The 57,671-nt window shown below is 31.5% G+C and carries 48 protein-coding genes, 1 tRNA gene and 1 riboswitch (1 of these 50 running past the window's edge); of the genes, 13 read left to right on the forward strand and 36 right to left on the reverse strand.

Features of this window, described 5'->3' with window-relative positions:
* Window positions 1-199: 199 nt before the first annotated feature.
* From ES045_RS12895 to ES045_RS12930, 8 genes are all read right to left on the reverse strand, one after another.
* Window positions 200-577, reverse strand: coding sequence for a response regulator transcription factor (locus tag ES045_RS12895; protein ID WP_189663103.1), 378 nt, complete (start codon window positions 575-577; stop codon window positions 200-202).
* A gap of 135 nt (window positions 578-712) precedes the next feature.
* On the reverse strand, window positions 713-1,366 hold the full coding sequence (locus ES045_RS12900; protein ID WP_147116703.1) for a response regulator: 654 nt from the start codon (window positions 1,364-1,366) through the stop codon (window positions 713-715).
* Window positions 1,363-4,062 (reverse strand): PAS domain-containing protein, encoded by a 2,700-nt coding sequence (locus ES045_RS12905; RefSeq protein ID WP_147116704.1) that lies wholly within the window; start codon window positions 4,060-4,062, stop codon window positions 1,363-1,365. The genes ES045_RS12900 and ES045_RS12905 overlap by 4 nt, the downstream gene beginning before the upstream one ends.
* On the reverse strand, window positions 4,055-5,089 hold the full coding sequence (locus ES045_RS12910) for a response regulator (protein WP_147116705.1): 1,035 nt from the start codon (window positions 5,087-5,089) through the stop codon (window positions 4,055-4,057). Before ES045_RS12910 ends, ES045_RS12905 begins: the two co-directional genes overlap by 8 nt.
* Window positions 5,090-5,200: 111 nt before the next feature.
* Window positions 5,201-5,695 (reverse strand): response regulator transcription factor, encoded by a 495-nt coding sequence (locus ES045_RS12915; RefSeq protein WP_147116706.1) that lies wholly within the window; start codon window positions 5,693-5,695, stop codon window positions 5,201-5,203.
* Window positions 5,696-5,818: 123 nt separating this feature from the next.
* Window positions 5,819-6,316 (reverse strand): response regulator transcription factor, encoded by a 498-nt coding sequence (locus ES045_RS12920; RefSeq protein WP_147116707.1) that lies wholly within the window; start codon window positions 6,314-6,316, stop codon window positions 5,819-5,821.
* A 22-nt stretch (window positions 6,317-6,338) separates the two neighbouring features.
* Window positions 6,339-10,097, reverse strand: coding sequence for a PAS domain S-box protein (locus ES045_RS12925; RefSeq protein WP_147116708.1), 3,759 nt, complete (start codon window positions 10,095-10,097; stop codon window positions 6,339-6,341).
* A gap of 486 nt (window positions 10,098-10,583) precedes the next feature.
* Window positions 10,584-11,417, reverse strand: a complete 834-nt coding sequence (locus tag ES045_RS12930; RefSeq protein WP_147116709.1) for a flagellar motor protein MotB — start codon at window positions 11,415-11,417, stop codon at window positions 10,584-10,586.
* 123 nt (window positions 11,418-11,540) lie between these two features.
* Between ES045_RS12930 and ES045_RS12935 the strand changes: the two genes are divergently transcribed.
* A complete protein-coding gene (locus tag ES045_RS12935) occupies window positions 11,541-12,533 on the forward strand; it encodes an FAD:protein FMN transferase (RefSeq protein WP_147116710.1) in 993 nt (330 codons plus the stop codon).
* Between the two features lie 75 nt (window positions 12,534-12,608).
* Window positions 12,609-13,892, forward strand: coding sequence for a hypothetical protein (locus ES045_RS12940; RefSeq protein ID WP_147116711.1), 1,284 nt, complete (start codon window positions 12,609-12,611; stop codon window positions 13,890-13,892).
* Between the two features lie 4 nt (window positions 13,893-13,896).
* Here ES045_RS12940 and ES045_RS12945 read toward each other — a convergent pair whose 3' ends face one another.
* The 6 genes from ES045_RS12945 to ES045_RS12970 form a co-directional block, all read right to left on the reverse strand.
* Window positions 13,897-14,667 (reverse strand): class I SAM-dependent methyltransferase, encoded by a 771-nt coding sequence (locus tag ES045_RS12945; RefSeq protein WP_147116712.1) that lies wholly within the window; start codon window positions 14,665-14,667, stop codon window positions 13,897-13,899.
* A 10-nt stretch (window positions 14,668-14,677) separates the two neighbouring features.
* Window positions 14,678-15,481, reverse strand: a complete 804-nt coding sequence (gene map / locus ES045_RS12950; protein ID WP_147116713.1) for a type I methionyl aminopeptidase — start codon at window positions 15,479-15,481, stop codon at window positions 14,678-14,680.
* 58 nt (window positions 15,482-15,539) lie between these two features.
* Window positions 15,540-15,938, reverse strand: a complete 399-nt coding sequence (locus tag ES045_RS12955) for a BT0820 family HAD-type phosphatase (RefSeq protein ID WP_147116714.1) — start codon at window positions 15,936-15,938, stop codon at window positions 15,540-15,542.
* On the reverse strand, window positions 15,939-16,469 hold the full coding sequence (locus ES045_RS12960) for a TlpA family protein disulfide reductase (RefSeq protein ID WP_147116715.1): 531 nt from the start codon (window positions 16,467-16,469) through the stop codon (window positions 15,939-15,941).
* 19 nt (window positions 16,470-16,488) lie between these two features.
* Window positions 16,489-18,006: a 2,3-bisphosphoglycerate-independent phosphoglycerate mutase gene (gene gpmI / locus ES045_RS12965; protein WP_147116716.1), complete on the reverse strand. Its 1,518-nt coding sequence runs from the start codon at window positions 18,004-18,006 to the stop codon at window positions 16,489-16,491.
* A 190-nt stretch (window positions 18,007-18,196) separates the two neighbouring features.
* Window positions 18,197-18,385, reverse strand: a complete 189-nt coding sequence (locus tag ES045_RS12970; protein WP_147116717.1) for a hypothetical protein — start codon at window positions 18,383-18,385, stop codon at window positions 18,197-18,199.
* Window positions 18,386-18,519: 134 nt separating this feature from the next.
* Between ES045_RS12970 and ES045_RS12975 the strand changes: the two genes are divergently transcribed.
* Together ES045_RS12975 and ES045_RS12980 are read left to right on the forward strand one after the other, a co-directional pair.
* Window positions 18,520-20,274: an aromatic amino acid hydroxylase gene (locus ES045_RS12975; RefSeq protein ID WP_147116718.1), complete on the forward strand. Its 1,755-nt coding sequence runs from the start codon at window positions 18,520-18,522 to the stop codon at window positions 20,272-20,274.
* Window positions 20,275-20,311: 37 nt separating this feature from the next.
* On the forward strand, window positions 20,312-20,590 hold the full coding sequence (locus ES045_RS12980; protein ID WP_147116719.1) for a rhodanese-like domain-containing protein: 279 nt from the start codon (window positions 20,312-20,314) through the stop codon (window positions 20,588-20,590).
* Here ES045_RS12980 and ES045_RS12985 read toward each other — a convergent pair.
* The 5 genes from ES045_RS12985 to alaS all read right to left on the reverse strand — a co-directional run bounded on the left by ES045_RS12985 (window position 20,587) and on the right by alaS (window position 28,373).
* Window positions 20,587-20,979 (reverse strand): hypothetical protein, encoded by a 393-nt coding sequence (locus tag ES045_RS12985; RefSeq protein ID WP_147116720.1) that lies wholly within the window; start codon window positions 20,977-20,979, stop codon window positions 20,587-20,589. The genes ES045_RS12980 and ES045_RS12985 overlap by 4 nt on opposite strands.
* 80 nt (window positions 20,980-21,059) lie before the next feature.
* Window positions 21,060-22,010, reverse strand: a complete 951-nt coding sequence (locus ES045_RS12990; RefSeq protein ID WP_147116721.1) for a GSCFA domain-containing protein — start codon at window positions 22,008-22,010, stop codon at window positions 21,060-21,062.
* A gap of 312 nt (window positions 22,011-22,322) precedes the next feature.
* The gene (locus ES045_RS12995) at window positions 22,323-23,357 is read right to left on the reverse strand and encodes a YncE family protein (protein WP_147116722.1); all 1,035 of its coding nucleotides are present in this window, start codon (window positions 23,355-23,357) and stop codon (window positions 22,323-22,325) included.
* Between the two features lie 4 nt (window positions 23,358-23,361).
* Window positions 23,362-25,194 carry a TonB-dependent receptor plug domain-containing protein gene (locus ES045_RS13000; RefSeq protein WP_147116723.1) on the reverse strand — a complete coding sequence of 611 codons (1,833 nt, stop codon included), beginning with the start codon at window positions 25,192-25,194 and terminating at the stop codon, window positions 23,362-23,364.
* 37 nt (window positions 25,195-25,231) lie between these two features.
* A riboswitch (cobalamin riboswitch) is annotated at window positions 25,232-25,448 on the reverse strand.
* Window positions 25,449-25,754: 306 nt separating this feature from the next.
* Complete coding sequence (gene alaS / locus ES045_RS13005; protein WP_147116724.1) at window positions 25,755-28,373, reverse strand: alanine--tRNA ligase; 2,619 nt, start codon at window positions 28,371-28,373, stop codon at window positions 25,755-25,757.
* Window positions 28,374-28,532: 159 nt separating this feature from the next.
* Between alaS and ES045_RS13010 the strand changes: the two genes are divergently transcribed.
* From ES045_RS13010 to ES045_RS13035, 6 genes are all read left to right on the forward strand, one after another.
* Entirely contained in the window at window positions 28,533-29,501 is a 969-nt protein-coding gene (locus tag ES045_RS13010; protein ID WP_147116725.1) for a M23 family metallopeptidase, read from the forward strand.
* A 101-nt stretch (window positions 29,502-29,602) separates the two neighbouring features.
* The gene (locus tag ES045_RS13015) at window positions 29,603-29,932 is read left to right on the forward strand and encodes a MerR family transcriptional regulator (RefSeq protein ID WP_147116726.1); all 330 of its coding nucleotides are present in this window, start codon (window positions 29,603-29,605) and stop codon (window positions 29,930-29,932) included.
* Between the two features lie 124 nt (window positions 29,933-30,056).
* Window positions 30,057-30,662 carry a LemA family protein gene (locus ES045_RS13020; RefSeq protein ID WP_147116727.1) on the forward strand — a complete coding sequence of 202 codons (606 nt, stop codon included), beginning with the start codon at window positions 30,057-30,059 and terminating at the stop codon, window positions 30,660-30,662.
* A 3-nt stretch (window positions 30,663-30,665) separates the two neighbouring features.
* Window positions 30,666-31,103 (forward strand): TPM domain-containing protein, encoded by a 438-nt coding sequence (locus tag ES045_RS13025; protein WP_147116728.1) that lies wholly within the window; start codon window positions 30,666-30,668, stop codon window positions 31,101-31,103.
* Window positions 31,100-31,939: a TPM domain-containing protein gene (locus ES045_RS13030; RefSeq protein ID WP_147116729.1), complete on the forward strand. Its 840-nt coding sequence runs from the start codon at window positions 31,100-31,102 to the stop codon at window positions 31,937-31,939. Before ES045_RS13025 ends, ES045_RS13030 begins: the two co-directional genes overlap by 4 nt.
* An 82-nt stretch (window positions 31,940-32,021) precedes the next feature.
* Entirely contained in the window at window positions 32,022-32,867 is an 846-nt protein-coding gene (locus ES045_RS13035) for a hypothetical protein (protein ID WP_189663105.1), read from the forward strand.
* Here the strand turns inward: ES045_RS13035 and ES045_RS13040 are convergent.
* From ES045_RS13040 to msrB, 9 genes are all read right to left on the reverse strand, one after another.
* On the reverse strand, window positions 32,860-33,249 hold the full coding sequence (locus ES045_RS13040) for a DUF423 domain-containing protein (protein ID WP_147116731.1): 390 nt from the start codon (window positions 33,247-33,249) through the stop codon (window positions 32,860-32,862). The genes ES045_RS13035 and ES045_RS13040 overlap by 8 nt on opposite strands.
* Before the next feature lie 4 nt (window positions 33,250-33,253).
* Window positions 33,254-36,943: a metallophosphoesterase gene (locus ES045_RS13045; protein ID WP_147116732.1), complete on the reverse strand. Its 3,690-nt coding sequence runs from the start codon at window positions 36,941-36,943 to the stop codon at window positions 33,254-33,256.
* 22 nt (window positions 36,944-36,965) lie between these two features.
* A complete protein-coding gene (locus ES045_RS13050) occupies window positions 36,966-37,562 on the reverse strand; it encodes a nucleotidyltransferase family protein (protein WP_147116733.1) in 597 nt (198 codons plus the stop codon).
* A 3-nt stretch (window positions 37,563-37,565) separates the two neighbouring features.
* Window positions 37,566-38,585, reverse strand: coding sequence for an XdhC family protein (locus ES045_RS13055; protein ID WP_147116734.1), 1,020 nt, complete (start codon window positions 38,583-38,585; stop codon window positions 37,566-37,568).
* A gap of 32 nt (window positions 38,586-38,617) precedes the next feature.
* A complete protein-coding gene (locus ES045_RS13060; RefSeq protein ID WP_147116735.1) occupies window positions 38,618-39,127 on the reverse strand; it encodes a peptide-methionine (S)-S-oxide reductase in 510 nt (169 codons plus the stop codon).
* Window positions 39,118-40,062: an aldo/keto reductase gene (locus tag ES045_RS13065; RefSeq protein ID WP_147116736.1), complete on the reverse strand. Its 945-nt coding sequence runs from the start codon at window positions 40,060-40,062 to the stop codon at window positions 39,118-39,120. Before ES045_RS13065 ends, ES045_RS13060 begins: the two co-directional genes overlap by 10 nt.
* A 65-nt stretch (window positions 40,063-40,127) precedes the next feature.
* A complete protein-coding gene (locus tag ES045_RS13070) occupies window positions 40,128-41,684 on the reverse strand; it encodes a protein adenylyltransferase SelO (RefSeq protein ID WP_147116737.1) in 1,557 nt (518 codons plus the stop codon).
* Window positions 41,685-41,749: 65 nt separating this feature from the next.
* A complete protein-coding gene (msrA, locus tag ES045_RS13075; RefSeq protein WP_147116738.1) occupies window positions 41,750-42,286 on the reverse strand; it encodes a peptide-methionine (S)-S-oxide reductase MsrA in 537 nt (178 codons plus the stop codon).
* 1 nt (window position 42,287) lies between these two features.
* A complete protein-coding gene (gene msrB, locus ES045_RS13080; RefSeq protein WP_147116739.1) occupies window positions 42,288-42,740 on the reverse strand; it encodes a peptide-methionine (R)-S-oxide reductase MsrB in 453 nt (150 codons plus the stop codon).
* Window positions 42,741-42,913: 173 nt separating this feature from the next.
* On the opposite strand from msrB, the gene ES045_RS13085 reads away from it, so the two are divergent.
* Window positions 42,914-44,116, forward strand: coding sequence for a Pycsar system effector family protein (locus ES045_RS13085; RefSeq protein ID WP_147116740.1), 1,203 nt, complete (start codon window positions 42,914-42,916; stop codon window positions 44,114-44,116).
* A gap of 131 nt (window positions 44,117-44,247) precedes the next feature.
* Here ES045_RS13085 and ES045_RS13090 read toward each other — a convergent pair whose 3' ends face one another.
* Both ES045_RS13090 and der read right to left on the reverse strand, forming a co-directional pair.
* Window positions 44,248-46,635, reverse strand: coding sequence for a GAF domain-containing protein (locus ES045_RS13090; protein WP_147116741.1), 2,388 nt, complete (start codon window positions 46,633-46,635; stop codon window positions 44,248-44,250).
* Window positions 46,636-46,766: 131 nt separating this feature from the next.
* Window positions 46,767-48,077, reverse strand: a complete 1,311-nt coding sequence (gene der, locus ES045_RS13095; protein ID WP_100946316.1) for a ribosome biogenesis GTPase Der — start codon at window positions 48,075-48,077, stop codon at window positions 46,767-46,769.
* 298 nt (window positions 48,078-48,375) lie between these two features.
* On the opposite strand from der, the gene ES045_RS13100 reads away from it, so the two are divergent.
* On the forward strand, window positions 48,376-48,879 hold the full coding sequence (locus tag ES045_RS13100) for a GTP-binding protein (protein ID WP_147116742.1): 504 nt from the start codon (window positions 48,376-48,378) through the stop codon (window positions 48,877-48,879).
* A gap of 65 nt (window positions 48,880-48,944) precedes the next feature.
* Here the strand turns inward: ES045_RS13100 and era are convergent, their stop codons facing one another.
* A complete protein-coding gene (gene era, locus ES045_RS13105) occupies window positions 48,945-49,829 on the reverse strand; it encodes a GTPase Era (protein ID WP_147116743.1) in 885 nt (294 codons plus the stop codon).
* Between the two features lie 181 nt (window positions 49,830-50,010).
* Between era and ES045_RS13110 the strand changes: the two genes are divergently transcribed.
* A tRNA-Met gene (locus ES045_RS13110) sits at window positions 50,011-50,083 on the forward strand.
* Window positions 50,084-50,260: 177 nt separating this feature from the next.
* On the opposite strand, the gene ES045_RS16770 is transcribed toward ES045_RS13110, so the two are convergent.
* The 5 genes from ES045_RS16770 to ES045_RS13125 form a co-directional block, all read right to left on the reverse strand.
* On the reverse strand, window positions 50,261-50,758 hold the full coding sequence (locus tag ES045_RS16770; protein ID WP_317131313.1) for a transposase: 498 nt from the start codon (window positions 50,756-50,758) through the stop codon (window positions 50,261-50,263).
* Window positions 50,727-51,107, reverse strand: a complete 381-nt coding sequence (locus ES045_RS16775; protein WP_262712869.1) for a transposase — start codon at window positions 51,105-51,107, stop codon at window positions 50,727-50,729. Before ES045_RS16775 ends, ES045_RS16770 begins: the two co-directional genes overlap by 32 nt.
* A 163-nt stretch (window positions 51,108-51,270) precedes the next feature.
* Window positions 51,271-51,588 carry a transposase gene (locus ES045_RS16690; RefSeq protein ID WP_223267252.1) on the reverse strand — a complete coding sequence of 106 codons (318 nt, stop codon included), beginning with the start codon at window positions 51,586-51,588 and terminating at the stop codon, window positions 51,271-51,273.
* Window positions 51,589-51,678: 90 nt separating this feature from the next.
* Window positions 51,679-52,677 carry a PorP/SprF family type IX secretion system membrane protein gene (locus tag ES045_RS13120; protein ID WP_147116744.1) on the reverse strand — a complete coding sequence of 333 codons (999 nt, stop codon included), beginning with the start codon at window positions 52,675-52,677 and terminating at the stop codon, window positions 51,679-51,681.
* Between the two features lies 1 nt (window position 52,678).
* Window positions 52,679-57,671 carry the 3' portion of a PKD domain-containing protein gene (locus tag ES045_RS13125; protein WP_189663106.1) on the reverse strand. The gene runs 2,825 nt beyond the window's last position, so only the last 4,993 of its 7,818 coding nucleotides appear in the window; its start codon lies off the right edge, out of view — the gene reads right to left on this strand; the stop codon is at window positions 52,679-52,681.

The following is a 57,671-nucleotide window of genomic DNA, read 5'->3' on the forward strand; positions in this document are numbered from 1 at the left end:
AAAAGAAATTTAAAATTATTTATCATTTTGTTCTTCTTTTACTTTTATTAGGCTTAGAAGTGTTGTTAAGTTAAATTTATAATGATGTAATCACTTTTAAAAAGGAACATGCAAGAGGTTTGTACACTAATTTAATGTAAGGTGTTGAAGTGGCATTTGTAGTCAATAAGTACTACTGTCTAAAAGTGAATAGAAGTGTTTAATTTAAAGAAGAAGGACTTTCTAGTGAGGTGTTCTTAATGGTCTCAATTAATGCATCAAAATCATTCGCTTTGTCAAAAAAGGCCTGTGCTCCATTTTTTAAACAGCTTCGTTTTAGCGCTATACTTGCAGAGAAAACAAAAACTTTTGTTTCTATCTGCTTTTCTTTAAGCCATTTTAATAATTCGATACCATTTCCGTCGGGCAAATTCAAATCGAGTATAACTACTTCAAATTTCGTCTTAGTTAATAAAGAAATGGCCTCTTGTAAAGAATCTGTTAAGCGTATGTTTTCTATCTTCCTAGCTTCTTTAGCAGCTTTAAAGATCTCTCGCCCTATTAGAAAGTGATCTTCTACTATTAATAAATTATTCAATGTTAGTTTCAATATTAAGTAGCTGTTTAAGAAATAAATTGTGGGGGTTTGTAATTATAGCTTCTTCTTAAAAAAATAAAGAAAAAGCATGTGCGTTTTCTTATCTTTATTAAGTAAATAAACTCCGTTGAAATTTTAATTTTCTAGTGTTGTCAATCCTTTTTGAATTGCATATTTTGTTAATTCAGGAATGGTGTGTAAATCTATTTTTCGCATAATATTGTTTCTATGAACATCAATAGTTTTTGAGCTTAAAAATAAGATTACGCCCGTTTCTTTAGACGAATTACCTTCTGCAATTAATTGTAAGACTTCTTTTTCTCTGGAACTTAAGAGTGTCTTTTCTAAAGATTCCCCCTTTCTAAGCAAAGAAAGAAACGCTTGATTAATGTCTTTTGAAAGGTATTTTTTGTGCTGCATTACCGTGGTAATTGCTGTAATTAATTCATCGGAATCGCCATCTTTTAACAAATATCCATAAGCACCTGCAGTAAACATTCCTTGAATAAATTGTTTGCCAGAATGCATCGAAAGACCTATTATTTTTATATCTGGGTTGTCTTTATGAATTTGTCTTGTGGCCTCTATACCATTTAAACCGGGCATTGCTACATCTATAACAAGAACATCGGGCAGTAGTTTTGAGCATATTTTTATAGCATCTCTGCCATCGGAAGCCTCTCCAATTATATGCATATTAGACCGTTGCTCTATAATGTTTCGCAAACCGTCTCTTAGTAGTCTGTGATCATCAACTAATACTATTTTAATTTCGTTTATATAAGTCATATAGATAGGGGTGTAAAAAAATTGACTGTGGTTCCTGTTTTTATTTCTGATGTTATTGTAAAGGTTCCTTGTATGTTTCTAATACGTTCTTTAACTGTAAACAGACCAAAACCCGAACCAGAATGATTTTGATTATTTAAAGCAGCAGTATCAAATCCATCTCCATTATCTTTTACAAGAATATGAAGGCCAAGATCATTTTTATTAATATCTAAAGTTATTAAAGAAGCATTTGCGTATTTTATAGCATTCATTATTATTTCTTGTACGCTTCTGTAGAGTAAAATTGATTTTTCATCATTAAGTTGAATGTGATTTACGTTGCTATTAAGCATGCACTTAATTTTGTATTTGGCTTCTAACTCCTCTAATAACCAGTTTAGCGCAGCAATAATGCCTAATTTATACAACACTGGCGGAGAAAGTTCATATGTGATTTTACGGCTATTTTCTAAAGCTTCAGAAATATGTGTTTCGATAAATTTTAAGTCTTCGGAAATTACTTTTAACGCCTTATTTTTTTTCAACTTATCAATCTTCATTTTTGAAATAATTAAAGACTGGCTAAGGTGATCATGAATGTTAGAAGCAATTTCTTTTTTTTGTTTTTCTTCTACCAAGGTAATTTCAATAGTTAATTTCTGAAGAGTTGTTTGATATTTTTGAATTTCTTGCTTCGCTAACATCCAGTGTGTAATATCTCTAGAAGAAGATACATAATAGCTCATTTTATTATCCTTATAAATAGGCGATACTAAAAATTCTAACCAGATAAAGTGTCCTTTTTTATGGCGAACTCTAAAAGGAAGAGGGTCTAAAACAATGCCTTTAAAAACTTTTTCTTCTAATGCAACTTTTAAAGATTGTACATCATCTTTATGTACGATACTGAAGACTTTTTTTCCTATAAAATCGGATTGTTCATAACCTAAGAGGTTTTTTATAGAAGGGCTGATGTATTTAAAAGTGCTGTCTGGTTCTTGCAAACAGATTAAGTCATTAGAATGATCCGTTAATATGCGATACATTTCTTCTGCCTCTTCAATTTTTTGGCTTGCTTCTTTTTGTTCTGTAATATCTTGAGTAGTACCTAACAATCCAATCACCTCTCCAGAACTTCCTATTAAAGGTTTACCAATGGCTCTTATTGTTTTTTGCGCATCATTGGGAAGGTGAATTCTATGTTCAATATCGTATGAAGTACCTAGACTAATAGCTTCAGAAACAACACTGTTAAATAGTTCTTGGTCATCGATGTGAATTCGGTTAAGCATGCTGTTAAAATTAGGAGCACCATTCTCTGGATCGAAACCCCAAATGTGAAATGTTTCGTCGGACCATTTTATCTCTTGACTAGAAGTATTAAAGGACCAGTTTCCTATATGTGCTAATTTCTGAGCTTCATTTAATTTATTTAAGGATTCTTTTTTTTCTGATTCAGCATTTTTTATACTCTGAATACTTTGAATACTAACAGGAACTGTTTTTTGTTTTACTACCGTTTGAGGAATAGAAATTGATAGTACTGCCGCAAACTCATCTCCATTTAGTTTTTTATAATTTATTTCAGAGGTAAATACTTCATCATTATTCCATATTGCTCTTATAAAGTTTATAAACACTGCACCTGCTCCTTTACCAAATACGTTTTGTACATTTTGTACATTGTTTAAAAATTCTTGAGTACTTTTTGCGTCAAACAGTTTTAAAGTGGCTTTATTTACACTACTTATCCTCACTTTTGCAACCAATGAAGATAAAGCTTTGGGGTGCTGTTCTAAATATATTTTAATGTTAGGTATATTTAGTTTTCTAAGTTTGTCTATTTGTTCAAATACCAGAGACAAATCTTCATTCCAAATAGAAATTGCAACATTATCAAAGAGCTCTTTATAATCTTCTGTTATTCTTAAGTTTTTTTCTTCAATTTTTTTTTGTTCTGTAATGTCTTGGTAAACTCCTTTTCTACCAATCATTTCTTTTTTATCATTGTATACAGCTTCGCCTATGCTTCGTATCCAACGCTCTTGGTTTTTAAAATTAGTTAGTTGCAGTTCAATATCATAAGGAGTACCATGAGAAATTAAGTCTAACTTTACTTTGTTTATTTTTTGTTGTGATTTTTGATTAAAAAAGCTAAGAATTATATCTGTTTCGGGAACACCATCTTTAGAGTCGGTGCCATAAATTTCATAAACGGCACCAGACCAAACCAATACCTTCGTTTTGTTATCATAGCTCCAGTAGCCCATTTTTGCCATTCTACCGGCTTCTTTTAAGGAGTATTTATTTTCTTCTTCTAGTTTTACAATATTCGCTTTAATTACCTGTTGTTTTTTTAATTTGCTCTTTACAACTTTGATGAGTTCATCTGTATTAATAGGTTTTAGGAAATAACCATCTGCACCAATATTCATACCTTTTCTTAAATCGGGTAATTTGGTTTTTCCAGAAAGAAAAATAAAGGGGATAGATTCTGTTTTTGGTGATTTTTTTAGTTCAGTTAATAACTTATACCCACTTAATTTAGGCATCGTAACATCTGAAATGATCAAATCTGGCAATTCATTATTTGCTTTTTCTAGTCCCTGTGCACCATTCTCTGCAAAAATTACTTCAAAATCTTCAAAATGAAGTATTTCACAAATTTCTTCTCGAACGCTTTTTGAGTCTTCAACGACTAATATTTTAGACATTGTTATTTATTCTTGGTAGGTTAAAATAAAATGTTGTTTCTTTATTAGCGCAGCTTTTTACATGTATTTTTCCGTTATAGTGAGAAATAATTTTTTTAACAATATACAAGCCAATATCTGTTGGGTTGGTTAATTGCTGCGGAGTAAATATTTTTTCTGGGTAGTTTGTATTAATTCTAACGTAATTGTAATTAATTGAAAAAACGTGTTCTTCTTCTGTTGTTTCACAAGCTAATTCTATAAGACCAATATTTTTATTAATATGCTCTAAAGCATGTTGTATTAAGACTTCAAATATTTTCTCCAACATTTTATCATTGGCAAAAATTTTAGGGAGTTCGTTTTTTATTTTAATGGAGATGTGAGGAGACCTGCTTGTTTCATCTATAACTCGTTCTGCAATAGTGTTTGTGTTAATTGTATTGAAGCGTGTGTAGCCTAAATTGGTCCACCTTTTGTTAATATTACTATTAGAATCGTTAAAATTGTTAGTGCTCTCTAGTTCTACTTGCGTGGCGGTTAATAGTTCTAATACATTTCTCTGTGAAGATTGTAGCCCGTTAGAAATTAAATGATTAAAATTATCTAATTGATTTTTTTGGTTTTGAAGTGTAATGGATAAGGCTCTTGTTTTATCAATAATTTTTTGATCTCTAATTAGTTTCTTTTTAATTTTATTTTCAACAGCATTTACCAAATCATTAATATTTATTGGCTTTGTTAGATAATCTTCAGCCCCTAGATTCATGCCACTTCTAATATCTTCTTTTTCGCCTTTTGCAGAAAGAAAAATCAAAGGAATAGTTCTTGTTTTTTTATGCTCTTGTAGTTTGCTAAACATTTCAAAACCATTAAATTCAGGCATTAATATATCTGAAATAATAAGATCTGGATGTTCTTGCAATGCCATATCAACCCCTATTTTTCCGTTTTCAGCTTGAAAAACACAGTAACCTTCCATTAAGAGAATGTCGCAAACTTCTTCTCTAATGGCTAATGTGTCTTCTACAATTAAAATTTTATGCATAATTTAATTTTTCGGAATTATAAACGTCTTTAATGATCTTATTACTAAAGTTCAATAGTAATTTTTAAAAGCAGTCTAAGAAATCTTATTAGCGTTTGTCTGCGCTATAGATTAAAGGTCTTTTAATAATTTTGTCATCTGTAGCACCTGATCTTCTAGTTGGTGTATTTGATTTTTATGAGCTTCGAGAAGCTGAGATATCGCTGCCGTTTTATCAATAATTTTTTGATCTATCATTACTTTCTTTTTAATTTTATTATCAACAGCATTCACAAGATCATTCACATTTATTGGTTTCGTTAAATAGTCTTCGGCACCTAGATTCATTCCTATTCTAATGTCTTCTTTCTCGCCTTTTGCAGAAAGAAAAATTAAAGGAATGGCACTTGTTTCTTTATGACTTTGTAGTTGATTAAACATTTCGAAGCCATCAACAGAAGGCATCAATATATCTGAAATAATAAGATCTGGATGCTCTTTTATAGACATTTCAAAACCAATTTTGCCATTTATAGCCTGAAAAACGCTATAGCCTTCCATTTCGAGAATATCGCAAACTTCTTCTCTAATAGTTAAAGTATCCTCTACAATTAATATTTTATACATGCTATTTATTTTAAGTTTTTTAGAATAGAAGAGCCGCTATTTCTATCAATACTATTTTTATTAGATTTAAACCTTTTACTTATTTTGTAGTTTATTTACCCCTAAATAAACATATCATAAGAATTAAACTTTATCTTTTAATAATTTTGTTAAATTTATAATCTGGTGTTCTAGTTCGCTTATTTTATGTACCTGATCTTCTATAACAGTAGACAATTCCAGTGTTTTTTCAACAATTTTTTGATCTAGAATCATTTTCTTTTTAATTTTATTTTCAACAGCATTCACCAAATCATTAATATTTATTGGCTTGCTTAAATAATCTTCAGCGCCTAGATTCATGCCAATTCTAATATCTTCTTTTTCTCCCTTTGCAGAAAGAAAAATCAGTGGAATAGCCCTTGTTTCCTCATGACTTTGTAGTTTTTGAAACATTTCATAACCATCAAGGGGAGGCATGAGTATGTCTGAAATAATAAGGTCTGGACGCTCTTTTAAAGCTACATTAAAACCGATTTCTCCGTTTTCCGCTTGAAATACGTTATAACCTTCCATTTCGAGAATATCGCAAACTTCTTCTCTAATAGCCAATGTGTCTTCTACAATTAAAATTTTATGCATAATGGTTTTTTATTTTTTATTTTTATTTTTTTCGTATTTTCACAATAAATGAGGTTCCTTTTCCAGCAGTACTTTTCACAATTATTTTTCCGCCCATGATGTCTATTGCTTCTTTTGCAATTGACAAACCAAGGCCCGTTCCCTGAATTAAATCAACATTGAAACCTCTGGTAAAAGGCTGAAATATATTTTCAAGCTCAGATTTGGGAATGCCAATTCCGTAATCTGTAATTGAAATAATTATGTGTTTTCTTTCTGACGACAACTCAATAGTAACTTTTTTAGCGTCTGGAGAAAACTTGATAGCATTACCAATTACATTGATAAAAATATTTCTACCTAACTTCTCATCAATTAGAATATTAGCATTCTTTAATTCTTCATGATCAATGAGTATTATTTCGTGTGATTTTTTATGTGAACTATAAACTTCTTCAATAATTTCATTGATAAAATCGCCAAGATTTACATGCAAAGGTTTGTACCTTATCTTACCGGCACCTGCTTGTCCAACAACCAGAATGTCATCTAATAATTTTGTCATGTGCATCACCTGGTCTTCTATCTTATGTAGTTTTTTATCAATCATAACGGGCTCCATTTTTGCCCAGTATTTTTTAATAGAACCCGCAGCAAAATTAATTGCAGATAATGGCGTTCTAAACTCATGAGATGCTGTTGAAACAAATTTCGATTTTAGTTCACTTAATTCTTTCTCCTTCTTTAACGCTTCATTTAGTTCTAAAGTTCTTTCATTCACCTTGGTTTCTAACTCGTTACGATAACCAACCAATTCTGTGATATCTTGTCCTACCCCCAATACACCAGTAATTTTGCCATTGGAATCGCGACGGGTACTAGAGTTTAATAAGACCATTACACGTTGGCCATCCTTGGTAAATAAAGGAAACTCATAGTTGGCGGTTTCTTTACCAAGTAGAGCATCATCTAATACTTTCTTTACGGATTCTCGGTAATCTTCGGTGATGTAGGTTTGTACGAGATCTTTTCCTAACACATCGTTCTTTGTATATCCAGTGATTTCTACAGAGGTCTGGTTCCATTCATTCACAAGGCCTTCACTATCAATACCAAAAATAGGAGCATTGGCGGTTTCAATAAACTGCCTTAACTCTTCTGCTTGCTTTAAAAGGTTTTCTTTTTGTTCAACTTGTTTCGTTATATCAAATCGAATACCTACGTATTTAATTATTTTTCCATTTACATCTTTAAAAGGCATAATAGTAGTGTCTACCCAGTAGAATTCATTTGCTCCTTTCTTCTTGTTCATTACTTCGCCTTTCCATACTTTTCCAGAACTAATAGCAGCCCACATGCCAATAAACAAGCCGTTTGGTTGTTTTCCACTTTTTAATATTCTGTGGTTTTGACCAATTAATTCTTCTCTTTTGTATCCAGAAATTTCACAAAATTTATCGTTCGCAAATATAATATTACCTTCTGCGTCTGCTTCAGAGACAATAGCAGATTCATTTAAACAAACGATTTGTTGTTCTAATTCAACTTTAAGATTGGCCAATTCAATTGCCCTCTTTTCTCTTTCTTTATTTTGAGTGTTTAGTTCTGTAATATCTCTTGCAGCAGCAAATACGCCAAGTACATTTCCTTTGTCATCTTTATAAACAGAGGCATTGTATAATACATCGGTTAGCTTTCCTTTTTTATCTAAAATGGTTAATGCATAATCAGAAACAGAACCTTCTTCAAAAACTTTTTTATATCCTGTTCTTGCTTTTTCTGGTTCGGTAAAATAATTGGAAAAATCTGTGCCAATTAAAGCTTCTCTAGAAACCCCTGTAACTTTTTCTAAAGCTTCATTTACATCAGTAATAATACCTTCAAGAGAAATAGTAACTAACGGGTCTAGAGAAGCTTCAATTAAACTTCTGGCGTATTGCGAAGCTTGTTTTTGAGTGGTTACATCTCTAGCCGCGGCGAATACACCAAGCACATTTCCTTTATCATCTCTATAAACAGAGGCATTGTATAATACATCTATTAGTTTTCCTTTTTTATCTCGAATAGTTAAGGGATAATCGGAAACAGAACCTTCATCAAAAACCTTTTTATAGCCTGCTCTAGCCTCTTCTGGTTCGGTAAAATAATTGGAAAAATCTGTACCAATTAATTCATCTCTTGTAACCCCTGTTACTTTTTCTAAAGCCTCGTTTACATCGGTAATAATACCTTCAGGAGAAATTGTAACCAATGGGTCTAGGGAAGCTTCAATTAAACTTCGGGCATATTGCGAGGCCTGTTTTTGAGCAGTTACGTCTCTGGCCGAAGCAAATACACCAAGTACATTTCCCTTATCATCTTTATAAACAGAAGCATTGTAAAGTACATCTGTTAGTTTTCCTTTTTGATTTCTAATGGTTAACGGGTAATCTGAAACGGAACCTTCGTCGAATACTTTCTTATACCCTGCTCTCGCTTTATCTGGTTCTGTAAAATAATTAGAAAAATCTGTACCAATTAAAGCGTCTCTTGGTATTCCTGTAACTTTTGCCGAAGCCTCATTTACATCCGTTATTTTTCCTTCAGGAGAAATTGTAACTAATGGATCAAGGGAAGCTTCAATTAAACTTCGGGCATATTGTGACGCTTTTTTTTGTTCAGTAATATCTTGTCCTACTCCTAATACACCGGTGATTTCTCCATGAGCATCACGTCTTGTGCTTGAGTTTAATAAGACCAAAATTGGTTGTCCGTCTTTTGTAAGTAGCGGTAATTGGTAGTTATTTGTTTGTTTACCAAGCAAACCGTTGTCTAATACTTTTTTTACGGATGCTCGCTGATCTTCTGATATATATGTTTGTACTAAGTTTTTACCTAATACATCTTCTTTTGAAAAGCCTGTAATTTTTTCAGAAGCTTCATTCCATTTATTTATAAGACCTTTGTTGTCTACACCAAAAATAGGAGCATTTACTGTTTCGATAAGTAGTGTTAAATCATATGCTATGCGTTCCATTTCAGAACGATAACTTAGCTCTTTTTGCAAAATAATTTCTGCGTTGGCAAGTACTAATTCATTTGCTTTCTTTTCTTTCTCTTCATTTTGAAAGGCAAGTTCTTTGTTGGCTATAATTAACTCATCTGCCCTTTTTTCTTCTTCTTCATTTTGAAAGACAAGCTCTTCGTTTGCAATAATTAATTTGTCTGCTCTTTTTTCTTCCTCTTCATTTTGAATGGTAAGTTCTTTGTTAGCAAGTACTAATTCATTTGCACGTTTTTCCTCTTCTTCATTTTGAAGAGCTCTTTCTGTAACATCTCGTCCTACACCTAAAACCCCCGTGATTATTCCACTTGTATTACGACATGTATTTAAGTTTAAGAGCAGTACTAAGCGCTGCCCATCTTTGGTAAACACAGGTAGTTCATAATTGGCAGTTTCTTTACCAAGTAAAGCATCGTTTAAAACTTCTTGCACTGCTTCTTGATACTCTTTGGTAATATATTGTGTTAGGTTTTTTCCTAACATCTCCGCTCTTCCAAAACCAGAAAGCTTTTCAGTAGCCTGGTTCCACTCATTAACAAGCCCTTTGCTATCGATACCAAAAACAGGAACGTTGGCAGTTTTAATAAACTGTCTTAATTCTGCTGCAATAGATTCTGACGCTGTTCGCAGAATATCCATTTCTTTTAACTCTAGAACCGAGTTGTAAAGCGCTAAACTTTTTTCTTCAGTTATACGTTCTGCATCTTTTCTTGCTTTTTTTTCCTTTTTAAGGGCTTTTTTAAGTAATTCTATATCCAAATCGTTGTTAATTTTTGTGAATTGTTAAGGCGCCCTTTTTATCATAAATAGCTAATTTATATTTATTGATAATGAGTTTAGTTCTTTTTAAATGAAACTCATTACTCTAAAAGTTTAGTGAACAGATTCCTTAAACGACTGCTATATCAAAATTAGTGACATACAGGTTTCTTGCGGTAGTGGATAGGTTATCTTAGGGCATGATAAACTTTAATCGGAAAATTTACTGAAATTTAGATTTAAGGGTTCGTATTAGTACTGTAAAATTACATTATTTATTTCGTTCAATTCCTCCGTATTAATACTCTAAATGCAGGTCTTTTAATTGTAGCTGTACTGTTTTATTGTTCTTTTTTGTGTAAATTCTTATAACTTTGTTAAAAAGTAAATATTTTGAAGAGCGGAAATAAGACTACATATTTGCCTTATAAACAAAAAAAACCACTCAAAAAGAGTGGTTTTTAAATTATGAAAAGAAACTAAAAATTATTTAGCGTCTTGCTCTAACAAATCAAAAAACTGATTTAATCTAGGCATGATGATAATTTTGGTTCTTCTATTTTTTGCTTTATTTGCTTTAGAATCATTTTCTACTAAAGGTACATATTGACTTCTAGCTGCAGCAATTAAACGATTTGGTTTCACACCAAATTTATATTGTAAAATTCTTGTAATAGAAGTTGCTCTTAAAGCAGATAAATCCCAGTTATCTTGAATGATGTTTCTCTTAATTGGTGTAGAATCTGTGTGACCCTCAATCATTACTTCCATTTGTGGTTGGTCATTTATAACCTTAGCAATTTTCTCTAAGACAGTATATGCACCATCGGTTACGTTGTAGCTTCCACTTTTAAATAATAATTTATCAGAAATAGAGATAAAAACAACTGTTTTTTCAACATTAACTTCAATATCTTCATCTTGAATACCATTTGTTAGGTTTCTTGTTAAATGATATTTTATAGCAAGGTTTAATGAATCTTTTTGAGTCATTGCTTTTCTAATACCGTTAATATACTTGTCTTTTTCACTTAACTGTGTAATAACAGTTTTAATATTGTCTGAAGAGGATTGTGTTAAAACAGTTAAATTTTCAACTTGTTTTAAAGCATTTTTCTTGTCGTCTTTTAATGACTTTATTTGTTCTGTTAAAGAAAAAATATTTTCATTCTCGATTAAACATTTCTGTAAAGTTGTCTTTACAGCTAGTAACTCTTCTTCCGTTTGTGTTTTCTCTGTTTGCAATGCAGCAAATTCTTTTTTAGAAACACAAGAACTAACTAAAATGGCAGATAATAAGATTAAAGATATTTTTTTCATTATGTTGTACTTAATAATTATTTGTTTGACTACAAATTTAACAAAATGAATGAACAAAAAGAACGATTAACAATAAATTGTGAAAAAATTATAGACTATTTTTGTTTGTTGTAATAAAATTCTATGAAACACTATCCTTTTTTTATTCTTTGCTCAATATTTCTGCTTTTTTCAACCTGTAAAAAAGAAGTTGTTTTTAAAGATTATACTTTAAAAGGGGCGGTTTTCGGAACAACGTACAAAATTACTTATCTAAACGCGAATGCTAATTATCAAAGTAGTATTGATAGTTTATTTTTAAAAATGAACACTTCATTATCTACGTACATACCAACGTCTGATATTTCTAGGGTAAATAATGGGGAAACAGATGTAATTGTTGATGATTTTTTTGTTGAAGTTTTTGAAAAATCTAAACGAATATTTAACGAAACAGAAGGTTTTTTTGATCCTACAGTAGGTAATTTGGTAAACGCTTGGGGGTTTGGGCCTAAGAAAGAAAAAAATAATTTAACAGATGAACAAGTAATAAGACAAATGCAGCTTGTTGGCTTAGATAAAGTAGCGTTAAAAGGGAATCGCATAGTTAAAGAAAGTTTAGAAATTTATTTAGACTTCAATTCTATTGCAAAAGGTTTTGGTATAGATGTGGTTGCTCGTTTTTTAGAAAGTAAGAAAATAAATAATTATTTAGTAGAAATTGGTGGAGAAATTAGAACCAATGGTTTTAAAAACAAGAAGCAACCTTGGCATATAAAATTGGTAGATCCTATAGAATCGAATTCTAATTCTGGTTTTAAAATTTTAAATTTATCAAATAAATCGATGGCAACTTCTGGTAATTATAGAAAATTTAGAGTGACTAAGACAGGTGAAAAGTACGTGCATACTGTAAACCCTAAAACGGGTTATGCAACGGCAAGCAACCTTTTAAGTGTTTCTGTGATCGCAAATTTAGATTGCGCAGATGTAGATGCTTATGCAACTGCTTTTATGGCGATGGGGCTAGAAAAAACCAAGTCTTTTCTAGCTAAAAAAACAGAATTAGAGGTAATTTTGTTGTACACAAATAATGAAGGGAATTTAGAACAGTTTACCAATTATATGCACAATTAAGTTGTGTTCGTGGGGTTTAAAAGTACTATTGCCAATCATCTGCGTTTCTAAATAAAAATAAGATACTACAAGACTATGAAAAAAATACTTTTAACACTTTCTTTGATTATACTCTTCTCTGTTTCATACGGTCAGAATAATTCTGAAATTGCGAATGTATATATAAATAGGGCGAATATTGCTATTGAAGAGCGCATTGATTTTAAGGAAGCTTCATTACTTTTTGAAAAAGCGATGAAATACATGGACACTATTACAAGTACAAGTGTTGCAAAATTAGGAACTAAAATATATTTTGAATTAGAGAAATACAAAGAGGCAAAAAAGTATTCTAAATACTATTTTTTAAATGCAGAAGATAAAAAATCGGATACTTATTTTGAGCAATTAGAATTATTTATAACGATAAGTGAAGCGTTAGAATTTCAGCAAGAAGAAGAAAAAAGAGCAGCAAAAGAAAGACTTAGAAAAGCGGCGGTATTAAAAAAAATAGATTCTCTAAAAACTATTTGGCAGCACACTTCAAAAAGACTTTCTCTAAAAGTTGATAGCATTTATCAATTTAATATGAATAATTATGCTGTGTATCGTAAAAACGGCAAATTTGGAATTATAAATGACAAGGCAGAAATTATTAAAGAAGCAAAAGAGTATGCTGTTTCTATAAGTTATGCGGGTTTTATTTTACTGAAGAATAAAGAAAAAGAACCAACAAGAATATACTACTATAACACAAATAATGGCACTGGTACTTTGTTGCCAAAACCTTCAGATTTTAAATCCCTTTCTAATCATTATGGTAAAGTGATGTTGCCAAGAGCAAATGGGTGCTTGGTTACGTACCCTAACAATTCTTTCGGACCAATGATTTTTGATTTAAACAAAAATAAAATAATCAAAACCGTTAATAAGGAACAAGTTTTTAATGATTTAAAGAAAAATGATATCATTAGAAGATACAATAATGATCAAGAAATAAAAGTTGATAAAGAATGGTACACTTTTGGGGGTGATTTAGGAGGAGGAATCTACCCGTTATATCTTGAGAATAATTATAGAGTGCACGCCTTTTTATGCTCTGAAGAAGGTGCAATGTTATTTGCCGCTTCTAGTTATGATTATATCGGTGCGTTTTACAATGGTAGCGCACAGGCAGTGAAAGGTAATAAGGTATTTTGGATAAATCAACGTGGGGAAAAAGTACAGAATGTAAATGATAAAAGGAAAAAATATGCTGGAAATTCGAAAGTTGTTAAAGTAGAAGATGGGGTGTATCAAATATTGAAAGACGGTGTAATTACAAAGGGAAATGAGACGTTAGAAAAGAGGTCAGATTTTTTAAAAAGGCATCAAGAATAAAAGATTATAGTTTATAGCAAACAGGAAGAATTTCATCTTTCATTAAGCAAAATCGCTCTCGTTTTTCTGGAGTTATTTTTTTTGTATAATCTACTTCATCAACCTTAAAACCAACAGAGCGTAACTTGTTAAAATAATCACGCCCGTAAACTCTAACATGATCGTATTGACCAAATATCTTAGCGCGTTCTTTTCTATCTACAATAGCATTGTCTTCAAAAGTTTTTTCTCTAGATAGGTCTTGCGGAATTTGGAAAATACCAAATCCGCCAGGTTTTAAAACTCTATATAATTCTTGCATTGCCTTTGTATCATTTGTAATATGCTCTAAAACATGATTACAAAAAACCACATCAAATTCGTTTTCATTAAAAGGTAAATCGCAAATATCTGCTTTTACATCTGCAATAGGAGATTCTAAATCCGACGTAATATAAGCTAGGTTTTTCTGCTTTCTAAAAATATCTAAAAAACATTGTTCTGGTGCAATGTGTAAAACTTTTAGTTTTTTTATGGATGTAAAAAAAATAGTTTCATCCTTTAAAAACAACCACATTAATCGGTGTCTTTCTAATGAAAGCGTAGATGGAGAAAGTGCATTTTCTCTTTGTACCCCATAACCATAAGGTAGAAATTTCTTAAAACTTCTACCATCTATGGGATCTGTAAAATTGTCACCTTTTAAGTACCAGGCAATTGCTGGTTTAACCCAGTAACTTGCTTTAATTAACAAGGGTCTTGGTATGGTGTTTAATATGGTTTTGAATATAGACACGAATTATTAATTATTGTCTAAATTCATCTTCTTCATTCGTAACAATTCCTAGAGCTTCATGCACATATTTAAAAGTAGAAAGCAATTCTGGTTTGCCGTTTAAAATAGCAATGTCGTGCTCAAAATGTGCAGAAGGTTTATTGTCTAACGTTGTAATTGTCCAACCGTCTGCATGTTGTTTTATTTTGTGAGTTCCTAGATTTGTCATTGGTTCTATGGCAACCACCATTCCTTCAACAAATTTCTTTCCTCTTCCTCTTTTACCGTAATTTGGCATTTCTGGATCTTCATGCATTTCTCTTCCTAAACCATGACCAACCAATTCTCTTACAACACCGTAACCACGATCTTCTGTGAATTTCTGAATTGCATACCCAACGTCTCCAACTCTATTACCTGCTTTAAACTCGCGAATACCAACGTATAAACTTTCTCTAGTTACGTCTAATAACTTTCTAGTTTCTGCATCAATCTCACCAACAGCAAATGTGTAAGCGTGATCACCATAAAATCCGTTTTTCTTAGCACCACAATCTATAGAAATAATATCACCTTCTTTTAAAGGTTCTTTATTAGGAATACCGTGTACTACCTGAGCATTCGGACTCATACAAAGCGTGTTCGGGAAGTCATACAAACCTAAAAAACCAGGAATTGCGCCTTCTGCTCTAATAAAATCTTCTGCTAATTTGTCTAAATATAAAGTAGAAACTCCAGGTTTTACTTCTTTTGCAAGCATGCCTAATGTTTTCGAAACGATCAAAGCACTTTCGCGCATCAATTCTATTTCTTCTTTGGTTTTAATCTTAATCATAATAAAAAAATTGAACAGCAAAGTTAGTATAATTTAAAGAAATAGTACGCTGAAATACTTATTTCAAGAAAGCGAAAAAGCCTTTCTTTTTTTTAGGTTCTGGTGTGTAGTTAAAAATATGCTTGTAAACTTCTGTCCAACCAATAAAACCACCAATATTTCGATCGTCTATAAATAAATCTGCATTTATTTTTCTACTGTATTTGGGGTCGAAATGTTCTTCAGGAAAACTTTTGTTTACCGCATAAAATTCAATGCCATTTTCTTTACAGAAAGTAACAGCTTCCTTTAGTTTGGTGCCACTTCTATACGTCCAAAGTATCAATCGATAGCCTTCACTTTGAAGTTTTCTTAAAGTTTCGAAAGCAAAAAGTTGTGTAGTACCAATTTTAGGATACGCATCTTCTACAATGGTACCATCAAAATCTACGGCAATAATTAAGTTGTTAGTATTCATTTATTTACTGCTGTCGTAAGAGTGTTTATAAGCTTCACCAGAAACAATTTTTAACATATCTTTTTCTAAAGATTCTCTGGCATATTCTACATAACGCCCTATTTCTTTACCGTCTTTAATAAAAATAAATGTTGGTACTCTTTTGATGTCTAAACCTTCTTGTAGATTATCTGGAGTTCTTTTAGAACGATTTACAGTAACCATTTCTACATTTTTAAGATTGAAGTCTGCCAATTCTAAAACCTTGTAAAAATGCGGCGTTTCTCTCTTACTATCTCCACACCAAGTACCCATAAAAGCTTTAATTGTAACTCCTTTTAGGGCTTCTTTTAAGGAAGAAATTGTTGTTGCATCTGGTTTGTAAGTATCAAAGTTTTGATGGAACCATGAGTTATAAGGAGCTTGATTAAAAGATTCTTTATTCGCAAAACCGATTAAATCTCCTTGTTTATTTTTGGTAGCAGTTATTTCTTGCTGTGCGTTACAAGAAGTTAGTGAAATTGTAAACAGGAATAAAAAAAAGTATTTCATTTTTGTAAAGTTTTGTGTTTTATAGTAGCGAGTGTTGTGTCATTTCTGTTGGTTGCTCAACACCCATTAAATTTAAAATTGTTGGTGCAATATCGCCTAAGATACCACTTTTTATAGATTTTATTTCTTGATCAATTAAAATGAACGGAACGGGGTTTGTGGTGTGCGCAGTGTGAGGAGAACCATCTGGGTTCATCATTGTTTCACAATTTCCGTGATCTGCAATTAGTAGTGTAGAGTATCCGTTTTTTAAACCCGTTTCAATTACCTTTTTTGCACAGTTATCTACAGTTTCACATGCTTTAATAGCAGCTTCCATAATTCCTGTATGACCAACCATATCTCCGTTTGCAAAATTTAAACACACAAAATCTGCGGCTCCTTTTTCTAGGTCTTCACACAAAGCATCTGTTAATTCATAAGCACTCATTTCTGGTTGCAAATCATAAGTTGCCACTTTTGGGGAGTTTCTTAAAATTCTAGATTCACCTTCAAACGGAGCTTCTTGTCCGCCAGAAAAGAAAAATGTAACATGCGGATATTTCTCTGTTTCTGCAATTCTAATTTGCTTTTTACCCGCTTTAGAAAGTACTTCTCCTAACGTATTTTTAATATTATCGCTATTGTAAATTACATTAATTCCTTTAAAACTTTCATCATACATGGTAATCGTTGTAAAGTATAAATCTAGTTTTTTCATTCCAAATTCTGGAAAATCATTTTGAGACAAGGCATTTGTTAATTCTCGTCCTCTATCGGTTCTATAATTGAAAAATAAAACAACATCTCCTTCTTTTATTTGCGCTTTTGGCGAACCATCTTCATTGGTTACAATGATAGATTTATGAAACTCATCTGTAATTCCTGCTTCATAATTTGCATTCATTTTAGCTAGTACATCTGTAGTTTTTGTACCAACACCGTTTACAATACCATCATACGCTTCTTTTACACGCTCCCATCTGTTGTCTCGATCCATTGCATAATAACGCCCAGTAACAGAAGCCAATTCTCCTGTACTTTCTTTCATGTATTCTTGAATATCGTTGATGAAAAATGTACCAGATTTAGGATCACAATCTCTACCATCTGTAAACGCGTGTAAATACACATTGTCTACTTCATTTTCTTTGGCAACATCTAAAATTCCTTTTATATGATTAATGTGAGCGTGAATACCTCCATTAGAAACCAAACCTAATAAATGAACATCTTTGTTGTTTTCTTTGGCATATTTTAAAGTATCTAACAATACTTTTTCTTTACCCAAGGTTTTTTCTTTAACTGCTTTATTAATTCTAGCTAAATTTTGATATACAATTCTACCAGCACCTAAATTCATGTGGCCAACTTCCGAATTACCCATTTGACCTTCTGGTAAACCAACGTGTAAACCATCTGTTCTTAGTTCTGCATGCGGATATTTGTCATACAAACCGTTTATAAAAGGTGTTTTTGCGTTGTAAATTGCAGATACTTTTGGGTCTTGTGTAATTCCCCAACCGTCTAAAATCATTAAGATAACTTTCTTGTTCATTTTCTAAAAATTGAACAGTAAAAATAAGAAAGTTTTTTGTCTTATTTTTACTTTTTCACGAAACCGATAGCGTAAAATTAAAATGATAAGTAGTTGCTACTTCTCGTTTTTAAATACTTTTATTTTAATAGTTATTTAAACTAATCAGATAAAAAAGAAGAAGTATAGCGGTAATAATAATTCTTACTTTTTAAAAGAAACTACGATTGTTTTGTTGTTGAATTTTCTCACGAACTTCTTTCGGGTCGTTCTCAATAGCTTTATTGGGGAAGAATAATTCACTTTTGTTACTTTTTTTGAAGTCCTTTATTTTATCAAAAGTAGCAATACGGGTGCTCTTATTAGTTATCATTGCCGCTACAGAAGCTACAAAACGCATAATAATCAATTTTTTAGTTACTAATTAAAAGCTAAAAGTAACAAAATGTTACCTGCAGTATTTAACAAAGATAAAATGAATAATTGTTGATTTAATACGTAATTTTGTAAGAATAATTCAATATTTAGATAGATATGCAGTTTCAATTGAATGATGTCACAAAAAAACTACCTAAACACTTACATAAATTTGTTGTAAAACAGCCTTATGAAGAATATACAGCACAAAACCAAGCAGTTTGGCGCTATGTTATGAGAATAAATGTAGATTACCTAAGTAAGGTTGCACATAATTCTTACATAAAAGGACTCGCCAAAACAGGTATTTCAACAGAAGAAATTCCATACATGGATGGAATGAATCGTATTTTGAAAGATATCGGTTGGGCAGCAGTTTCTGTAGATGGTTTTATTCCGCCAAATGCATTTATGGAGTTTCAAGCATATAATGTATTGGTCATAGCATCAGATATGAGAACTATAAATCATATAGAATATACACCTGCACCAGATATTATTCATGAAGCAGCAGGACATGCACCAATTATTGCAAACCCAGAATACGCAGAATATTTAAGACGTTTTGGTGAAATTGGCTGTAAAGCTATTTCGTCTGCTAAAGATTATGAAATGTATGAAGCAATTCGTCTTTTATCAATCTTAAAAGAAAATCCAAATTCTTCAGAAAAAGAAATAAATACAGCGCAAGAAGCGGTCGCGTATTTGCAAGATAATATGGGCGAATTGTCTGAAATGGCACAGATAAGAAATTTACATTGGTGGACGGTAGAATACGGTTTAATTGGCACTTTAGAAAATCCTAAAATTTACGGAGCAGGTTTGCTTTCTTCTATTGGTGAAAGTGCTTGGTGCATGAAAGATGAAGTTAGAAAAGCACCCTATTCCATTGAAACCGCAAATATAAATTTCGATATTACAAAACCACAACCACAATTATTTGTAACGCCAGATTTTGCACACCTAAGTTTGGTTTTAGAGCAATTTGCAAATAAAATGGCCATTAGAAAAGGTGGTTTAAAAGGCATACAGAAATTAATTAATTCTAAGAATTTAGGAACGATTGAATTGAGTACAGGGATACAGATTTCTGGAGTATTTACCAACGTAATTGCAGATGAGAATAACAAACCTATTTATTTTCAAACGACAGGTTTAACAGCTTTGTCAAATAGAGATAAAGAATTAATTGGCCACGGTGTAGAAAATCATAAAGGTGGTTTTGGAAGTCCTGTTGGCAAATTGAAGGGAATTAACATTGCCATCGAAAATATGAGTCCTAGAGATTTAGAAGCCTATCAAATTTATGAAGGAAAACGCATTTCTTTAGAATTTGAAGGCGGACTAAAAGTTGTTGGAGATGTAATTACGGGAACTAGAGATTTGCGTGGTAAAATATTAATTATTTCTTTTGATAATTGTACGGTTATGCATAATGAAACAGTCTTATTTAAACCAGCATGGGGAATTTATAATATGGCCGTCGGTAAAGAAGTAGTTTCTGCATACGGTGGGGCAGCCGATATTAATTCTTTTAAAGATGAAAGTGAAGTTTCTAAAACAAAAACGCACAAAATAAAATATTCTGATCAAGAAAGAGCATTGTATTCTTTATACGAAGAAGTAAGAAATATGCGTGAAGCAACATCAGTTACAGAAGAAAACCTAACAATTATTTTTAATCAGTTGAAAAAAGATTTTTCTAATGATTGGTTATTGAATTTAGAACTTTATGAAGTAGCTTTGCAGCATCATTTTTTGATACAAGAAGAGATATATACTTACTTGTTAGTTTTACAAAAAAATGAGACCTATAAAAAGTTAATAGAAAACGGATTAAATTTACTAAGAGTCGAGCCATCAAAAATATAGAATTATGGGATTTTTTGACATTTTTAAAAGAAAAGATATGAGTACAGAAATAAAAGAATATTTAGATAAAGAGGCGGTAATTTTAGATGTTAGAACTTTGGCAGAATGGAATGAAGGCCATATAGAAAGTTCAAAACACGTAGTTTTAAGTTTAATTCCGTTAGAAATAGAACAAATTAAAGCTTGGGGAAAACCAGTAATTGCCGTTTGTAAAAGCGGAGGTAGAAGCGGGCAAGCAACTCAGTTTTTGGCTCAAAACGGAGTGGATGTAATTAACGGTGGACCGTGGCAAAATGTTGCAAAAGAATTAGATTAACGGTAATTACCAAAACCTTTTCTTCTTCGTTGGTGCAATCTAGTGTACACTTTGTAAGAGTGTGTTGCTTTGCTAACAATCGCAAAAATACCACCCAACATTGCACCAACAAAAGCTCCCATTGTTAGGGCATCAAAATCGTGCCCTGTTGCTAAATACTTTAGGTAGAAAATAATAATTCCTATAAGTATCGATATAAAAAATACTTGCAGTTTAGAATTGGATAATTTAGCATAAATACCACATAATATACCTGTAATTATAGCGGTTGCAGTAATTTTTGTTACTAATAATTCTAAGAAGTTACTTGTTTCTGGTAATATAATTGCTGTTACAAAGATGCCTACAAGAGCTCCAGAAATGATACCGATAAGAATTTTTTGAATCATATTATTTCGTAAATAGTACTAAATTTAAAGGTACAAATAAAAACCTTTGTAAGGCTAATTTTCTTTTTTGCTGTTTCGTCTTAAAAAGAAATAAAAGAGTGTTTTTGTATTATTGCTTTTTGCTTGAGGGCTAAATTTTTTAAAAATTGCTGATGTTGCTCAGAGTTCTCGTTAAAAGGTCTGTGAGAAATCCCTTTCTGAATTAGTTCTATTTCTTGCATCGTAATTTGTGATGCCTCCGTAAACCAAGCTCCAACAAATTTTTCCCAAATGTAGCTAATAGCTGTTTTATTCGGATGAATCATGTCTTCATTATAAAAACGATACCCTCTTAATTCATCCATTACAATTTCATAAGAAGGAAAATAATGTATGTTATTTATTGGATCTACAACGTTGTGGATTCCTGCAATTAGATGTGCTTTGCTTCTTGTATTTTCTATAAAGCCATCTTTTAAATGACGAACAGGAGAAACTGTAAGTGTCACGGAAACATCTACGTTTAGCATTTTTAGGAGAGCGATACTACGGTCTAAACTTTCTGAAACTTCATCAACAGATAATAACTCTTTTAAGAATTTTTTCTGCGGAATTTTATGACAGTTTGCAACAATTGCAGCTGTTTCTATAAATCTGTAGACCCAAGAAGTGCCTAGGGTAATTATAACATGTGTTGCTTCTTCGAGTTGTTTTTTAGTTTGAACTAATGCTGCATTTAAATTAACTAAAAGTTCTTTTTTATCAACAGAACTCATGTTAGAATGTGCATCAAAACAATGCCAGCGTTCATTGTTAAAAGTTAAATCTTTTTCGGTATACCTTTCTTGGTTTATTGCTTTTGTTATTAAGGTTTCTATTGCTTTGGGGTGAAAGAGAATTCCGAACGGATTCTGATTCGACTGAAACTTAAAATAAGAAAGCTGATTACCTATATTTTCTGAAAAACAAGAACCCAATAATAATATTTTAGAAGTATACGCTATTAGTGTATTTGATTTTTTTTTTATTGGAATTCTGGTTTGAAGGTTCATTAAGTAGTGGTGTGTTTTCTCTTACAAAGATGTACTATTTTTTTAGTATTACACAAAAATTTAATCCTTTGATCATAAAAAAATAAAGGAGTCCGTCCATAATGCTAAAAGCCTCAGATTAATTAATCTAAGGCTTTTATATTTTAATTTACGAATGCTCGCTAAAAGTTATTTAATCATTGCGTTATTAGAAGTAAGAACTGCTAAATATTTTAGGAAATAGTTATGAAATTGCTCATATCAAAAAGAGGAACGAAACTAGATTTTTTTTACCGAATATTAATAGTTGTCAAGCAACAAACATGTTTTAAGTTAATCGTTAAAATAGATGTTGTTTGTACCAATTCCTGTATTTATAGATTTTAAAAACTTACCCTCTAAATCATAAACTAATACTACGCTATTCTCGCTAAATCCTTTTACATCAGCGTAAAATATTCTATTATTTTCAACTGCAAATCCATAACCAGTAAACCAAGATTCTGCAACCACTTCAGAATTTACTAAAGGAATATCAGATAATTCTGTACTTGTAATAGGTGAACTATAAATACTAGATCCAGAAATAAAATAAATATTAGAATCTTCAATATCTAGTTTACTTGGTTTTTCCAAACTACCACGTAATGTAATTTCACCAATAACTTCATTCGTAGATATATCTATTTTAGTAATTCCAGTGTTATGCATTGCATATAAAACACCATCTTCTTCTTCCATACTATTTAGGCCTTTACCTGTAACTAAGGTTTTAATAACGGTGTTTGTTTTAAGATCTACAACTGTTATATTGTTACCAGAACCGTAAGCTGCATTTTGTATGTACATAAAATCGTCTTCTACAATAATTTGCTCAACTGCACGACCAATGTCTATTGTGGTTTCATAAGAAAAATCTGCAATATTATAGATTACAACACTTTTTGAACGTGCGTTTGTAATGTATAATTTACCATCTTTTGTGTCTGCATACCTTGGTAATTCTATGTCTTCTTGAGTAAGTGTTGTAATTCTTTTAAATGTGTACTTATCAACAACTTCAACTTTATTACTATTATTTAAAATTAAATAAGCGTAGTTGTCGTCAAAAGTGATGCTTTGCAATATATCGCCTACGGGAGCGTTGTTCTCTTTAGAGTAAACCTCATTTATAGTTGTTGATAAATCAGCCGAGATAAAACTTATAGAGGCGTTAGGTGAGCCAAAATTACCTTCGTTAGAGACAATAAATCCAAGATCATACGCTCCTTTCGCGATGTAGGCTTCATCTAGTTCATTCTTTTCACAAGATAAAAAGAGTGTAATTGAAATTAAAAATAATAGGGTTTTTAAAAAATGGTTTTTCATGATATTAAATATTTAGTGTTAGATAAATTTGATAATTTCTTAATGGCATTGGCTTATAGGCAACGCTCTGATACTTAGTATTCCAGGTATTTTTAACTTTAAAGCCTAATTGCATCGTTTCTTTCGTGTTTAAGGCAAGCCCAAACTTTAGGTTTGTTAATAAATAAGAATTTAAAGCTGTTTTTTTATTATTGTCTGTTTGCGTGAAAACAATACCTCTAAAGTTATTATTAATGCTGAAATTTATTTTTTTATACGTGTAATATAAACTTCCTACTAGCTTATGATAAGGAACATAGGTTAATTGCTTTTTTGTATTTCTGTTTTCAGAGCTGGTATACGCGTAAGACGCATTGGCTTTGATAGTATGATGACCAAATACCTTATGATAACCAACCGAAGCTTCTATCCCTTTTATTAAAACGTTGTTGGTGTTTACTGGTTTCCAAACAGAACCAGATGTAGGTAACCAAATAATTAAATCTTTTATAGCATTATAATATCCTGTTAGTTTAACCGTGAAATTATTAAGCCTTAATGTATTGGTGAACTCATGTTGCAAAGACGTTTCTGGCTTTAAGTTAGGATTTCCTGCACCTGGCCAAAACAAATCATTAAACGTCGGAATTCTATAATTTTTAGAACTATTAACACTAATTTGATACCAAGGTGTTGCATTAAAATCGGCACCAACAGTAAATAATAACGGACTCTCATAGTCGGAGGTGGAGTCTCCGCTTAAAGTAAATTGGTACACAAATTTTTTACTTATTTTGTGTTTAAAGTAAAAACCTGTTGTTAAAATAGCTCGTTCTTCGTTATTATAATTAGTGCCTTTTCCTACAGTATTGTTGTAGTTGATAAAGGCTTTTAATAAAATATCATCTGTAATAGTATATCCCAATTCATTTTTAAGAATTGCAGAGGTAGCATTTCCTGTACTTAAATCGGTGTTTGTGGTGAGCTCCGGAAAATAGGTGTAATCTTCATTGATTAAAGCAACTTTGGTGTTTAGAAAAAACTGATTGAAATGACCAGAATACTCAAGCATTAATCGTGAATTTTCATCTTTATATTTTGTTCTACTCTGTGTTGTTTCTAAGATAGAAAAATGCCTCAATCCGTTAAAAAATGAAATATATAGTTTTAGTTGTTGTTGGTTGTTGAATTTGTAAGCGGTATTTAAAAAAATAGATTTGTTATAAAATCCACCATTTTCATTTTTTTTATCTGAATCTGCAAATTGATAATCATTGTCTGATGCAAAATATCCTACACCACCGTTAATATTAAAATTTGAAGTAGAGGTGCTGGCCTTTAAAGTGATTTCTTTTGTATGAAAACTTCCATAATTGGCATGTGCGCTAAATTTTGTTTTCTGTCTAAAAGAGAAATTATTATTTAGATTTATACTTCCTCCAATTGTTCCGGTTCCAAATTGTGTACTTCCACCACCAGGTCTCACTACAATTTCATCAAAACTAGCCGTACTAATTGTGTTAAAATCAGTTTGCCCTAAGAATTGCGAATTTATATTAATCCCATTCCAAACTACAGCAGTTTGTTGCGCTGTTGTTCCTCTAAAAGAAGGAGATGATACCATTCCTAATCCGTTTTCTTTAAAATAAATAAGTGTTTCAAAGTTTAATAACTCTGTTAATTGCGGACGCTGGTTTTGTATGATTTCTGAATTTAAAACGATGGTTTTTTGACCAACAGATTTGTCCGCTATTTTTGCAGATTTCAAATAAATTGTATCTAAAGTCTGTATTTTCTTTTCTTGGGAAAACACTGTGAAATAACTAAAGAGGAATACTAATAGAACTATATATCTCATAATTAAAAAGTCACTTTACCCGAGCAACACATTTATATTTTGTTGTTATATTTCTGGCAGGTCTCCTGGCTTGCGTCTTTTTGTTTACCTTCCCACACGTAAAATGTGCAGTGGTTTTTTCGAAGTAATTAACAAAAAGCATCTTTGTAAAAAAGACTTAGCTTACAGTTGCGGGAACAGCTTCTGTTTTTAACAGAATTCCCTTTTAATCCACATTCTAAAATAAATGTGAAACCAAATAATCGGCAAAAATAGAACTATATTGTTGATTTAACTACAATAAATGAAGCTTAATTTCTGACTATTAATTTTATAGTTTTCTGTAGTTTAATAGACTGAAAAATTGTGTCTTATTAAAATAAAAGCGTTTTAAATAATTGTAGTAATTATTTTTTCTATCGCAAAGACACGAACTCTAGAAATTTTGTGTTGAAGTTTTATTATTTAATATAACACTAGCATTTGTTACAAACGAATGCTAGTGAATAATTTAGTTTATTAGTAATCAGTAGTTTATTGTTTGTGTATGCTGGTAAGTAAGTTGTTACCAACAGTAAATACTATTTAATATAGTCTGCCGCTTTTTCTAGAGCCTTAGGAATTCCTCCAGGATTTTTCCCACCGGCAGTTGCAAAGAAATTTTGTCCACCACCACCACCGTGAATTAGTTTTCCTAGTTCTCTTACTACTTTTCCAGCATCATAACCTCGCTCATTTGCCAATTCTTTAGAAATGTAACAGGTTAACATTGCTTTGTCGCTAGAAGGAGCAGTCGCAAATAATAAGAATAAATTTTTGTACTCTTTCCCTAAACTAAAAGCTAAGTTTTTAATTCCGTTTGCGTCTAAATCTACTTTTGTTGCTAAAAACTGAACGCCATTAATTTCTTGTAATTGATTTTTAATTTCGCCAGATAAATTCTGTGCTTTCTCTTTTAAAAGTTGTTCTATTTGTTTTTGTAAAGAGGTGTTTTCATCTTGCAATTTTTGAACTGCTTTTACGGGCTCTTTTGCATTGTTTAATAAATTTTTAATCTCGAATAAAGTCTTATTATTATCAAAATAGAAATCTTTTACAGCATCATTTGTAATTGCTTCAATTCTTCTAATACCAGATGCAACTGCGCCTTCAGACTTAATTTTAAAGTGCCAAATATCACCCGTGTTTTTCACATGTGTTCCACCACACAATTCTACAGAGGTACCAAATTTAATTGCACGAACAGTGTCGCCATATTTCTCACCAAACAACGCCATTGCACCATCGTCAATTGCTTGTTGCATTGGTATGTTTCTTTTTTCAACTAAAGGTAGTTTTCCAGAAATACGCGCATTTACAAAATCTTCTACATCGCGCAATTCATCAACAGTTACTTTAGAAAAGTGAGAAAAATCGAAACGTAAATATTTAGAATGTACTGCAGAACCTTTTTGTGCTACATGTGTTCCTAAAACTTCTCTTAAAGCTTGATGTAGTAAGTGTGTTGCTGTATGATTGCATTCTGTTCTGTAACGTTGTTTTTCATCTACAACTGCCTTAAAAGATTCGTTTAAATGTTTCGGGAGATTTTTTGTGAAGTGAATAATTACATTATTTTCTTTCTTGGTATCTAGAATATAAACGACATCTCCATGAGCATCTTCTAAATAGCCTTTGTCACCTACTTGTCCGCCACCTTCAGGATAAAACGGAGTTAAGTTGAAAACTAATTGATACATTTCACCGTCTTTTTTAGACGTTACTTTTCTATACCTTGTTAGTTTTACGTTTGCATCTAAAGCATCATATCCAATGAATTCTTCAACAGCATCATCAATTAAAACGGTCCAATCTTCGGTAGAACTTTCACTCGCAGCTCTCGATCTATTTTTTTGTTTTTGAAGATGTTCTTGAAATCCCTTTTCGTCTAAAGTATATCCTTTTTCAGCTAAAATTAATGCAGTTAAATCTACCGGAAAACCAAAAGTATCATAGAGTTCAAAAACTTTTTCTCCAGAGATTTCTTTAGAATCAGCAGCCGAAATAATTCCATCTAACAAAATTAAACCTTTATCTAAAGTTCTTAAGAAAGAAGCCTCTTCTTCTCTAATTACATTTTCTATTAACTGTTTCTGTGCTTTTAGTTCTGGGAAAGCATCGCCCATTTTTTTACTTAAAACGTCTACCAATCTGTAAATGAACGGTTCTTTTTTATCTAAAAAGGTAAAGCCGTATCTAATTGCCCTTCTTAGAATTCTACGAATTACATAACCAGCACCTGTATTGCTTGGTAATTGACCATCTGCGATAGAAAAAGCAACTGCTCTCACATGATCTGAAATTACACGAGTAGCAATATCTTGTTGCTCATTAGCGCCATACTTTGTGTTCGTTATCGTGCCGATTTCACTAATAATTGGTTTAAAAATATCGGTATCATAATTAGATTGTACATTTTGTAAAACCATACACAAACGCTCAAAACCCATTCCTGTGTCTATATGTTTGTTTGGTAAATCTTCTAAAGTTCCGTTTGCTTTTCTATTAAATTGCATAAAAACCAAGTTCCATATTTCTACTACATGCGGATGGTCTTCATTAATTAAAGTTCGCCCGTCTACTTTCTCTTTCTCTTCCGCAGATCTAATATCTACATGAATTTCAGAACATGGCCCACAAGGTCCTTGTTCGCCCATTTCCCAAAAATTATCCTTTTTATTTCCCTTTAAAATTCGGTCTTCAGCAATAAGCTCTTTCCATAAATCATACGCTTCCGTATCCATCTTTAGGTTGTCTGCATCATCAGAACCTTCAAAAACGGTCACATATAAAATGTCTTTGTCTATTTTATAAACTTCAGTTAATAGTTCCCAAGCCCAAGCAATTGCTTCTTTTTTAAAGTAATCTCCAAAAGACCAGTTACCTAGCATCTCAAATAATGTGTGATGATACGTGTCATAACCAACTTCTTCTAAATCGTTATGTTTACCAGAAACACGCAAGCATTTTTGCGAATCTGTAATTCTATTATTTTTTGGTTTTCCGTTTCCTAAAAAATATTCTTTAAAAGGTGCCATTCCAGAATTCACAAATAATAAAGTTGGGTCATCTTTAGTAACCATAGGAGCAGAAGGTACAATTAAATGTGATTTTTCTTTAAAAAAGTTTAAAAACGTAGCACGAATATCTTGAGATTTCATAGAAGTGGGAATTTCCAACAAGTTGGATTATGTTAAATTATATTTAAAAAACTACTAAAAAAAAGTAGTTGTAAAACATTTTGTAAATTAGCGAGTTCTTAAAAAAGAGATTTATACAAAAATCGATTTTAAGAAAACAAAAATAGTACATTTAGAATTATGGCAAAAGTAAAATATTATTACGATGCAGATACACTTTCTTACAGAAAAATTGATATAAGAAAAAGTGATTATTATAAGAAAACTGTTTTCGGCTTTTTGGCAGTTTTATTGATTGCATTCATCGGTTTTATTGTTTTTAGTCAGTTTATAATGTCGCCTAATGAAAGAGCATTAAACAGAGAAAATGAAAATTTACAATTAAATTTAGAATTATTATCTAAAAGAATAGATGAGAGTTCTACTGTTTTAACGCAACTGCAAGAAAGAGATAATAACATCTATAGAATGTATTTTGAAGCGAACCCAATACCAAATGAACAAAGAAAAGCTGGTTTTGGTGGTGTAAATAGATATAAAAGTTTAGAAGGTTACGACAATTCTAAAATGATAAAAGAGTTAACCAAAGATGTAGATATTTTGTCTAAACAATTGGTAATACAATCTAAATCTTTAGATGAAATAGTAACTCTAGCCAAAGAAAAAGAAAAAATGTTAGCGGCTATTCCTGCAATTTTACCAGTAAAATTAGTAGATCTAACAAGAATGGCTTCTGGTTATAAATGGAGAATGCATCCTATTTTAAAAATTAGAAAATTTCATAAAGGAATGGATTTTACAGCACCTGTTGGAACACCAATTTACGCTTCTGGAAATGGAGACGTAATTCGTGCAGAAAGAAGTGCAACCTATGGAAATGTAGTGTATATAGAGCATGGTTACGGTTATAAAACTATTTATGCACACATGAGTAAAATTAAAGCAAGACGTGGGCAGAAAGTAAAACGTGGCGATTTAATAGGCTATGTAGGTAATACAGGTAGATCTGTTTCTGCACATTTACATTATGAAGTGCATAAAAATGATAGAGCTTTAAATCCTATTAATTTTTATTACGGAGATTTAACGCCAGAAGAATTTGCGGCAATGCAAAAAGCGGCTGAAGAAGAAGGGCAGTCTTATGACTAATTTCTAAGTATAGAAGGAAGATACAAGAGAGAATACTCAAAAAATTCGCTCTACATTATTTTTTTTATTTCCATTACTGATCACCTAATATTGAATAAAAGATGCACGTAGATTTACCCGAGAAACGGTATTATAAAATTGGCGAAGTTGCCAAAGCTTTTAATGTAAATACATCTTTAGTCCGTTTTTGGGAAAAGGAATTTGACATTATCAAACCCAAAAAAAATGCCAAAGGAAATCGTCTTTTTACTGCGGATGATATTGTGAACTTCAAACTTATTTTTAACTTAGTAAAAGAAAGAGGGTTTACGTTAGAAGGCGCAAAGCAAAAACTAAAAAAGAATCCAGATTCTACTATTTACAATCACGAAATTATTAGCAGATTAGAAGCTGTAAAGGCAGAATTAGTTAAAATAAAGAATCAACTGTAACACATTTTACTTTTGTATGTCTAATCTATAGATAAAGCAAGCAACTACTTTATATTCTAAAGAATATTAGGTAAATTTGTTGCCATCAAAATAAATCAAACAAAAAATCAAAAAAATAGAAATTATGAAAAAATGGTTAATTCCTGTAATAGTTGTTCTTGTTGTTGTATTCGGTTTTTATAACTTCGGAAAAGGGTTTAATAACGAAGCTGTTGTTTTACAAGAAGATGCAAAAACGGCTTGGTCTAACGTAGAAAGTTCTTACCAACGTAGAAACGATTTAATTGGAAATTTGGTAAAAACGGTTCAAGGTGCAGCAGATTTTGAGAAAGAGACTTTAACAGAAGTAATTAAAGCAAGAGCAAGCGCAACATCAGTAAATATTAATGCCGGAGATTTAACACCAGATAAAATGGCACAGTTTCAAAAAGCGCAAGCTGGTATGACGGGCGCATTATCTAAGTTATTAGTATCGGTAGAGCGTTACCCAGAATTAAAAGCAAATGCTAACTTTCTAGAATTACAAAGTCAATTAGAAGGTACAGAAAATAGAATTAACATAACAAGAGATCGATATAATAAAGGTGTAAATAATTATAACAAGCATATAAAAATATTTCCAAACTCTGTGTTAGCAGGTTGGTTTAATTTTGATGATATGGCGAGATACCAATCAGATGCAGGTTCAGAAAATGCACCAGATGTAAACTTCGATTTTAAAAAGAAATAATACATGTCTAAAGTAGAAGCATTTCTTACTCCAGAAGAAGAAAAAGAGATTATTTCTGCAATTAGAACCGCAGAGACCAATACTTCTGGCGAAATACGAATTCATATAGAAGCCTCGTCAGAGAAAGAACATTATGAACGTGCGCTAGAAGTATTTCATTTGCTAAAAATGGACAATACCAAAGACGCAAACGGAGTCTTAATTTATGTTGCAGTAAAAGACCACAAGTTTGTTATTTGTGGTGATAAAGGTATAAATGATGTCATCGCAGAAAATTTTTGGGATACTACAAAAAACGTTATTCAAGATCACTTTAAAAAAGGAAATTTCAAACAAGGAATTGTAGACGGAATTTTAAAAGCTGGTTTAGAATTACAAAATCATTTTCCTTGGCAAACGGATGATGTAGATGAACTTTCTAATGAGATTTCTAAAGGATGATATATAAATTTATAGGTATTAAGTATTCAGTTTTTAGTAAAAAGTTAGTTTTGTTACTTACTTTATTGTTATCTCTTAGTCTTTTTTCTCAAGGATATCAGATTCCTGAAAAGCCAGAATTTCAGACAAGTGTTTACGATTTTACCCAACCAAAATTACTTACTGTAGCTCAAAAAACTAATTTAGAAACTAAATTAGTTCGTTATTCAGATTCAACATCAACACAAATTGTTGTGGCAATAATACCTTCTACTGAAGGTGAGGAGATTAAGTTTTTGGCAGCACAATGGGGAGAGAAATGGGGAATTGGTCAAGAAGGAAAAGACAATGGTGTTCTAATTTTATTAGCAAAAGATGATCGGAAGATAACCATTCAAGTTGGTAAAGGTGCAGAGCCTTTGTTAACAGATTTTCAATCTAAAAGAATCATAGAAAGAGTCATTATTCCTGAATTTAAAAAAGGAGATTTTTACGCAGGTATAGACAAAGGATCTGACTATATTTTTAGAACTTTAAACGGAGAGTTTAAAGGAGTTAGAAAAAAGGAATCTAAAGGATTTGATCCTGGAATGATCTTTTTTATTATCATTATTGTTATCTTTTTTATTTTTATTTCTAGAGGGAATAAAAACAACAAAGACGGTGGTAAAGGTTTTAGAACGGGCTCGCTGGCAGACACGCTATTTACCGCTATAATTTTAAGTAATGCAGGTAGAGGTGGCGGAAGCTTTGGTGGTTCTTCTGGAGGTGGCGGAAGCTTTGGCGGCGGTGGCGGCTTTGGTGGAGGTTTCGGTGGCGGAAGTTTTGGTGGAGGTGGGGCTTCTGGTGGTTGGTAAACAGCAGTAAAAAACGAATCCCTTTTAAAGACAATATTCTTGTGAAATACACTCAAATTATAATCGTAAAATTTTATTATTGATGAGAAAAATCGGAATTATTTTCAGTTTATTACTATTTATAAGTTGTCAGAATTTCGGGCAATTAAAACTAATTGCAGATTTACCTAAAGATTTAGAGGAAGTTTCTGGTACAGAAATAGTGCCGAAATCAGATTTAATATGGATGGTAAATGATGGAGGAAATAAATCAATTTTATACGGTTTAAATCACGAAGGAGAAATTATTAAAGAGATATACGTTAAAGCTAAAAACCATGATTGGGAAGATTTAACTTCAGACGAAAAAGGCAATATTTATATTGGCGATTTCGGAAACAATTACAGTAAAAGAAAAAATTTATCTATCGTTATTGTAGAACAAAATGAGTTGGATGAAAAAAATGCTGAAGTAGCTGAAATAGAGTTTGAGTATCCGAATCAAAATAAATTCCCGCCTAAAAAGAAAGACAGGTATTTCGATGCCGAGTCTTTTTTCTATTTTAATAGCTCACTTTATATTTTTAGTAAAAGTCGTGTAAAAGGAAATTACGGAAAAACAACATTGTATAAAATACCAGCTATAAAAGGAACGTACACTGCAGAAATTATAGGAGAATTCGAAAATTGTAAGGATGTTAAATGTTGGATAACATCTGCAGATATTTCTCCGAATGGAAAAAAAGTGGTGTTACTTTCTCAAAAAAATATATTAATTTTTACCGATTTTAAAGGTGATAAATTCCTCTCTGGAAAAGTAACGGAAATAGAATTAGCACACCGCTCTCAAAAAGAAAGTATCACTTTTAAAGATAACAATACCTTATTAATCACTGATGAAAAATCTGGTGGTACTGGTGGTAATTTGTATGAGTTAAAGATTAAATAAAATATAAGAAACTGTATTTATAAATAATCAATGCCCAACCTAAAGCTAGGAATAAGCCTCCTAGCGGTGTAATTGGGCCTAAAAACTTTAGTTTTCTGTTCTTCGCAGATGAAATTACCAAACCATAAATTGAAAACGAAAACAGTATTATTCCGATGATAAAGGAGTTAATAATGTAATTGTCAATTGTTATTTCACTGTTCAATTGATAACCTAAAACGAGTAAAACAAGGGCATGATACATTTGGTATTTTACACCTGTTTCAAAACTTTGTAGTTGCTCTGAGCTTAGTTTTTTCTTTAACAAATGTGCGCCAAAAGCACCTAAGAGTATTGCTAAAAAACCAAAAATAGCACCGAAGATAATTGCAGAATAGTTCATAGTTTTAAAAATCGAAACCTAAGTTAAATGTAATTCTTGCGCCTTCATTACCCTTAAAAACACCCAAACTTGTAGTTAGTATGTCTGCGGCATTTAAAAAGATTCCACCACCAAAAGCTGTATTTGGTTTTGCAGACTGCATGGGCAATACCGTTAATGTTGTTGGTGCCCCCCAAACTTTTCCATAATCAAAACCACTATAAATACCAATATTAATTGGTAAAATGGCAGTTCTTAAATTACTAATATTGTAGCGAAGATCTGTTGTGTGATAAAAAGAGTTTTTGCCTGTAAAACGCTCATTTCTGTAACCACGTAGACCTTCATTTCCTCCAATAGTTGCTGCTTGGTAGAATTCAAAATTATTACCAAACGTAAAATGGCCATCAATTTTAGAAGCCAAAACTAATTTCCCATTTGGAACCAACTTATGGGTTATCCCTAAAGAAGTTGTTGCATAAGAAAAATCACTCGATTCCTCTAGATTACGAGTATGTCCTATCAATGCATTAAACTCTATCCCTAAGGTAGGAAAAGCTGCATTGTCTGAATGTTGATAATAGTAACTTGCTTCTGAGTTGAAAAAGTTCTGAGCTTTAAAAATAGCATTTCCTGCGGCATATTGTGTTTCTAAAAACCTACCTGTAGTTCTCTCTATATCAAAACTTTGAAAATTTGCAGCAATGGTAAATTTAGCACCCAAATCACCTCGCCATTTCAAAAAAGTACCTGCTTGTATTTTTCTAATCTTAACTCTGTTGTAATTTTTACTAACCGTTTCATCGGCTTCTAGGTTAATAGAATTGTTACCATAGCCAAAGAAGTTCTTGGCGTAGTTAGGACTATTAAACTCTGCGTTAAGACCTAAATTAAAGCGTTTTATAATATTAGCAAACTCACCATTGTATTTTAGTTCATACCCATCTGTTGCGAAGAAATAATAGCCTTCGATAACGTGTTTTCTAGTAAAAGGATTTCTTTCAAAGCCATTCACTAAATACGTATTTTTAATTCCTATTTTAACGCCGTCATCTGGGTTGTAGCCAATTGCAGGAGAAATAAGGTCGCTGCTACTTCTTAATTTTTTATAATTATAAGTATTCGTTTGATAGTCATCCGTAATTTTCTTGTTAAAATTATTGGTTATAAAAGTGTTCTTCTTAGATTTATAATCGTAGACTTTTACAAATTTCGGTGCATTTATTTCATAGATATCATTATTTAAACCACCAATTAACTTTAACCTAATAGGTGTTTTTCCTGGCACTCCGTTTACTACAAACTTGTCATCATCATCTAAACCATAAATCCAGATATTCTTTGTAATGCCATGTTTGTAGCGTCTCTTATGCACAATTTCAGCTTTTTCTCCACCCTTAATTCTATATGCTGTAATTTCTGTATCTCCATTTACAAAACGATCAATTTCAAACCAGTCATCTTTATGAGTTCCTGTAATTACTTGAAACTTGTTTAGATGCTTAAAATATTTATCAGATATTTTTTGGAGGTTTTTTCTACGTCCTTTTAATTTTCTTTTGATATCATCTACTGCATCGCCTCTAACTTCTTTTGGGAATTTAGAAAAAGCACTTTCTATAATTTCATCTGTAATTTGGTTTTGAATAACCTGTACTTGCTTGTCCCAGTTTTCTTTGTTCGACTCTCTTATCAATCTCATGTCTAACGGATATGCGGACAAACTAAAATGTTCTGGATGTTTTATATCTTCTTCATAAGAACGCATCCCTTTTAAAGCAGGAATAATATTGGTAATTGTATTCATTAAAAAACCATCACTAAAAATAGAAAAAGCTTGATCTCTATCTCTAGGAACTGGTCTGTAAACAACCTTTTCACCTTCATTAAAGGTAGCCCATCTCCATTGATCTTGGTGTCTGTCCCAATCTCCAATTAACATATCAAACAAACGCGCTCTTATGTATGAAGATTCATCTAAAACGTATTTTTCATCTTTGGCTAAGTTTTCTCTTAGGTCATCTGTACTAATAATTTCATCAGAAAAGCCAAAATATTTTTTATCTCCATGACCATCTGCTGTTCTTGCTTCAATCATATATAGCTCGTCTCCAAAACCAGCATTAAACTCTTTTAAGCCTTTTTGTTTTGGTACGTAAAAAAGGATTGGTTTGGTATGATAAACATTTATTGCTTCTGCTAGTTTATCTACAGCAAAAGGTGCGTAAGGATGAGAACCTGTAAAAACGTCTAGTAATAAATCTTCTGTATAGGTTTTATCGAATTGCCCTTCTACATATTGATCTTTAAAAGCAACGGCTTGTAAGTACTGAACCGCATTTTTGCGTAAAGCTCGCATTACATATTCTTTACCATCTTTATCTTCTAAACGTAAAGATTTAGATTGATGACCGCCACCTTTTCTAACAGGTTTTAAACCACCATATAAAGTATCTAAATTTACAGACGGCGCTAAAATTTTCTGACCAAAATACTTGCGATATCTTTTTCCCCAAAGAAAACTATAAAACTCTCCTTTTTTAGTTTCTTCAGTTGTGTATATACCCGCTTTTTTTTCTGTAAGTTTTGCATCCGGAAAATTAGTATACTTTAGAATACTGTCTTTTTTGTAAACATTTGCTTCAAAAATTATTTTACGTTCTTTTGCAGTGTAAAAGTGAACTGTAGAAGCACCGTCGGCATAAACATCTAACCTTGCAAAGCCTTGTGTTCCATAAGAAAAAACACCTCCATTTACGTTCTTAGTGGCTGTAATTTTAGAGCCAGAACCACTAACAATCTGAGGTATGTTGTCTTCTACAATGTATTGTAAACTATGCTCATGACCAGAAACAAAAATTATTTTTTCATTTTGTTGTGCTAAACTTATAATGCGTTTTCTTAATTGATTGTATTTTTCGTTTTGCTGATCTGTATTAGTAACACCAGAAGTTTTTCTTAAAATATTTAAAGCAGACCCAAATATAGGTAAGGGTTTCATGTGACTTTTAAATGAATAATACCCACCATGAGGACCGTTTGTAAACATCGGGTGGTGCAAGGCTATTAACGTAGTCTTTCCTTGAGATTTTTTTAAAAGGCCTTCAAATTCTTCAAAGAATTTTTCTCTGGTTTTAATTTCACAATCATCATTAATTCCAGGATGATTGTTCCAGTTTGTAACAAACCAATGCGTATCTACAACAATTAAATTAATGTCATTATTAATTTCTACTTTTTCTAAAGGACAACCTTTTTCTGGTAAAAAAGTATTTTTACCAAGGGCTTTTTCAACTAATTTCTCTTGTCTTTTTAAACCATCTAAGCCACTATACCAATCATGATTTCCTGGTATAAATAAGGTTTTACCTGGAAATTTCTTGCCAATATCTGTCTGAACTTTTAATCTGTGTTTTGCTAATTCAAAATTTTTAGAATTTTCTTCCGGAATTCCTCTTTGATATACATTGTCTCCCAAGAACAATAATGTAGAATTTTTTTTTGCATATTTAATTTCTTGTTCTAAATAAGAGAGAGCCGAATCTTTTCCGTTTAAATCTGAGTTACCAGCGTCACCAATCAAGTAAAAAGAATGAATAACCTTAGAGGAATCTTTTCTAGGAGTGTATTTATGATCACCTGCAACCTGCATCTTTATGGTTGCACAGGCAGAAATTAAAATAAGTACTACGAGAATGTAAAGTGTTTGTTTCATCAAATTCATTTTACAAAAATAACTATTTTAAAATAGATTTTTTAAAGTCTTTTAGGTCTTTTTCTGTATCAATATCTATAAAGTTAGTTTGCTTATCTAAACAAACCACATCCTTATTTTCATTTAAAATAGTTTTTGCACCAAAATCGCCCGATATTTTCTTTAATTCTGAAAAATAGCTTTTCGGAAAAATTGCAGGAACACCTAGTTTTGTGCCATAATTAGAAGCTATTATTTTTGATTTATCTTTAGAGAATAATGCCAACATAGCATTTATATATTCTTTTTCGATTGCAGGTTGATCTCCCAGTAGAATAAGTACTGCATCATAATTTTGAAGTTCCCTTTCTATTTTAGTTACTCCAGTAACAATACTAGCACTTAAACCTTCTTTAAAATTAGAATTGTAAATAAAATGGACTTTAGAAGAGGATATTGCTCTTCTAACTTTATTTGCATTTGCGCCTAAAACACAATAAACATGATTTCTGTTGATCTCTTTTCCTTTTGATAAAACGGTTTCTAATAAAAAATTAGTTCCAATTTTAACCAATTGTTTAGGCGTCTTCATTCGAGAAGATTTACCAGCAGATAATACTAAAATAGCAACATTTATCATCTTCTAATTATGTATTTTTCCTTGTAACTTTCGCAAAGAGAACGCTTCTTTTTTTCGAGTTACGGCTAATATTTCGGCAATAATAGAAATGGCAATTTCTTCTGGTGTTTTTGCACCAATATGCAAACCAGCGGGCGTATATACAGTCTCTAAAAAATCTTCGGTAGTTTCTGGTGCAAACTCAAACAATGCATTAAAAAGTTTTTCTCGCCTATTTGGTGCGCCTAAAATGCCAATATATGTGGGTTTGTGTTTAGACAACTGCACTAAGTATTTTAAATCTTGCACGTAACTATGGTTCATTAAAACGATGGCAGTATCTTCTTCAATATTTAAAAATTGAATGGTTTCTGGCATTTCACCAAAAACAGCACTTGCTCCCGGAAAATCCGATTGTAATTTAGAGTCTTTTGCAGCAGTAATAACGTCTATTTGCCAGCCTAAATTAGCTGCTATTTTACAAAGTTTTACTGCGTCGTGTTCACCACCAATAATTAATAATTTAAATAAAGGTTTTAAATTCTGAGTAAAAATGGTCTCAGTATCTAAAGTTTCTAAATTCAAGGAATTTGAGAGTGCAAACTGTTGTGTGTTTTTAAATGAAATAATAGAACCATAATTCCCTATAGCTTCATTTTGTTTCTTAAAATAAGAATCGATTTTTACAGTTTCTCTATTTTCTAAAGCGAATAAAAAAGCTTGTAAAAATGTGTAAGAAATAAAAAAAGGTTCAATTAAGATATATAAAATGCCTTCGCAACCTAATCGATACCTACCATCATAAGTAATAATTTTAGCCTTTTTGTCAACGAAAACAGCTTGCGCGCGTCTTATAATTTCTTTTTCTACACAACCACCACTTACAGCACCTGTGTAAGAATTATCACTAGAAATTAACATTCTTACTCCGGGTTTTCTATAAGAAGAACCATTTAAATCGACCACTGTAACCAAAACATTTTTAAGCCCTTTTTTTTGGTTGATAATAGCTTGTTGAATAATTTCTTTAAGTTCGTGTAACATTTAAAAATAAAGTTCAGTTTTTATTAATCTGACTAAGGTAAAACTTTATCAGGAATTTGTTTAGAGTATTCAGAATATTCAGATAAAATAAACTTTAATTTTGGGTTAATATATTTCTTACAAAAAGGTTTGCTGGGATTCGATTGATAATAATTTTGAAATGCAGCTGTTGAAGGCTTAAATCCTTTGAATTCTATTACTTTAGTGATAATTTTTTCCTTGAATTTTCCTTGTAACTTTGCTATTATTTGTAAACTTTTTTCTTTTTGTTGATGTGAAAAATAATATATCGCAGAACGATATTTTGTTCTCATAGAATGATTACTCGTGCTTTTATGCGTTAATAAGTGAATTTCAATAAGTGTTTTTAAATCGATTTTTTCGATATTAAAGTGAACAATAACCGCTTCAGAAAAAGCAGTGTTTTTTTCTGTGGATGAAATCCAACCTTGTTTCACATTTTCTACGCCAATTAAAGTTTGAAAAACCGCTTCTGTGCACCAATGGCAGCCACCACCAAGAGCAATTTTGGTTAATTCCATGCCAATTTTTTTCTTTCTGTCCAATAAAGTTCAGGAGAAACTTTTAAAGAATTTAGCAGTTCAATTTCATCAGTTGACAACGTAAAAGAATTCATTTTTAAATTTTCTTTCAGTTGTTCCTCAGTACTTGCTCCGCTTAAAACAATACTGTTCGGAATTGTCTGTGCACAATATTTTAATGAAATTGCATCTACGCCAACGCAGTGTTTTTTTGATAAACGGTCTAAAATTGCATACACTTCGCTGTAGTGAGCATAGTTTTCATTCTTAAAAACTCTTCCATTTGCCAAAGCTTCTTTGATGACAATTGATTTATTTTGAGAAATTAATTCCGATGAAATTTCTAATAAACTTTGGTCTAAAAAATTATAAGTCACCTGAAATGCATCAAAAACAGATTCTCCATCAACCAAAATATGTAAAGCTTTTTTAATTACTTCAACTTGGTTTGTTCCGGTTGTGGTCAATCCTATTTTTAGATTGTGTTCCTTCTTTAAAAAGGCCAATTGTTCTAAAACTTCCGCGTTTTCTAAAACCCCGGTTTCTAAAGTTGCAGAATGAATTTGAAACACTTTTAAATAGGGTAGCAGCTGTTTAGAATAATTCCATTGCTCTTTTAATTTAGACAAACTATGTTCTTTTACTTCGTGAACCGATGCGTTCAGATCAAAATTTGCGGTATATGTATATCCCCATTTTGTAGCAATTTCAATAGAATTGTCACTTTTAGTTTGTACCCATTCTAAGACTAATGCTTCTGCCAAACCATAACCAGGAGCTGTATCAAAATAACGAACGCCTAAATTATAAGCTGCTTCTAAAACTGCAAAACTTTGTTTTCTAAATTCGGTTAAGTTTGAATTGTCACAAGTTTCTGTACGAACATTAATGTATTGTGGTCTGCCTAAAGCAGCGGTTCCTAATCCTAATTTCATTTTTGCATTATTTTAAGAGACCTCACAGGTTTTTAAATCCTGTGAGGTCTTAATTGTATATAGTTTTAAGAGCTGCAACTTAACATGGAGCAACCCACTTTATTTCGTGCCCATTCTGGTCTTTTTGCAAACCATTTTTTGTTTTTTGGTTGTTCAGCATACGGTCTTTTTAAGAGTTGAAATAATTCATCAATTAAAGTGTAATTTCCTTTATCTGCTTCGTCAATTGCTAGTTGAGACATGTAATTTCTAAGCACATATTTAGGATTTATTAGATCCATTTTTTCCTTTCTTTCTTCGGATGAAGTGCGTTCTATTTGAAGTCTATCATCATATTTTTTAAACCACAAGTTCCAACTATTTAGAACTTCATCAGAAATGTTTTCAAAGTCGTAAAAAGCTTCTTTTATCAATTCTAAGCCAGCTTCTTTATCCGTGAAATTACTTAAATTTCTAAAGAAAATAGTCATGTCTGTTTCTACCAATTGTAAAGTATCTTCTAAATTTTGAATCAGTTCTAAATCCTCTTCATCCGAAGTACATAAACCTAATTTAGATTTCATCATCTGTAAAGATTTTACTTCAAAATCGAGTTTGTATTGCTCTAAAATGGCATTTAAAGGCTCCACTTCTTCAATTATTGGATATAAAGCATTCGCTAGTTGGTACAAATTCCACAAACCAATATTTGGCTGATTTCCGTATCGGTAACGTTTATGCTGACTGTCGGTTGTATTTGGCGTCCAACCAAAATCGAAGCCTTCTAACCATCCATATGGTCCGAAATCTATGGTTAAGCCTAAAATAGACATGTTATCTGTATTCATTACTCCGTGCACAAAACCAACACGTTGCCAATGAATAATCATTTCTAAAGTCTGTTCTGAAACCTCCTTAAAAAAGTGGATGTAATTTTCTTTAGAAGGCGCTCCTAAATGTGGGAAATGATGTTTGATGGTATAATCTACCAAATTCTTTAAATTTTCAAGATCCTTTCTTGCTGTAAAAATCTCGAAACTACCAAAACGCAAGAACGAAGGAGAAATTCTAGAAACAATAGCACCTTTTTCATAAGCAGGATTGCCGTCATATAAAACATCTCGCATTACAGCATCACCAGACAAACTTAAAGACAAAGCTCTAGTTGTAGGCACGCCTAAATGAAACATGGCTTCGCTGCATAAATATTCTCTTACAGATGAACGCAAAACTGCCAAACCATCTGCAGTTCTAGAATACGGCGTTTCACCAGCACCTTTTAATTGTACTTTCCAATTTTTATTTTGATGTTCAACTTCAAACAAATTAATCGCTCTTCCGTCACCTAATTGTCCTGCCCAATTGCCAAATTGATGCCCTGCATAACACATTGCATAGGGTTTTGTATTCGGATAAATTTCGTTTCCGGTAACAATATTTTTAAAGAATTCAGCTTGTGTTTCTGCAGATGAAATACCCAACTCAGTAGCCATTTCTTGTGAAACGTGTACCACTTCTGGCTTTGCAGTTTTCTTTGGATTTGCAAAAGAAAAAGCAGCATTTACAACTTGTCTTCTTGTGTTTTCTAAATTAGAATCGGCAGGCAATTCTGTAGTAAAAGTGTTTTTTATGTTTAAATTCAAATTTTTTTATTTCTTTGACAAGAAGATTGATTCACTTGTCTAGTTTAGCAAAGAACTTTCGTTCTTTATTTTAGTTTATCAGCATGTAATTGTCTCAATTTTGCCAACTTAGGTTCTATTACAAAAGTACAATACCCTTGTCCGTTATTGTTTTTATAAAAATCTTGATGCTCTTGCGTAGCTATATAAAAAGTAGGCAGTGCACTTAATTCGGTAACGACCTTATCATCATAATACGCTTGAATTTGCTTTAAAACTTCTGCTGCAATTTTTTGCTGATTTTCATTACCGTAGTAAATTACAGATCTGTATTGTGTTCCTCTATCTGCACCTTGCTGGTTTAATGTTGTTGGATTATGTGTGGTCATAAAAATGACTAATATGTCTTCATAAGAAATAATTTTTTCATCAAAATAAATTTGAATTACTTCTGCATGACCTGTTAAACCAGAACAAATTTCTCTATAAGTTGGTTCTCCAGGGACATTGCCACCAGCATAACCAGAAATTACTTTTTCTACGCCTTTTACTTCTTGGAATACAGCTTCTGTACACCAAAAACATCCACCTCCTAAAGTGGCAATTTGTAAATTGTTATGCATCTTAAGAATTTCCTTTCTCTAATTGCATAGATTCAGAATTCACACAATAACGCAGTCCACTTGGTTCTGGGCCATCAGGAAAAATATGTCCTAAATGTGCGTCACAAGTATTACACATTACTTCAACTCTAACCATACCAAAAGAAACGTCTTTGTGATATTTAATGGCGTTCTCTTTAATGGGTTGTGTAAAACTTGGCCATCCAGAACTCGAATCGAACTTTATTGTAGAATCGAATAAAGGGGTGTTGCAACAAGTACAATTGTATTGACCTTCATCATAAATACTACATAAAGTACCGGAGTTTGGACTTTCTGTGCCTTTTTGTCTTGTAATTCTAAACTGTTCTGGTGTTAAGAGGTTCTTCCATTCTCCTTCAGATTTTTCAACTCTTTTTTCTGGAGTTGGATTTCCTTTTGCTGTAAAACTGATAATTTCTTTCCAAGTAAGCATATTAATTTCTTGTCTTTTTTTAATTGTTAACGATCTTTTATTAGACGAAAAACGTACCTTCAACTTACAAAAAAATAAATTTTGCAATTGCCGAAAGCAATACCTAAATTTACGACAAAATTCATACAAAAAGAAGGCATTATTAATTGTTTATTTTTGTTTAAAATTATATTATGAATGCATTAATTATAGAAGTAGAAAAATTTATTTTTAGTTTTTTAAATGAAAATATACATCCAAATTTTGTGTATCATAACCTTGCCCATACGCAAAGGGTTGTAGCAAAATCTAAGGAAATAGCAGAAAACTTAGCGCTTGAGCCAACCGCATTAGAAGATTTAGTAATAGCAGCTTGGTTTCATGACACAGGTTATGTAGATGGTGCTAAGAATCATGAAGAAAAAAGTGCACAAATTGCTACAGCGTTTTTAACAGCTAAAAATGTTTCTGTAAAGAGAGTTGAAAGAGTTGTTGCTATAATTTTAGCTACTGAAGTAAATTATGTGCCAAAAAATAATCTAGAAGAAATTATAAGAGATGCAGATTGTGCGCATTTAGCTTCTAAGAGTTTTTTAGATTTAACGTCTTTATTAAGAAAAGAATGGGAGTTGTCTTCGGAAAAAATATACACGCAATCTGAATGGATTGAACTAAATTTATCTTTCTTAACTCAGAAACATAAATATTATACAGATTTTGCTTTAAGAAACTGGACTAAGGGTAAGGAAAAGAATTTAGCAAAACTTTTAAAAAATCAAAAAAAACTTAGAAGTGAGAATAAGAAATTTAACCAGAAAGAAGTTGCTTTAGATTTAAAGAAGATTAAAAGTGAAGTGCCCGAACGTGGTGTAGAAACAATGTTTAGAGTTGCGCTTAGAAATCACATGACCTTAAGTAATATTGCAGATACAAAAGCCAATATTTTACTTTCTGTAAATGCTATTATAGTTTCTTTAGCCCTGTCTAATTTATTACCAAAATTAGACAATCCTTCTAACTCACACTTATTAATACCAACTATTATTTTTGTTGCTTTTACAGTTGCATCTATTGTTTTGTCTATTTTAGCAACGAGACCTAATGTTACAGAAGGTAAGTTTACTAAAGAAGATGTTGCTAATAAAAAAGTAAATTTATTGTTCTTCGGGAATTTTCATCAAATGAAATTAGATGATTTTGAGTGGGGAATTTCAGAAATGATGGTCGATAGAGATTATTTATACAGCTCTTTAACGAAAGATTTGTACTTCTTAGGGTTGGTTTTAAATAGAAAATACAAAATTTTAAGAATTACCTATACCGTTTTTATGATTGGTATTATTGTAAGTGTTTTAGCTTTTGCAATCTCTTTTAAATACAAAGAGTCTTTTGTTTAAAAGTACATAAATAGGAGTGTTATTTCTAATCTTAATATTATAAAATAGAGATTAGAAGTATCAAATTTTTATAGAATAGAAATGGGTTTTAGCTCGTACAAAAGACTTAATAAAACAGAGAGAAATAGCTTCTAAGCTTCAATTTGTTTTATTAAGTCTTTTAACGTGATACTTTTTTTCTCATCAAAATTTTTCTGATAAATAACCGCTACTCTTAGTGCCTTTAAGCCAGAAACACCTTGTAAATCCTCTAGCTCTAAAAACTCAATAGTACCTAATTGTTTTTTAGATTGTAAGAAGTTTATATATTTTACATACTCTAATGCATCTTTGTCTTGAGAATAAATAATGGCAATTTTACCAGGTTGTGTAATTCTTTCTTTTGTGTTTTTTATGTGTGCTTTATCTATTCTTTTTTTAATAATTTCATACCGAATATTATAAGCACCATCTACATCAAACTGCTTTTCGTCCATTCTAAATTTAATAGCCATTGGGTTGCTATGAACTAAAACTAAAGAAGCAACTCTTAAGTTATTTGGCATTGTGTCTGTTAAAGAATAAGCAATGTTCTCCATTTCACACATGGTTTGTAATTGCCACAAACGCAAGTTATACAGATAAATAACGTCAAAAGAATTCTTTTTTGTAATAGATTCTCCTATGTACATGTTAAATTCAACTCCGTCTGTTTTATAGCGTTCAAAATAATGCGGATACATTTTTTGGGCGTCTTTTTGTTTTTTATCGATGTATTTAGATAATTTTTCATTGATTAGATTTACACTTTTTTCGTAATCTTTTCTTTTCTCATATACTACGTTTAAATCTTTGTCTAAACGATTCATATATATGTCTACCTTTTTAGAGAGGGCTGTATTAATTTCTTTAATATGATTAAAAACAGGATAAATTTCTCGCTGTAAAAAGTCTAGAATGTTAATTTCATCACCCGCATTTAAATCTTCTTTAACATCTTTTAAAAATGTAGAAACACGATACATTAACTCGCTGTAGATCGGTAGTTTTTCTGTTTTACAAGCATCTTTTAAAACGGAAATAGCCAAAGATAATTGTGTTATTAAATCTTCTTTGATGGCTGTATTTCTAGCTTCCGAAGAACCCTTTATATCACTTTGCCCAAATAAAGGATACACATCTTTAAATACAATTTCGTCTAATTTGGCATTTTCATTCGTTTGAGATTCTGTGTGATACCTTTCTGCTGCTTCGTAAAAACGCCATTTTACAGAATTATGAATAGAGGTATAGTTTTCTTGAATAGTGGCTTCTAATACATTTTGTCTTTCTTCTGATGTTCTTTTAACAGCAGCTTCAAAAACAGGAATGATGTCTTTTAATTTATTAATGTTAACAGAGTTTAAATCATAAGCATTCGGAGATGCTATTTCTAACAGTGCTAAATCTCCATTTTTTGAAGCCTTAATTGGTATTAGAATAATACTTTGAATTCCGCCATCATATAGGTTATGGTAAAAAAGATTCTTATCTGTTTTTTTACCATATTCTTCTAAGTCTGAAATAACAAAAGTCTGGTGGTCTTTAAAAACTTTTTGAATAATATCATCGCAAAAATAATTCGAAGAACAATTAATTTCCTCTTTATTATTTAATATGATGCTATTCGATTTATTAACAATAGTTTCACAAAGTTTTTCATTTAGGTTATCGAAAATAGAGTAGCCTAATTTTAAATTTTTAATTGCATAAAAATCTCTTAAATTATTTTGAAGTTTAAAAATTACATTATCATCACTCTCTAATAAATTTGCTTTTATAGAGGATAACATTTCTTCTGAAGTAACATCAAATAAATTAATGATACCAAATCCTTTAAAAATATAACTGTTTGGTGGGAATTTCTTTTTCCATAGGTCTATATTATCGAAACTATTTAATAATTCTCTAAAGCATTCTTTGGTAACAGTAGGGGCATTTTCTGTGGGAATAATTTCAGAGAAATCGCCATTAAAAGCAGCTCTGTAATACTTCATAGTACCCGTAGTTTTGTCTGGAATATCGAAGTAAAAGGGTCTTTTTACATCAATATTATAGCCGTAAACAAAGCTTAATATAAAAGTACATGCCAAAATATATGTACTTTCATCTTCAAAATTTCTTACTGTAAATTCATAATCATCACCAGCATTGTCTAAAATATTTTGAAAACGATCTGTAAATTTAAAAGATGTAAAAGAAAAAGGAACACTCGCTGCTTTTATTTCGTTTAACAGCAAAGGTTCTGGAAACAAAGGAGCTAAAAGTAAATTGATTTCTTCCTTATATTTTTCTAGTAATGAATAATCTGAAAAACCATCATTTAGTGCTGGGTTTTTATCAAACATCTTTACCATTTCTATAGAAGAACTATGAAGCGGGTGTGTTTTGTAGGCTACATCTGTATACTTTTCAAAAAGATTAAAGATCTTTTTGAAAGAAATATTTAGTTGTAGTGGTAACTCAACTTTATTTACTAAACTCGATTCTAAAATTTTCATCTTTTAAAAATATTTGACAAATTTACAAAATTGTAAATTAATAGTCGTTTTAAAGAATAGTTACTTTCATTTTTACACTTAAAAAGCATAAAAATGAAAGTTTTCGAGTTTAAATAATAAGGAATTTAATATTATTTCTGTCTAAAATAAATAGTAATTGGTACACCAGAGAAATCGTACATATCTCTTAGTTTGTTTTCTAAGAAACGTTTGTAAGGGTCTCTAACATATTGTGGTAAGTTACAGAAGAACGCAAATTGAGGCGTTAAGGTAGGTAACTGCATACAGTATTTTATTTTTACAAATTTCCCTTTTGTAGCTGGTGGCGGGTAACTTTTTACGATGTCTAGCATCACATCATTCAATTTACTTGTAGATATTTTGAATTTTCTTCTTTCAAAAACCTCTACAGCAGTTTCAATGGCTTTGTATAAACGTTGCTTTGTTAGCACAGAAGTAAATACAATTGGCACATCTGTAAAAGGCTCAATTTGTTTTCTAACCATGGCTTCAAAATCGCGCATTGTATTGGTTTCTTTCTCTACTAAATCCCACTTATTTATTAAGATAACAACACCTTTTCTATTTTTTTCTGCCAACCAAAAGATACTTTGATCTTGGCCTTCAAAACCACGAGTAGCATCTACTACTAAGATAATAACATCTGCATATTCTATAGAACGTACAGCACGCATTACAGAATAGAACTCTAAATCTTCTTTTACTTTCGATTTTTTTCTTATTCCGGCAGTATCTACTAAATTAAAATCAAAACCAAAACGGTTGTATTTTGTATCGATAGAATCTCTTGTTGTACCAGCAATATCGGTTACAATATTTCTATCTTTACCTATTAAAGCGTTTATAAAAGAAGATTTCCCTGCATTTGGTCTTCCAACAACAGCAAATCTTGGTAAATCTACTTTTTCTAGATCTACTTCTTCTGGCGCTGGCATTTTCGCTACAATTACATCTAATAAATCACCAGTTCCACTTCCGTTAATAGAAGAAATTGTATGATAACCACCTAAACCTAAGTTATAAAACTCAACTGCATCTGCATCTCGCATTGCATTGTCAACTTTATTAACAGTAACAAAAATTGGTTTTTTTACTTTGCGTAAAATTTTTGCAACTTCAGCATCCATCGGTGTAATACCTTCTTCAACATCTACAACAAATACAATAATATCTGCTTCTTCAATAGCTAAAGCAACTTGTTTTCTTATTTCTTCTTCAAAAATATCATCAGAACCAATGCTGTAACCACCTGTGTCTATAACAGAAAATTCTTTTCCATTCCAGTCAGATTTTCCATAATGTCTATCTCTTGTAACTCCACTTACAGAGTCTACAATAGCGTCTCTTCTCTGTACCAGTCTATTAAAAAGCGTTGACTTTCCTACATTTGGTCTTCCTACAATGGCAACAATACTATTCATTTGAATTCAAATTTTTTGCAAAGATACAATTTAAGGTTGTAAGAAAGATGCTAAAAATGAAGTCTTTAAAAAACAAAAACGAACATTGTTATTTGTTGCTTTAATCATCAAATTAATAGTTGTTTTTAAAAGTGTTTTAGGTTGTTTATTTTTATCATTATGTAATAAAACTATATTTACCGGCTTTTGATGAAACTAGTTTTCTATAATTGAAGCTAATTAAGAAGTAGTCAATTGTTTTTTTGATGAAAATAGATTGAATTGTCAAAGAAACAGAATTTTTAATTACATTTAAAAAATGATTGCAGAAGAAAAAAGAAATAGCGAAATCTTTCTAAGACCACGATTTTCTATTGTTTTAGAAGAGAATGCTAAAGATATTTTAAATGGTTTTGCTGAAGTGTTGCAAAAAGAAGAAATACCTTTTAGAGGTAATGTTGTAGATGGGCATATTTTTATTTCGGTTCCTAAGAAAAAAGAACATTTTTGGTCACCTCAATTGCATTTAGAAGTTATAGAGAAATCCGACAAAGAATCTGAATTAAAAGGACTTTTTGGACCAAAACCACAAGTTTGGACGCTCTTTATGTTTGTCCATTTTATAATTGGAACTTTATTTTTAGGGTTTTGTATACTATTATACACTAGAATTTCTTTAAAAGAATCTTTTCTCTTTCCATTAATAATGATGATTTTCTTACCCTTAATTTGGGTTTCGTTGTATTTTTTAGGAAAAATGGGGAAAGATACAGGCAAATCTCAAATGCAAGAATTACACGATTTTATGATCGAAAATATTTAAATTCCCGTTCTCACGGGAATAATAATTTAAAATAAACTCAAGTCTAGCTTTATAGTAATTTTTAATTATTTCTGATTATATCCAAAACGCTTCAGTTGAATTCTATCACTACGCCAGTTTTTATTCACTTTTACGTATAGTTCTATAAAAACTTTTTTCTCAAAGAATTTTTCTAAATCTTTTCTAGCTTCTGCTCCAACTCTTTTAAGAGCAGCACCTTTGTGACCAATGATAATTCCTTTTTGAGTTTCTCTTTCTACCATAATAATAGAACGAATTCTAACAATATGTTCTTCTTCTGTAAACTCTTCTGTTTCTACTTCTACAGAATACGGAATTTCTTTCTTATAATGAATTAGAATTTTCTCTCTAATTTTTTCATTCACAAAAAAACGTTCTGGTTTGTCTGTTAGTTGATCCTTCGGATAAAATCCAGGACCTTCTGGTAATAATTCCTTTATTTTTTCATAAACAGCAGAAACTCCAAAGCCCTCTAAAGCAGAAATTACAAACACTTCTGCATTGGGTACTTTTTCTCTCCAATATTCTATTTTTTCTTCTACTTCTTCTTGAGAAGATCTGTCAATTTTATTCAATAATAAAATAACAGGAATTTCACTATGAATGATTCTGTTGAAAAAAGCCTCATTTTTTAATTCTTTTTCACCAACTTCTACCATATAGATTAGAATATCTGCATCCTCGAAGGCAGATTTTACAAAATCCATCATAGAAGCTTGCAATTCATAAGCTGGTTTTATAATACCTGGCGTATCCGAAAACACAATTTGATAATTATCTTCATTTACAATTCCTAAGATACGATGCCTTGTAGTCTGTGCTTTAGCTGTGATGATAGATAGTTTTTCACCTACTAATGCATTCATTAATGTTGATTTACCTACGTTAGGATTTCCTATAATATTTACAAAACCTGCTTTATGTGTCATGTTGCAAAGGTAATTACTTTTTATATTTGATTAGAATTTAGGGGATTAAAAAATAATTAAAAAATAATATAAAAAAAGTTTGGTCAGTTGTTTAGTTTAGATGTATCTTTGCAGTCGGAAATAACGGATCGAGTTTATGAGTCGAGAGTTAAAAGCTAAGTCATTATTTTCGAAATCACAACGCGGGATAGAGCAGTAGGTAGCTCGTCGGGCTCATAACCCGAAGGTCACTGGTTCGAGTCCAGTTCCCGCTACTAGTTTAAAGTCAATAAAATCAACGGTTCGTGTTACACGAACCGTTTTTTTATGCTTTTAAATTCCTTACTTTTACAAAACGTACACGAAAACGTACACGTTTTTACGGATCAAGTCCAAAAGTTGTGGAATTTAGATTTTAAGTGATCAATACCAAAAGTTGTGGGATTTAAGAATTAGGCATAAATATTTGAGAGTTTAAAAAGGAAGATTTCTATATTCCTAACACCTCTAAATTGAGCTCTAAATGCTTTAATTTTAGTATTGAAAGATTCTGCAGACGCGTTTGTGCTTCTGTTATCAAAATAGTTGAGGATGTTTTGATAATGTATAGACATTGTTCTAGATATGCTACTGAAGATTTTAAACTGTGCTTTCCTCACTTTTTCATCCCATTTTGCAAGTCTTAATAAAGGGGAGGTTTTATCTTTTGTTTGATTATAAATCCAAGATAAATTTTGGCATAGTTTGTAGGGTTTTTCTAAATCTGGATATCGTTCAAATAGTATTTTAGCTCTTTGATGCTGATTTTTAGTCCATTTACTGCTGGATTTATATAATAAATACCTACTTTTGGCTAATAATTGTTTTATCGTATCTCTATTTGGTAGTAGTTCAGGTGAATATTTTAAAGAATTGTCTCTAGCGTGTTCTATTGCGTCGTTTTTTTTTATCTAAAGCATCCCAACGGTGTTTAATTCTAATTTCTTGTAGTGCATCTAAGACTAGTTTTTGAACATAGAACCGATCTATAACCTGAGTGGCTTGTGGGAATGATTTTTTAACGATTAACCTCATATTTGCTGACATATCTAAGGTTACTTCTTTTACTCTTTTTCGTTGTTTTAAAGGGGTTTTCAGAAGTATTCTTATAACGGTTTCTGCCTTAGTTCCTTTAATCATAGCAACTAATGCACCTTTTTTTCCTTGCGCATTTTTATTGGTTACAATAGTGTATAAATCTCCATTAGAAAAAGCAGTTTCATCAATTGAAATATATTCACCAATATTCTTGCAGAACAACAACCATTCTTTAGCATGTGACTTTTGATCCCATAGGTTAAAATCACTTAAATACTCTTTATATTGTCTTTGTAAATTTCGAGGATTTACTCCGTAAAAGTTTGCGACAAGGCTTGTACTAGAAGCATTATTACTGACTGATACCTTTTAAAAAAGCAGCAAATTAACTAGTAATTCTAGTACCTTTAGCTACTAATTGCCAATCTCTTATGACTACTTCTTTGGAAGCTTCACTCCACCAACGCCGTCTAATTATATGTAGAAAAACATTCTTGCTAAGTATAGGGAAATCTTGAACTGTAGCCTTAGGAAAGAAGCCCTTAGAACTTAATTTAATGTCTTTAAATTCTTCGGGAATATTGTTTAATTCTGTAAAATAGAAATGAAGCTCTTCGTTCTTGATCTCGTGTTTGGTGAGTTTAAAATAATCAACAAGAATTTCTGGTAATAGTAATTTAGCAAGTTCAATTGAAGTATCCAAAATAGAAATAATTTGAAGCCAAAGTTCTTGATTTTTAATTTACTCCACAACTTTTTGTATTGATCGAAAATAAATAAGTGTTTTATAAGATTAGAAAAAAGGGACGCATTTATATCTTTCTAATGCTCTTATATTAATATCAAAGTCATAAGAAATAGAAAATTCATGAATACCGCCGGTGTTTAAAAGCGCGGTTGTGTTAAAGTCATATGAATATCCAAAACGAAAACCTTGCCATCTAACACTTGCAAAGGTGCTAATTGAACTAATTAAAGAAGCATTGTCGTCATTTTTTATAGGTGATGCAGCTGCGGTAATTCCGAAAGAAAAAGCATCATCAAATACATATTGACCACCTATGTCTAATCTGTTAAACTTGCCTTGCATCATAAAATTAGACAAAAGATATACTTTACTTTTACTAGAAAACCATGTTCTGTAATTTTCTAAAAAGGGTAAATAATATTTTGTGTGAACAGACCAAAATACATCCAAAGGAACATTACCGTTTTCAGTTAAAGAAATATTAGGTTTGTTTAGATGTTTTATTGTTAAACCAATCCAAGAATCTTCATTATTAAATAAAATTGAAGAGCTAAAATCAAAGAAATTTCGTTGCTCTCTTAATAATATAGGGTCTAATGTAGCTGTATTTACAGTGCTGGTATTTAAATTGATTTGATCTTCTAATAATAGATTTTGAAATCCGTAATTTTTCATTCCAAAACCTGCAGAAATATTAGGTCTAAAATACCAAGCGTCACTTATTTGAAATGCCATCGCATAATTTAAATTCATTTGATTAAATGTGTAGGTTGAAGCACTTTCTGTCTGATTTAAGAAACTAACGCCAATTCCTGTTTTGTAACCTTCGAACCAAGTATCAAAAAAAGCATAATTAGAGTTTGTTTTAAAAGCAGTATTTCTCCATTGAGATCTAAACACAGCACCAACTTTGGTGCTTCTAATTGCTCCGGTGAATGAAGAATTTAATGTTTCTGGAACCAAGAAGTTTTGTGAGAATATAACGTCTTGTGTATACCCTTGTAGACTTGCCAAAAAAAAGAGTAAGAGTATGTTTTTTTTCATCTTACTTTAGTAGTGTTAATGGTGTAGATGTTGTAATTTCTTTCTTGTAGAAGGTAAGTCCTCTTACAACCATTACATAGTTTCCGTTCTCTGCAGGTTGTCCTTTTATAGTACCGTTCCAACCATTTAAGTTTGTGCCTTTTTCATAATAAATGGTTGTTCCCCAAGTACTGTAAATTGTCATTTCTATCTCCATAAAACCTCTGTAAGAAGGCCTTATTGCTTCATTATAACCATCTCCGTTTGGTGTAAAAGCAGTTGGGTTTATTAAAGAATAACCTTTTGTAATGTTTACAATTCGTTCTACAATTTCTGTACAACCAGCATCATATGTTACTTTTAATGTTACCGTAAAAGTACCTACTTCATCATATGTATGTACCGGGTTAACTTCGGTTGTAATTGGACTTCCATCTCCAAAATCCCAAGTAATACTAGAATAATCTCCTGTAGAAAGATTTGTAAATTGAAGAGGGTCTTCTATAGAGAGTAAATCATACTTGTTTAAAGAAAAAGCGCTATATCTAAAATCGGTATCACCAATTGTAGGTACATTAATTAAGAACGATTTACTTTCTGTGCAGCCTTTATTATCAGTAATTGTTAAAACATATGAACCATTTTTAGAAGTTGTCATAATACTATTGTCTAAACCAGAAACTGTTCCTGCAGACCAAGTATATGTGTAAGGTAAATAACCTCCAGTTACGTTTGCTTCGACCTGTTTACTCACTATTTTTAAATAGCAATCTGTTATAATGGTTTCTTCGAAGTTGATGTTAATGGGGTCTTGTCTAAATATATTAAATAGCTTCGTTATGCTACAGCCATTTGCATCTGTAATTTCTACAGAATAATCACCAGCAGAAATACCTAATAAATCTTGAGTTGCCTCACCATTGCTCCAGCTGTAAGAATAAGGAGCTGTACCTCCAGAAACGTCTAAATCGATGCTACCACTATTTACAATATTGCAATCTATGGCATTAACTATGGATGTAGAAACGGCTATTGCAGGTGGGTTTGTTAAGGTAAATGTTTGTTCTATAGGACATTGATCTTCATCGCTATCTAAAATAATTACAGTGTACGTTCCGGATGCAAGATTGTTTCTTTGCAAACCGGCACTAGCATCATCACTCCAAGTAACAGTAATAGGGGGTATTCCGCCAGACAAATTTAAATCGATAACACCATCATTTTCCCCGTTACAAGAAATAGGAGTTATAATTGGTGCTGTAAAAAATATCGGTTGTTCAATAATTATTGAAACTTGTTCAATACAATTATTAGCATCTGTAATTGTAGCGGTATAAGTATTTCCAGATAAATTAGATAAGGAGAATCCGTTTGCTAGATTGCTCCAAGATATTATATAAGGTGCTTTACCACCAATTACAGTCACATCGATTGCCCCATTTGTTTGGCCGTAACAAGTTACATCTGTTTTTGTGTAACTTATTTCAATTTCTGAAGATTGATTTATAATAATAGAAGCATTTGTTGTACAACCTAAATTATCTGTAACAGCTATAATGTAAGTTCCTGCAACTAGATTGTTAATATTTTTTGATGAACTTATAAATCCATTCGGGCCAGACCAATTATATAAATAGTCAAAAACACCAGGAGATATTTCTACAAGTGTTCCTCCAGAAACATTAATTTCTACAGCACCAGTTGCACCTTCAAAACATAAAATTTCTTGTTTAGAAACGGTTTCTATTTTTAGTCCGTCTGGTTCGGTAAGTCTAAAATTAGTAGCTATGGTACAGTTGTTTTTGTCAGTAATTTCTAATGTGTATGTTCCAGCAGTTAATGTATTTTGATTTTTAAAGTTTTGCACAATTCCTGCACCATCAGTTGTTATCCAATTATAACTATAAGGAAAAGTTCCGCCAGAAATTGTTACTTCGATTGCGCCATCATTTCCTTCAAAACAAGAAATGTTTTTTTCTACATCTTTAGAAATGGATAAAATATTAGGTTGTATTATAGTAAATTCTTTAGTAATAGAAAAGCCATCTCTATCTTCAATTTTTAAGGTGTATAATCCTACTTCTAAATTAGTAATGCTTGCATCTGTTGAGGTAAAGCCATTTGGTCCAGTCCAGAAAATTAAATAGGGACTACCTGTTTCAAAAGGTATTCCTCCAATAATATTTGTTGATATTGAAGCATCATTAGATTGAAAACAACTGTTATTTAGAACAGCTGCATTAGAATTGATACTTGGGTTTACAGTAACTTCTAATGTAAAAGGACTTCCTGTACATTTTATAGTTGCAGGAGTAATAGTGTAAAAAACCTTTATGGGTGAAGTTCCGGTATTTTCTAAAGTCTGACTTATTTGATCTTGTGGTATTGTTTCTGAAGAAGCGCCTATAATTGACCCAGCAGGATTAAAAATAGGAGCAGACCAAGTATATTTTGTTCCTAACGGAACGGTGTTTCCTATAATAGAGTTTGGGTTAAAAATAAAAGTAGCTTCGCTATAAATAGTTGTTTCTGCGGAATTAATTACTGGTATTTCGTTTACAATAACACTTGCAGTACTAGAAACAATTTTATTACAACCACCAGTTGAGAAAGAAATCTCAGCATAATAGAAGATTTCTCCAACTGCATCTGTTGGCGGATTGTAAGAATTATTAGTTTCACCTGCAATAGGATTTCCGCCAGAATTTACATCTGTTGTATTGGAAAACCATTGATAGGTTGCAGTTCCTGTTCCGTTTGTGTAATCAACTTCTAAAGTTGTAGCAGACCCATTTAAACAAATTTCAGAAGCAATTGGTTGTTTAGAAAATATTGGTGCTTCGTTTACTTTTAGTTTTGAAACATCACTTGTAGCGCTGCAATCAGATTCAGTTTGAGAAACAATTACATAATAATAGAAAGTACCAACACTTGTGGTTACTGGCATGTAAGTTGCTGAATTTGCAGTTGGAATTAAAGTTCCACCTGTATTTGAATTGCTATTATTTTGGTACCATTGATAGTTTATATCAGAAGTTGTTCCGCCAGAAGCAACAACTATTAAGTCAGTTGGTATTGCACTTTGACATAATTCTTGACTAGCAATTGGTTGTGTATCAATAACAGGATCTGTTAGCACTTTAATTTCAAAAGCATCACTTTTAGCAAGCGAACAACCATTTCCATCTAAATAAATTTCCGCATAAAAATAGAAAGCACCGTTAGAAGAAAAAGGATTTGGAGTGAATTTAGAATCTGTTGCACTAGCAATTACTATTCCATCAATATTTGAATTGGCTGTATTGGAAAACCATTGATAAGAAGGATTTCCTGTTCCTCCCGAAAAAGTAACTTCCATTTCGTTAGTTGTTCCTCCAACACAAATTGTTTGCGGATCTGCAACAGGATTTACTGTTATTTGTGGTTCAACTTTAACACTTGCAGTATTAGAAACAATTTTATCACAACCACCAGTAGTAAAAGAAACTTCTATATAATAAAAGGTTTCTCCAACAGTATTTGCTGGCGGATTGTAAGAATTATTAGTTTCGCCAGCAATAGGATTTCCGCCAGAATTTACATCTGTTACATTTGAAAACCATTGATACGTTGGAGTTCCTGTTCCGTTGGTGTATGCCACTTCTAAAGTTGTAGCAGACCCATTTAAACAAATTTCAGAAGCAATTGGTTGTTTAGAAAATATTGGTGCTTCGTTTACTTTTAGTATTGAAACATCACTTGTAACGCTACAATCAGATTCAGTTTGAGAAACAATTACATAATAATAGAAAGTACCAACACTTGTGGTTACTGGCATGTAAGTTGCTGAATTTGCAGTTGGAATTAAAGTTCCACCTGTATTTGAATTGCTATTATTTTGGTACCATTGATAGTTTATATCAGAAGTTGTTCCGCCAGAAGCAACAACTATTAAGTCAGTTGGTATTGCACTTTGACATAATTCTTGACTTGCAATTGGTTGTGTGTCAATAATTGGATCTGTCAGCACATTAATTTCAAAAACCCCACTTGTGGCAGTATTGCATCCATTTCCATTTAAAGAGATTTCTACATAATAATAGAAAGTACCATCTGTAGAAAAAGAATTTGGTGTAAATGTTGAATTTGTTATGCTATCAATTTCACTTCCACCCGTATTTGAATTCGTAGTATTAGAAAACCACTGATAAGTTGGGTTTCCTGTTCCACCAGAAAAGGTAACCTCTAACTCACCTGCATTTCCACCCACACAAATTGTTTGCGGATCTGCAATAGCATTTACTGTTATTTGTGGTTGAACTTTAACACTTGCAGTATTAGAAACAATTTTATCACAACCACCAGTAGTAAAAGAAATTTCAGCATAATAGAAGATTTCACCCACCGTTGAAGTTGGCGGATTGTAAGTGTTATTAGTTTCACTAGCAATAGGATTTCCACCAGAATTTACATCTGTAGTATTCGAAAACCATTGATAAGTTGCAGTTCCTGTTCCGTTTATATATGCAACTTCTAAAGTTGTTGCAGTTCCGTCCAAACAAATTTCATAAGGAGCTGGTTGGGTAGTAATGATTGGTGCTTCGTTTACTTTTAATTGTGAAATTGTACTTGTAACACTGCAATCAGATTCAGTTTGAGAAACAATTACATAATAATAAAAAGTACCAACGCTTGTAGTCGTTGGAGTATAAGTTGTTGCATTTGCACCAGAGATTAAAGTTCCACCGGTATTGGAATTGCTGTTGTTTTGATACCATTGATAGTTTTTAGTAGAAGTAGTTCCTCCAGAAACAGTTACGTTTAAATCTAACGGTGTTGCACTCTGACATAATTCTTGACTTGAAATTGGTTGCGTGTCAATAATTGGATCTGTCAGCACATTAATTTCAAAAACCCCACTTGTGTCAGTATTACAACCATTTCCATCTAAATAAATTTTTGCATAATAATAGAAATTTCCATTTGAAGAAAAAGTGTTTGGAGTAAATGTTGAAGCTGTTGCACCAGTAATTTTA

The organism is Polaribacter sp. IC073, assembly GCF_007997075.1.
Classification (GTDB): Bacteria; Bacteroidota; Bacteroidia; order Flavobacteriales; family Flavobacteriaceae; genus Polaribacter.

Bases quoted from the DNA above. Each gene is read 5' to 3' on its own strand.
- ES045_RS12955 (WP_147116714.1), bottom strand. From the start codon at position 15,938: ATGAATACTAACAACTTAATTATTGCCGTAGATTTTGATGGTACCATT.
- ES045_RS13055 (WP_147116734.1), bottom strand. From the start codon at position 38,585: ATGTTACACGAACTTAAAGAAATTATTCAACAAGCTATTATCAACCAA.
- ES045_RS13020 (WP_147116727.1), top strand. From the start codon at position 30,057: ATGAAAAAATGGTTAATTCCTGTAATAGTTGTTCTTGTTGTTGTATTC.
- ES045_RS12980 (WP_147116719.1), top strand. From the start codon at position 20,312: ATGAGTACAGAAATAAAAGAATATTTAGATAAAGAGGCGGTAATTTTA.
- map (WP_147116713.1), bottom strand. From the start codon at position 15,481: ATGATTAAGATTAAAACCAAAGAAGAAATAGAATTGATGCGCGAAAGT.
- ES045_RS13035 (WP_189663105.1), top strand. From the start codon at position 32,022: ATGAGAAAAATCGGAATTATTTTCAGTTTATTACTATTTATAAGTTGT.
- gpmI (WP_147116716.1), bottom strand. From the start codon at position 18,006: ATGAACAAGAAAGTTATCTTAATGATTTTAGACGGTTGGGGAATTACA.
- ES045_RS13060 (WP_147116735.1), bottom strand. From the start codon at position 39,127: ATGGAATTAACCAAAATTGCTCTTGGTGGTGGCTGCCATTGGTGCACA.
- ES045_RS13030 (WP_147116729.1), top strand. From the start codon at position 31,100: ATGATATATAAATTTATAGGTATTAAGTATTCAGTTTTTAGTAAAAAG.
- ES045_RS12930 (WP_147116709.1), bottom strand. From the start codon at position 11,417: ATGAAAAAAATATCTTTAATCTTATTATCTGCCATTTTAGTTAGTTCT.
- ES045_RS12920 (WP_147116707.1), bottom strand. From the start codon at position 6,316: ATGCATAAAATTTTAATTGTAGAAGACACATTGGCTATTAGAGAAGAA.
- ES045_RS13090 (WP_147116741.1), bottom strand. From the start codon at position 46,635: ATGAAAATTTTAGAATCGAGTTTAGTAAATAAAGTTGAGTTACCACTA.
- ES045_RS12905 (WP_147116704.1), bottom strand. From the start codon at position 4,062: ATGTCTAAAATATTAGTCGTTGAAGACTCAAAAAGCGTTCGAGAAGAA.
- msrA (WP_147116738.1), bottom strand. From the start codon at position 42,286: ATGCATAACAATTTACAAATTGCCACTTTAGGAGGTGGATGTTTTTGG.
- ES045_RS13065 (WP_147116736.1), bottom strand. From the start codon at position 40,062: ATGAAATTAGGATTAGGAACCGCTGCTTTAGGCAGACCACAATACATT.
- ES045_RS13045 (WP_147116732.1), bottom strand. From the start codon at position 36,943: ATGAAACAAACACTTTACATTCTCGTAGTACTTATTTTAATTTCTGCC.
- ES045_RS13040 (WP_147116731.1), bottom strand. From the start codon at position 33,249: ATGAACTATTCTGCAATTATCTTCGGTGCTATTTTTGGTTTTTTAGCA.
- ES045_RS12910 (WP_147116705.1), bottom strand. From the start codon at position 5,089: ATGCATAAAATTTTAATTGTAGAAGACACATTAGCCATTAGAGAAGAA.
- alaS (WP_147116724.1), bottom strand. From the start codon at position 28,373: ATGAAATCTCAAGATATTCGTGCTACGTTTTTAAACTTTTTTAAAGAA.
- ES045_RS13050 (WP_147116733.1), bottom strand. From the start codon at position 37,562: ATGATAAATGTTGCTATTTTAGTATTATCTGCTGGTAAATCTTCTCGA.
- msrB (WP_147116739.1), bottom strand. From the start codon at position 42,740: ATGCTTACTTGGAAAGAAATTATCAGTTTTACAGCAAAAGGAAATCCA.
- ES045_RS13100 (WP_147116742.1), top strand. From the start codon at position 48,376: ATGATTGCAGAAGAAAAAAGAAATAGCGAAATCTTTCTAAGACCACGA.
- ES045_RS13015 (WP_147116726.1), top strand. From the start codon at position 29,603: ATGCACGTAGATTTACCCGAGAAACGGTATTATAAAATTGGCGAAGTT.
- ES045_RS12985 (WP_147116720.1), bottom strand. From the start codon at position 20,979: ATGATTCAAAAAATTCTTATCGGTATCATTTCTGGAGCTCTTGTAGGC.
- ES045_RS12995 (WP_147116722.1), bottom strand. From the start codon at position 23,357: ATGAAAAACCATTTTTTAAAAACCCTATTATTTTTAATTTCAATTACA.
- ES045_RS13025 (WP_147116728.1), top strand. From the start codon at position 30,666: ATGTCTAAAGTAGAAGCATTTCTTACTCCAGAAGAAGAAAAAGAGATT.
- ES045_RS13120 (WP_147116744.1), bottom strand. From the start codon at position 52,677: ATGAAAAAAAACATACTCTTACTCTTTTTTTTGGCAAGTCTACAAGGG.
- ES045_RS13010 (WP_147116725.1), top strand. From the start codon at position 28,533: ATGGCAAAAGTAAAATATTATTACGATGCAGATACACTTTCTTACAGA.
- era (WP_147116743.1), bottom strand. From the start codon at position 49,829: ATGACACATAAAGCAGGTTTTGTAAATATTATAGGAAATCCTAACGTA.
- ES045_RS12990 (WP_147116721.1), bottom strand. From the start codon at position 22,010: ATGAACCTTCAAACCAGAATTCCAATAAAAAAAAAATCAAATACACTA.
- ES045_RS12970 (WP_147116717.1), bottom strand. From the start codon at position 18,385: ATGCGTTTTGTAGCTTCTGTAGCGGCAATGATAACTAATAAGAGCACC.
- ES045_RS12915 (WP_147116706.1), bottom strand. From the start codon at position 5,695: ATGTATAAAATATTAATTGTAGAGGATACTTTAACTATTAGAGAAGAA.
- ES045_RS12960 (WP_147116715.1), bottom strand. From the start codon at position 16,469: ATGAAATACTTTTTTTTATTCCTGTTTACAATTTCACTAACTTCTTGT.
- ES045_RS12935 (WP_147116710.1), top strand. From the start codon at position 11,541: ATGAAACACTATCCTTTTTTTATTCTTTGCTCAATATTTCTGCTTTTT.
- der (WP_100946316.1), bottom strand. From the start codon at position 48,077: ATGAATAGTATTGTTGCCATTGTAGGAAGACCAAATGTAGGAAAGTCA.
- ES045_RS13085 (WP_147116740.1), top strand. From the start codon at position 42,914: ATGAATGCATTAATTATAGAAGTAGAAAAATTTATTTTTAGTTTTTTA.
- ES045_RS12900 (WP_147116703.1), bottom strand. From the start codon at position 1,366: ATGACTTATATAAACGAAATTAAAATAGTATTAGTTGATGATCACAGA.
- ES045_RS12940 (WP_147116711.1), top strand. From the start codon at position 12,609: ATGAAAAAAATACTTTTAACACTTTCTTTGATTATACTCTTCTCTGTT.
- ES045_RS12975 (WP_147116718.1), top strand. From the start codon at position 18,520: ATGCAGTTTCAATTGAATGATGTCACAAAAAAACTACCTAAACACTTA.
- ES045_RS13000 (WP_147116723.1), bottom strand. From the start codon at position 25,194: ATGAGATATATAGTTCTATTAGTATTCCTCTTTAGTTATTTCACAGTG.